We start from the raw sequence: 56873 nt of genomic DNA, 5'->3' as shown, positions 1-56873 counted from the left end.
CCGCCGCTGGGCCGCGCCGAGGTCGCGCTGACGATCGACAACACCGACGGTGCGCTGCCGATCGACTACACCGAGGTCACGATCTCGCGGACGCTCTTCCGCAGCGGTGGCTCGGAGTACGCGATCAACGGGTCGGCCTGCCGGCTGCTCGACATCCAGGACCTCCTGTCCGACTCGGGCCTGGGCCGGGAGATGCACGTCATCGTCGGGCAGGGACAGCTCGACGCGGTGCTGCGCGCCACCCCCGAGGAGCGCCGTGGCTTCATCGAGGAGGCGGCAGGCGTCCTCAAGCACCGCAAGCGCAAGGAGAAGGCGCTCCGCAAGCTCGAGGCGATGCAGGCGAACCTCACGCGCCTGAGCGACCTGACGAGCGAGATCCGGCGCCAGCTCGGACCGCTCGGGCGACAGGCCGAGGTCGCCCGCAAGGCGCAGACCGTCCAGCTCGACCTGCGCGACGCGCGGGCACGCCTGCTGGCCGACGACCTCGCCCAGCTCACCGCGACGCTCGAGCAGGAGATCGCGGACGAGACCGCGCTGCGTGAGCGGCGCGGCGAGGTCGAGGCCGAGCTCACCGCGGCACGCGCGACGCTCGGGGCTCTCGAGCAGGCCGCGGCGGCGGCGGCCCCCGAGCTGTCCGAGGCGAGCGAGGTCTGGTACCGGCTCTCCTCGGCACGTGAACGCCTGCGCGGGACCGTGACGCTCGCGTCCGAGCGGCTGCGGCTGCTCGGGTCCGCGGCGGCCGACGCCCAGCCCTCCGGTCGGGACCCCGAGGACCTCGAGGCCCAGGCAGGGCGCGCGCGTGCCGCCGAGGCGGAGCTCGCGGCCGAGGTCGACCTCGCGAAGGTCGCCGTCGAGGCGGCCGTGCGGCAGCGGGCCGAGCTCGAGCAGGAGGCCCACGAGGCCGAGCGCCGCGTCGCCGCCCTGCAGCGCGCCGTCGCCGACCGCCGGGAGGGGCTCGCACGCCTCGCCGGGCAGGTCGCGGCGCGCCGCAGCAGGCTCGAGGCCACCGAGTCGGAGATCGGCCGCCTGCGTGAGGCCCTCGCCGAGGCGGAGCGGCGTGGGCGCACGGCCACCGTCGAGTTCGCCGCGCTCGAGTCGACCGTCGCCGGGGCGGAGGAGGGCGAGGAGGGCCTGGACGCCGAGCACGAGGCGGCGGCCGCCGCGCTCGAGGCGGCGACGGCCGAGCTCGCACGCCTGCGCGACGTCGAGCAGGTGGCCGAGCGTGAGCGAGCGACCTGGACGGCGCGGGTCGAGGCGCTCGAGATGAGCCTCGTCCGCAAGGACGGTGCGGGTGCCCTGCTCGCGGCGGACGACCTGCCGGGGACCCTCGGCTCGGTCGCGGCGCTCCTGAGTGTCGAGCCCGGGTACGAGGACGCGATCACGGCGGCGCTCGGCGCCGCGACCGACGCGGTCGCTGTCGAGTCCGTCGACGCCGCCGTCGACGCCCTGCGGTGGCTCCGGGAGGACGACGCCGGGCGCGCGAGCCTCCTCGTCGCGGGTTCCGGCGGCGTCACGCCGCGTGCCGGCGCGCTGCCCGGCGGCGCGCGGGACGCGGCGGATCTCGTCCAGGCAGCCCCGGCGGTGCGCGCGGCCGTCGAGGTCCTCCTCGCCGGGGTGGTCGTCGTGGACGACCTCGCGCACGCGCGGGCCCTCGTGGCCGCACGGCCGGAGCTCACGACGGTGACGCGGGCGGGCGACCTGCTGGGCGCGGTCCGCGCGGCGGGTGGCTCGGCGAGCGCGCCCAGCGCCCTCGAGCTCCAGGGCGCGCTCGACGACGCCCGGGCTCGCGTCGGCGAGGCCGTCGCACGTGCGGAGTCGACGAGGTTCGAGCTCGTGGCCGCCCAGCGCGGGGAGGCCGAGGCGCGCACGGCGTACGAGGCGACGCTCGAGCGCCTGCACGAGTCGGACGCGGCCCTGGCCGCGGTGGCGGAGCAGCTCGGTCACCTGGGCTCAGCAGCGCGGGCGGCCCGGGCCGAGGCGGAGCGTGCGCAGGCCGCGCTAGGGGCGGCCGAGCAGCGCCTCGTGACCGACCAGGCCGAGCTCACCGAGCTCGCCGACCGCCTCGCGCACGCGGAGGCCGACCCCGCGGAGTCGGACGACCAGATCGAGGCGGCGACGCTCGCGCGCGACGAGCGCGCGGGGCTCGCGGCCGCCGCCCGCTCGCGGGAGACCGAGGCGCGGCTGACCCTGCGCACGAGCGAGGAGCGGGCCCGTGCGCTCGCAGGTCGGGCCCAGTCGCTGGAACGCGCCGCGGCCGCCGAGCGGGAGGCCCGTGCGCGCGCCGAGGAGCGTGCGGCGCAGCGTGCCGAGCAGGCGCGTCGGGCCGCCGCCGTGCGCGCCGGCGCGGAGCGGGCCCTCACGGCGCTCGAGCACTCGCTGCGCCGGGCGACCGAGGCCCGTGAGGCCGCCGAGGAGGCCCGCACGCAGCGCGACGCGCGGCTCGTCGCGGTGCGCGCCGACGTCGACAGGTGGACGCGCGAGCTCGCGGAGCTCACCGACGTCGCCCACCGCGACGAGGTGGCCCGCGCCCAGCAGGCCCTGCGCATCGAGCAGCTCCAGGCACGCGCCGTCGAGGACCTGGGCATCGACCCCCAGGTGCTCCTCGACGAGTACGGGCCCGACCGCCCCGTCCCCGTCCTCGGTGAGGCCCCGGCGCCCGCGCGGCGCACGACCGGCGACGAGGGCAGCGGAGCGGGTGCGAGCGACGGGTCCGGCGGGCAGGCGGCGGCGCAGGACGTCGACGAGGCGGCCCCGCGCACGGTGCCCTACGTCCGCGCCGAGCAGGAGAAGCGTCTGCGTGCGGCCGAGCGCGCGCTCTCGCTCCTGGGCCGCGTGAACCCGTTGGCGCTCGAGGAGTTCGCCGCGCTCGAGGAGCGCCACACGTTCCTCGCGACGCAGCTCACGGACCTCAAGAAGTCCCGCGCGGACCTCCTGCAGATCGTCCGCGACATCGACGAGCGCGTCGAGCAGGTCTTCACCGAGGCGTACCGGGACACCGAGGTGCAGTTCGAGCGCGTGTTCTCGCGGCTCTTCCCCGGGGGAGAGGGTCGCCTGGTCCTGACCGACCCGGGCAACATGCTGACCACGGGGATCGACGTCGAGGCCCGGCCCGCGGGCAAGAAGGTCAAGCGGCTCTCGCTGCTCTCGGGCGGGGAGCGCTCGCTCACGGCGGTCGCGCTCCTGGTCGCGATCTTCAAGGCCCGTCCGAGCCCGTTCTACGTCATGGACGAGGTGGAGGCGGCGCTCGACGACGTCAACCTCGGCCGCCTCCTGGAGATCTTCACCGAGCTCCAGGAGGACAGCCAGCTCATCGTCGTGACCCACCAGAAGCGCACGATGGAGATCGCCGACGCGCTCTACGGGGTGACGATGCGCGGCGACGGGGTCACCACGGTGATCTCGCAGCGCATGCGGGAGGACTCGCGCGCCTGACGCGCGCCGCCGCGGGACCCCGTGGGACGCGGGCCCACGTGACCCACCGAGGGCCACGGTGGGTCACCCTGGGTCAGGGCGGGTCAGGGTGTGGAGATCGTGTGGTGATCACGGTCGCCCCGCCCGTCCGCTGTGCTGTTCGTCGTGACTCGTCGTGATACTGGCTGCATGGCACCAGTCATCACGTGGACCCTCGTCGCTCTCGTCGTGGCCGCCGTGGTGATGGTCCTGGCCGCGCTCGTCGGGGGCCGGTCGGGCGGGCTCAAGGAGTTCCTGGGCGACCTGCGTGCGGGCCTGCGACGCAAGGGCCGGGACGCTGCGGAACCTGCGGAGACCGCGACGGGCGCGGGCCGTGACGCCCTCGCGGACGAGTCGGGCTCGGTCGAGGAGATCTTCACGGTCGGGCAGCCGCAGGAGACGGACTACGTCAACCCCGAGCAGATCGCCCACACGCTCGGCCGCGCGACGCAGCGTGCCGTCCGGGGCGTCACCCACCTCGGCGGTCGCTGAGCACCGAGGTGGCGCTGGTCTGGGCCGGCCACGATCGCCTGCGCCCCGCCGGCGTGAACCCTGCCGACGTGCACCCTGCCGGCGTGAACCCTGTCGGCGGGCACCCTGCCGCCGGGCACCCGCCAGGACCTGGCACGGCCGGGCCGGCACGCCGACCCACGCCCGCGCCTGAGAGACTTCCCCTGTGAACGAGCTCAGCGACATCCTCCTCGTGGCCCTGCCCGTCCTGGCCGTGCTCGGCGTCGGCGCCGTCGGGCTGCGCCGCCGTGGTCGACGCCCCGGGCGACCCGACGCCACCGCGCCGGCGGACACCCGGCCGGCCGGTCGTCCGTCCGCCCCGGCCCGTCCCGCAGAGGCCGGCCCCGCCGGTCCGTCCGGCCCCGAGGTCGTCGCTGCCCCGGCGGCGCCGTCGCTCGAGACGCCGGAACCTGTCGCGGGTCGCATGGTCCGGCTGCGCGAGCGTCTCGCTCGGTCGGGGTCCCCGCTCGGGACGCGTCTGCTCGCCGTCCTCTCGCGTGACCAGCTGAGCGAGGACGACTGGGACGAGATCGAGGAGACCCTCCTCCTCGCGGACGTCGGCGCCGGCCCCACCGCCGAGCTCGTGGAGCGCCTGCGCGAGCGCGTCCGGGTGCTGGGCGTGCGCGAGCCGGCGGCCGTCCGTGCGCTCCTGCGCGAGCAGCTTCTCGCGCTCGTCGACCCGACGATGGACCGTTCGCTCGACCTCGGCATGCCCGGTACGTCCGGTAGGCTCGGTGCCGCTGCGCAGCTCCCGGACACCGCGGACACCGCGGGCACCGCGGACACCGCGGACACCGCTGGCACGGCGGACACCGCTGGCACGGCGGACACGGCGACCACGGCGACCACGGCGCCCACCCGGTCACCCGCCGTCGTGCTCGTCGTCGGCGTCAACGGCACCGGCAAGACGACGACCGTCGGCAAGCTCGCGCGCGTGCTCGTGGCGGAGGGACGCACGGTCGTGCTCGGCGCGGCGGACACGTTCCGCGCCGCGGCGGCCGACCAGCTGCAGACCTGGGGGGCACGGGTCGGCGTCCCCACGGTCCGTTCCGAGCGTGACGGCGCGGACCCCGCGGCCGTCGCCTTCGACGCGGTGCGCCGGGGCACGCAGGACGGCGCGGACGTCGTGCTGGTCGACACGGCGGGCCGGCTCCAGAACAAGGCCGGGCTCATGGACGAGCTGGGCAAGATCACGCGCGTCCTGTCGCGTGAGGCACCGATCAGCGAGGTCCTGCTCGTGCTGGACGCGACGACCGGCCAGAACGGCCTCAACCAGGCCCGCGTGTTCGGCGAGGTCGCGGGCGTCACGGGGATCGTCCTGACCAAGCTCGACGGCACGGCCAAGGGCGGCATCGTCGTCGCCGTGCAGCGGGAGCTCGGCGTCCCGGTCAAGCTCGTCGGCCTGGGGGAGGGCCCCGACGACCTCGCGCCGTTCGAGCCGGAGGCGTTCGTCGACGGGCTGCTGCAGGGCTGACGCCGCCCCTCGCGGCCCACGAAACACGACGTTCACACGCACGGGACGGTTGTCACGACGCCGTAACGCGCGGGGTGCGCAGGAGAAACAGCGGTCCAAGAGCCTTGTCCCGGACCAGCCGCCCGGCTGGCGAGGGAGAGGCGATCTCTATGGAATTCGCGCTGGACAGCGGAAACACGGCTTGGATCCTGACCGCGTCCGCGCTCGTGCTGCTCATGACGCCAGGTCTGGCGTTCTTCTACGGCGGCATGGTGCGCGGCAAGTCGGTGCTCAACATGATGATGATGAGCTTCGGGGCGATGGGCCTGGTCAGCATCATCTGGCTCCTCTACGGGTACTCGGGTGCCTTCGGCACCGACACCCTGGGCGGCCTCATCGGTGACCCGTTCGAGTTCTTCGGCGTGAACTCGATCACCGACGAGCAGAGCCTCATGGCGGCAGCGGGCGTGCCCGCCCTGGTCGCGGTCGCCTTCCAGGCGACGTTCGCCATCATCACGGTCGCCCTGATCTCGGGTGCCGTCGCGGACCGCATCAAGTTCAGCGCGTGGATGGTGTTCGCGGGCCTGTGGGTGACCCTGGCCTACATCCCCATGGCGCACATGGTGTGGGGTGGTGGCCTCCTCGGTGCGGACGGCATCACGTCGGGCCTGTCGGTGCCGATCGACTTCGCCGGCGGCACGGTGGTCCACATCAACGCCGGTGTCGCGGGTCTCGTGCTCGCGATCGTCCTCGGCAAGCGCAAGGGCTTCGGCAAGGAGCCCATGCGGCCGCACAACCTCCCGTTCGTCATGCTCGGCGCCGCACTCCTGTGGTTCGGCTGGTTCGGCTTCAACGCGGGCTCCGAGTTCGCGGCCGACGGCACCGCGGGGCGCGCATGGGTCAACACCCTGCTGGCGACGGCCGTGGCGATGCTCGCCTGGCTGCTCACGGAGAAGGTCCGTGACGGTCACGCGACGTCCCTCGGCGCAGCCTCCGGCGTCGTCGCCGGCCTCGTGGCGATCACCCCGGCAGCGGCGGCGGTCGACACGTTCGGTGCGATCGGGATCGGTGCGGTGGCCGGTGTGCTCTGCGCACTCGCCGTCGGGCTCAAGTACAAGTTCGGCTACGACGACTCGCTCGACGTCGTCGGCGTCCACCTCGTGGGCGGCCTGACGGGCACCGTCCTCATCGGGCTCTTCGCGAACGTCGGCGAGGGCGTGAACGGCACGTGGTACCCGGACGGCGCGCTCAACGGCCTGCTCTACGGTGGCGGTGCGACCCAGCTCGTGACCCAGGTGGTCGTGGCGCTCGTCGCGGTCGCGTTCAGTGCGGTCGTCACGGCTGTCATCGCGCTCGCCCTGAAGGCGACGATGGGTCTGCGGGTCAGCGACGAGGCGGAGGTCGGCGGGGTCGACCTGGCAGTGCACGGTGAGACGGCCTACGAGACCCTTGGCGGGGCTCGCGTGACTCAGGAGGTGAAGGCATGAAGCTGGTCACCGGAGTGATCCAGCCGCATCGGCTGGACGACGTGAAGTCGGCCCTCGAGGCCGCGGGCGTCCGCGGCATGACCGTGAGCGAGGCGAGCGGCTACGGCCGTCAGCGCGGCCACACGGAGGTCTACCGGGGTGCGGAGTACACGGTCGACCTCATCCCGAAGGTCCGCGTGGAGGTCCTCGTCGACGACGCCGACGCGGCGAGCGTGACGGAGGTCATGATCGGCGCGGCGCAGACCGGCAAGATCGGCGACGGCAAGGTCTGGACGGTCCCCGTCGACGACGTCGCCCGGGTCCGGACCGGCGAGCACGGCGTCGACGCGCTGTGAGCGACGACTAGCACCATGGTGGAGCGACCGCAGGACGACGCGGTCGGACGCCCTTCCTTCGAGGTCCCGTCCTCCGCGGGCCCGGTGGCTGACGCCGCCGACGCCCGCGGGGTGCGGGGCCTCAAGGCTGAGAGGCTCCGGCTCGCCGAGCGCATGACCGGGCCCGGGGCCGACGGCGCGGTCCGCCGGGGTGCGCTCACCCAGCTCGTCACGTCCCGGCTCGCGGAGCTGTGGGACACGGCGTCGGCCGACCTCGGCACGCCCGACGGCGTCGCCCTCGGCGCGGTCGGGAGCCTGGGGCGGGGCGACGCGAGCCCGGGCAGCGACCTGGACCTGCTCCTCGTCCACGACGGCAGGAGCCACAGCGCCGCCCAGGTCGCTGCGCTCGCGGAGCGCCTCTGGTACCCGATCTGGGACGCCGGGCTCGACCTCGACCACTCCGTGCGCTCGCTGGCGCAGTGCCGGCAGGTCGCCTCGGCGGACCTGCCCGCCGCCGTCGGGCTGCTCGACCTGCGCGCCGTCGCGGGTGACCGCACCGTCGTGCACCGCGCGCGCACCGCGCTGCTCGAGGACTGGCGCTCGGCCGCGCGTCGTCGGCTGCCCGAGCTGCTGGCCACCACCCGGGCGCGGGCCGAGCGGACCGGTGAGCTCGCCTACCTGGTCGAGCCCGACCTCAAGGAGGCGCGCGGCGGGATCCGTGACGCCGTGGTGGTCTTCGCGCTCGCGGCGACCTGGCTGACGGACCGGCCGCACGGGGAGGTCGACCGCGCCTACGCGCACCTGCTCGACGTGCGTGACGCGCTGCACGTCGCGACGAGGCGCCCCACGAACAGGCTGCTCCGTGCCGACCAGGACGAGGTCGCGGCGCTGCTCGGGGAGGGCGACGCCGACGACCTGCTCGCCGGGGTCGCGGAGGCCGGGCGCGTCATCTCGCACGCCCTGGACACGACCGTCCGGCACGCGCGTCAGGCGCTCGCGCGGCCGTCGCTGCGCCGGCCGGTGCTCGTCCGGGGCCGGCGTCAGGCGCCGCGGCTGCGCTCGGTGGGCGACGGCCTCGTGGAGCACGACGGCGAGCTCGTGCTCGCGGCCGGGACCCGCCCGGAGGAGGACGCGCTGCTGGGCCTGCGGGCGGCCGCGACCTCGGCGCGCACGGGACTGCCCCTGTCCCCGGTGACGGTCGCGAGCCTCGCGCGGACCCCCGACCTACCGGAGCCCTGGCCGGCGGTCGCCCGAAGCCACCTGCTCGCGGTCCTCGCGAGCGGGCCGGCGCAGGTGCCGGTGTGGGAGACGCTCGACCTGGCCGGGGTCGTGACGCGGTGGCTCCCGGAGTGGGCTGCGGTACGCAACCGCCCCCAGCGCTCGCCGATCCACCGGCACACGGTGGACCGGCACCTCGTCGAGACGGCGTCGCGCGCGAGCCGCTCGCGCAGGAGCGTCCAGCGTGGCGACACGCTGCTCGTCGCGGCCCTCCTGCACGACATCGGCAAGCGTCCCGGCGCCGTCGACCACAGCGTGGAGGGCGCCGCGCTCGTCCCCGCCATCATGGCGCGGATGGGCTTCGAGCCCGCCGAGGCCGACGACGTCGCGCGGCTCGTGCGCCACCACCTCACGCTCGCGACGCTCGCGACGCAGCGCGACCCCGACGACCCGGCGACGGTCGCCGAGCTCGCTGCCGCCGTCGACGGGCGCCTCGACATGCTCGAGCTCCTCCGGGCGCTGACGGAGGCCGACGCCTCCGCCGCGGGCCCCACCACCTGGACGCCGTGGCGCGCCCGGCTCGTCGACGAGCTCACGTCCGCGACCCGTGTGCACCTCGGCGGGACGGCGCGGGGCGTGCCCGCCGGGGCCGACGGGGGCGCGCCGTGAGCGGGCGGGTACCCTGAGACCTCCCGCACGCCTCCGTCCGCCCCGAGCCTGGTGAGGTTCCTGCTGTGTTCGCCACGCTGTCCGACCGCCTGACCTCGACCTTCAAGAACCTCCGCACCAAGGGCCGGCTGTCCGAGGCGGACATCGACGCGACCGTCCGCGAGATCCGCCGGGCCCTCCTGGACGCCGACGTCGCCGTGCCCGTCGTGCGCGAGTTCACGGGCAAGGTGCGCGAGCGGGCGCTGTCCGCCGAGGTCACCGGTGCGCTGAACCCGGCCCAGCAGGTCGTCAAGATCGTCAACGACGAGCTGGTCGCCGTCCTCGGCGGCGAGCAGCGGGCGCTGCGGTTCGCCAAGAACCCGCCCACGGTCATCCTCCTCGCCGGCCTCCAGGGCGCAGGCAAGACGACCCTCGCGGGCAAGCTGGCCCGGCACCTGAGGGAGCAGGGCCACACGCCGCTCCTGGTCGCCGCGGACCTCCAGCGCCCCAACGCCGTCACGCAGCTGCAGGTCGTGGGGGAGCGGGCCGGGGTCCCGGTCTTTGCACCCCACCCCGGTGCGCAGGAGGGCCACGAGCTCGCTGCGCCCGACGCGGACCCGGTGGCCGTCGCCCGCGACGGCCTGGCGACGGCCGTGTCCCGTCAGCACGACGTGCTCATCGTCGACACGGCGGGCCGCCTCGGCGTCGACGCGGAGATGATGCAGCAGGCCGCGGACATCCGTGACGCCGTCCAGCCGGACGAGATCCTCTTCGTCATCGACGCGATGATCGGCCAGGACGCCGTGACGACCGCGCAGGCGTTCGCCGAGGGCGTCGGCTTCACCGGCGTCGTGCTCTCCAAGCTCGACGGCGACGCCCGCGGTGGCGCGGCGCTGTCCGTCGCGAGCGTCACGGGCCGGCCGATCCTCTACGCGTCCACGGGCGAGAAGCTCACGGACTTCGAGGTCTTCCACCCGGACCGCATGGCGTCCCGCATCCTCGACATGGGTGACGTGCTGTCCCTCATCGAGCAGGCCGAGAAGGCGTTCGACGCCGAGCAGGCCGAGGCGATGGCGGGCAAGCTCGCGGGCGGCGAGGACTTCACGCTCGACGACTTCCTGACGCAGATGCAGGGCCTGCGGCAGATGGGCTCGATGAAGAAGATGCTCGGCATGCTGCCCGGCATGGGGCAGATGCGCGACGCCATCGAGAACTTCGACGAGCGCGAGGTCGACCGGATCGAGGCGATCGTCCGGTCCATGACGCCCGGTGAGCGCACGAACCCGAAGATCATCAACGGCTCGCGCCGGGCCCGCATCGCCCGGGGCTCGGGCACGACGGCGACCGACGTCAACCAGCTCCTCGAGCGGTTCGCGGGCGCCCAGAAGATGATGAAGCAGATGGCTCGCGGCGGCGGCATGGGGATGCCCGGCATGGGCAACCTCCCCGGCATGGGCGGCAAGAAGTCGCGCGGCCGGATGACGGCGCAGCCCAAGGGACGCGCAGCCAAGGCGAAGTCGGGCAACCCGGCCAAGCGGGCCCAGCAGGAGCGCGAGGCGGCCGCGCGCGCGGCCGGCCAGCTGCCCAAGGCACCCGCCGGCTCGGCCTTCGGCCTCGGTGCGCCCGCGAAGGCCGAGGACGCCCCGCTCGAGATCCCGCCGGGCCTGGAGAAGTTCCTTGGCCGATGACCCCCGCCGCCCCCGACGGCTGACGAGGAGCTGAGCATGCTGCACCTGCGCGGGCCTGTCGTGATCGGTGACGGCCAGGAGGTCGGCGAGGCGTGGGTCGTGGACGGGCGCATCACGTTCGACGCGCCCCGGGGACGACGCGTCGCGGGTCAGGGTGAGCTCACGGGCTGGGTGCTGCCCGGCCTGGTCGACGTGCACTGCCACATCGGTCTCGGGGCGTCGGGTCCCGTGGACCGTCGGACGGCGCAGGAGCAGGCGCTCGCCGACCGGGACGCCGGCACCCTGCTCATCCGGGACGCCGGCTCCCCGGCGGACACGCGGTGGATCGACGACCGCGACGACCTGCCCCGTCTGCTGCGCGCCGGGCACCACCTCGCACGGCCCAAGCGCTACCTGCGCGGCTACGGGCGCGAGCTCGACGACGTGGCGCAGCTGCCGGCGGCCGTCGTCCAGGAGGCGGACCGCGGCGACGGCTGGGTCAAGATCGTCGCCGACTGGATCGACCGTGAGCTCGGGCCTGACGGCGACCTTCGCCCGCTGTGGCCCGACGACGTGCTCGCCGAGGCGGTCCGAGCCGCGCACTCCCGCGGCGCCCGGGTCACGGCCCACACGTTCTCGACCGAGGCGCTCCCCGGCCTGCTCGCTGCCGGCATCGACTGCATCGAGCACGGCACGGGTCTGACCCCGGAGATGATCGCGGAGGTCGCGCGGCGGGGCGTCCCCGTCGTGCCGACCCTGCTGCAGGTCGCGCAGTTCGAGGCGATCGCGGCCCAGGGCGAGGAGCGGTACCCCCTCTTCGCCGCACGCATGCGTCGCCTCCACGCGCGGCGGTACGAGCACGTGCGCGACCTCCACGACGCGGGCGTGCGGCTGCTGCTCGGGACGGATGCCGGCGGCACCATCGAGCACGGACGGCTCGCGGGCGAGGCCGCCGAGGTCGTCCGGGCCGGGGTCCCCGCCGCAGAGGTGGTCGCCGTCGCGAGCTGGCGGGCGCGTGAGCTCCTCGGCGCCCCCGGCCTGACCGAGGGCGCTCCGGCCGACGTCGTCGTGTACCCGCAGGACCCGCGCACCGACATCCGCGTGCTCGCCCACCCGAGCGCCGTGGTGCTGCGGGGCGTCGTCGTCGCCGGTGGCTGAGGCCCCGGCGCAGCCCGCCGCCCCGAGCCGGCTCACCCGCCTCGACGCGCTGCCGTTCACCCGCCGCCACGGTCGTCTCGTCGTGGGCTCCGGCGTCGGCTGGGCGCTCGACGCGATGGACGTCGGCCTCATCTCCTTCGTCATCGCCGCGCTGCGCGTGCAGTGGGACCTGAGCTCCGGCGAGCTCTCGTGGATCGCCTCGATCGGCTTCGTCGGCATGGCGATCGGTGCGAGCGTCGGCGGGCTGCTCGCGGACCGGCTCGGCAGGCGCCAGGTCTTCGCGCTGACGCTCCTCGTGTACGGCCTCGCGACGGGGGCGTCAGCGCTCGCCTGGTCCGTCGGCGCACTCATGGCGCTGCGGTTCGTCGTCGGCGTCGGCCTGGGCGCGGAGCTGCCCGTCGCGTCCACGCTCGTGAGCGAGTTCGCGCCGGCGCGCATCCGCGGGCGCGTGGTCGTCGTCCTCGAGGCGTTCTGGGCGGTCGGCTGGATGCTCGCCGCGCTGATCGGGTTCCTGGTCATCCCGCGCGCGGACGACGGCTGGCGCTGGGCGCTCGCGATCGGCGCGGTGCCCGCGCTCTACGCGCTCGTCGTGCGGCGGGGCCTGCCGGAGTCGGTGCGCTTCCTCGAGCGCGTGGGCCGCGGCGCGGAGGCGGAGCGCGTGGTGCGCGGCTTCGAGGACTCCCGTCCGCTGCTCGGCTCGTCCTCTCGCGGCACGCTCGGGGCAGGGACCATCCCGCACGACGTGGGCGCGCCGGCCACGCCCCCCGCGTCGGACGCCACGACGGCGGTGCCTGCCGGCGCGGCGGCGCCTGCGGCCGGGCCCGGGCCCGCCCCGCGCCCGCGGGAGCTGTGGGGCCGCGCGATGCGGCGGCGGACCGCGGCGGCCTGGACGGTGTGGTTCTTCGTCAACTTCGCGTACTACGGGGCCTTCGTGTGGCTGCCCTCGATCCTGGTGGCGTCGGGGTTCTCGCTCGTGACGTCGTTCCGCTACACGCTCCTCATCACGCTCGCGCAGCTGCCGGGGTACGCGCTCGCGGCCGTCCTGATCGAGGTCTGGGGGCGGCGGGCCACCCTCGCGACCTTCCTCGGCGGGTCGGCGGTCGCGGCGGGTCTCTTCGGCTGGGCGGCGAGCCCGACGCAGGTGGTCGCGGCCGGGATGCTCCTGTCGTTCTTCAACCTCGGCGCGTGGGGCGCCCTGTACGCGGTGACTCCCGAGATCTACCCGACGGCGCTGCGCGGGACGGGCTCGGGGTGGGCGGCCGGGTTCGGGCGCCTCGCGTCGATCGCGGCGCCGCTCGCGGTGCCCCACCTCCTCGCCGTCGGCGGCAACGAGCTGACGTTCGCGGTGTTCGCGCTCGCGTTCGTGATCGCGGGTGGAGCGGCGCTGGCCCTGCCCGAGCTGCGCGGCAGAGCCCTGCAGGACTGACTCCGGCAGGCCCGGCGAGGACGGGTGTGTGGCACGGCCCGTCGTCTGGCAGAATGGCCCGCTGTACCGGGCGTGGACGGCCCCTCTACCCGTCCCCACCCGTGTCCCTCGGTCACCTCGTCCCACCTACCCCACAGGTCGGCGCGCGGTGCCCACCCCAGCAGAACCAGGAGAGACCACCACTGTGGCCGTCAAGATCCGTCTGAAGCGTCTCGGCAAGATCCGGGCGCCGTACTACCGCATCGTCGTCGCGGACTCGCGCACCAAGCGTGACGGTCGCGTCATCGAGGAGATCGGCAAGTACCACCCGACCGAGGAGCCCTCGCTGATCGAGGTCGTCTCCGACCGTGCGCAGTACTGGCTCGGCGTCGGCGCGCAGCCGACCGAGCAGGTGCTCGCGCTCCTCAAGGTCACCGGTGACTGGCAGAAGTTCAAGGGCCTCCCCGGCGCCGAGGGCACCCTCCGCGTCAAGGAGAAGGCCGGCGACACCGGGGCTGCGGCCGCGATCGCCGCCGCCGCGGACGCCGCCGAGAAGGCCAAGGCGAAGGCTGCCGAGAAGAAGGCAGCCGCTCCCGCGCCGGCCGCCGAGCCCACCGAGGACACGGCGTCCGCGGAGGAGCAGGCCTGATGCTCGCCGACGCGCTCGAGCACCTGGTCCGCGGCATCGTGGACCACCCGGACGACGTGCGGGTCAACGCCCGTTCGCTGCGGCGCGGAGACCTGCTCGAGGTCCGGGTGCATCCCGAGGACCTCGGTCGGGTCATCGGACGCAGCGGTCGCACGGCCCGTGCCCTGCGCACGGTCGTCGGCGCGCTGGGCGACGGCTCGGTGCGGGTCGACGTCGTGGACGTCGACCGCCGCTGAGCCTGCTCGAGCAGCACCCGCGGCCTGAGGTCGCGCGTGGTGCAGGTCGTCGGCACCTGATCGGCGCACGCGCACGCAGCGCCGGTCGCGCACTCACCACGGTCGAGGCCCGGCCCCCTAGCCTGGGGGCCGGGCCTCGACCCGTTCCACACCGTCTCCTGGAGGACAGATGCAGCTCACCGTCGCGACGATCGGCCGCGCCCACGGCCTGCGCGGGGAGATCGGGCTCGACGTGCGCACCGACGCCCCGGAGCAGAGGTTCGTCGTCGGACGCGTGCTGCAGACCCGCCCGCAGGACGCCGGACCGCTGACGGTCGAACGCGTGCGCCGCCAGGGCGAACGCTGGTACCTGACGTTCGCCGAGGCGGGGGACCGCACGGCCGCGGAGGGGCTGCGAGGCGTCGAGCTGGTCGTCGACGTGGAGGCGTCGGACGAGGACGACGCCTGGTACCCCTACGAGCTCGCAGGCCTGCGCGCCGAGCGGCCCGACGGCACGCACCTCGGTGAGGTCGTCGGCCTGGAGCACCTGCCCGCCCAGGACGCGCTCGTGGTGCGCGAGGTGGGCGGCGCCCGCACGCTCGTGCCCTTCGTCCGGGAGATCGTGCCGGTGGTCGACGTGGCCGGCGGCAGGGTCGTCATCGACGCGCCGCTGGGCCTGCTCGCGGCGGACGCCGTCGCGGACGGCAGCGAGGGTGACGAGGGCAGCGAGGGCGCCGACGGGACCGTGGCCTGACGTGCGGATCGACGTCGTCACGATCTTCCCCGAGTACCTCGCGCCGCTCGAGCTGTCGCTCGTCGGCAAGGCCCGCACCGCCGGTCTGCTCGACCTGCGCGTGCACGACCTGCGCTCCTGGGCCACGGACCGTCACCGCACGGTCGACGACTCGCCGCTCGGCGGTGGCGCGGGCATGGTCATGCGTCCTGACGTGTGGGGTGAGGCGCTCGACACCCTGCTCGGGGAGGACGGCGAGGACGGCGAGGACGGCGAGGACGGCGAGGACGGCGAGGGCGCGGTCCCCGGCCCGGCCGGGCCGACGGTCCTCCTGGTGCCGACGCCGTCGGGCGACCGGTTCGACCAGCGCACCGCGGAGCGCCTCGCGGGGTCCCGACGGATCCTCGTCGCGTGCGGCCGGTACGAGGGCATCGACTCCCGCGTCGCGGACCACTACCGCGCGCGGGGCGTCCAGGTCCTCGAGATCTCGCTCGGCGACTACGTGCTCAACGGCGGAGAGGTCGCAGCCCTCGTCGTCGTCGAGGCCGTCGCGCGGCTGCTGCCGGGCGTGGTGGGCAACCCGGAGTCGCTCGTCGAGGAGTCCCACGGCGCCGCGGGGCTGCTCGAGTACCCCGTGTACACCCGGCCACCGGTCTGGCGCGACCAGGAGGTCCCGGAGGTCCTGCTCTCGGGGCACCACGCACGCATCGCCCGCTGGCGGCGGGACCGAGCGCTCGAGCGCACGGCGCGGCGGCGGCCGGACCTGCTCCGCGCGCTGCCCGCGGACGAGCTCGACCGGGCCGACCGCGCGGTCCTCGAGGCGCTCGGCTGGACGGTCGACGACGGCGGAGTCGTCCCGCAGCCCGGGGCTGTGGCAGACTGACCTGCTGGTGTGCGTCGCCGCGCCTCTGCCACAGGGGAGGCGGTCACGGCCCGCTCTGCACAAGAGTCGCACCCGCTCCAGATCCGACGAGGCAGCCCGTCTGCCCACCATGACGCGCCTGACCTGTGGCAGGGCGAGGAAGCGACCATCATGCACATCCTTGATTCCGTCGATGCAGCATCGCTGCGCTCCGACATCCCGGACTTCCGCCCGGGCGACACCCTGAAGGTCAACGTCAAGGTCGTCGAGGGCAACCGCTCCCGCATCCAGGCGTTCCAGGGCGTCATCATCGCGCGGCAGGGTGGCGGCGTCCGCGAGACGTTCACCATCCGCAAGATCAGCTTCGGCGTGGGCGTCGAGCGGACGTTCCCGGTGCACTCCCCGTCGATCGAGTCGATCGAGGTCGTGACGCGTGGTGACGTGCGTCGCGCCAAGCTCTACTACCTGCGCAAGCTCCGCGGCAAGAAGGCCAAGATCAAGGAGAAGCGCGAGACCCCGGCCCCCCGCTGACGGGTCCGCACAGCACGTCCCGGACGGGCGGTCACCTCACGGTGACCGCCCGTCCGGCGTTCGCTGCCCGGCGCGCGACGGACGGCGCGGGCGTCCCGTCGTGGCACAGTTGACCGGTGACCTCGCACCGAGAAGCCGTCCCTGAGCACCGTCGGACGGACTCCGACTCCGCCGGGGGAGCCCACGCCGCACGGCGCCCTCGGCGCGGGGGGCTCGCCGCGTGGGCGCGCGAGACGGGCATCATCGTCGTCAGCGCGCTCGTGCTGTCGCTGCTCATCAAGACGTTCCTGGTCCAGGCGTTCTTCATCCCGAGCGGTTCGATGGAGCAGACGCTCCTCGTGGGTGACCGCGTCCTCGTGACCAAGCTCGCACCCGGCCCGCTCGACGTGCACCGTGGCGACATCGTCGTGTTCAAGGACCCGGGCGGCTGGCTCCCCGAGCAGCTCCCGCCCGACGTCCCGGCGTGGCGTGCCGCGCTCACGTCCGTCCTGACGTACGTGGGCCTCCTGCCGCAGGACTCGGGCGAGCACCTCATCAAGCGCGTCATCGGCCTGCCGGGCGACACCGTCGAGTGCTGCGACGCCCAGGGCCGCCTCATGGTCAACGGGGTGCCCATCGACGAGCCGTACCTCGCGGCGGACGCCCAGCCGAGCGAGCTGGAGTTCTCCGTGGTCGTCCCGGAGGGCCGCCTGTGGGTCATGGGCGACAACCGGCAGAACTCGCAGGACTCGCGGTACAAGCAGGGCGACCCAGGTGGTGGCAGCATCCCGGAGGGGAACGTCGTCGGTGTCGCTTTCGTGACCGTGTGGCCGGTGGACCGCTGGCACGCGCTCCGCAACCCCGGTGCGACCTTCGCGGACGTCCCGGCACCGGTGGGCAGCGGGGGATGAGGCGCGTCGTATGACCACGCCGCCGACGACCGCACCACCGTCGCGGGTGACCCGTCCCCGCAGGCCTGCGGCCCCCCGCCCCGACCTGCGTCACGAGCGTGCGCTCCTGCGCGCCGGAGCGCGGGTCGTCGTCGGCATGGACGAGGTCGGCCGCGGCGCGCTGGCCGGTCCCGTGAGCGTCGGTGCCGTGGCCGTCGACCTGTCGACGCGTGCCTGCCCGCCCGGGGTCGCGGACTCGAAGCTCCTGACGCCCGCCGCCCGCGAGCGGCTCCTGCCCGCCCTGGGCAGGTGGGGCGTGTCGCGCGCCGTCGGTCACGCCTCCGCGGACGAGATCGACGACCTCGGGATCATCGCGGCGCTGCGCCTCGCGGGGCGCCGCGCGCTCGCCCAGCTCACGGTCCCCGTCGACCTCGTCCTGCTCGACGGGTCACACGACTGGCTGAGCGTGTCGCGTCAGGCCTCGCTGTTCGACACGGACCCGCTCGACGGGCTGGCCCCGGCCGCCGACGTCGCCGTCCGGACACGCGTCAAGGCGGACCGCACGTGCGCCTCCGTGGCGGCGGCGAGCGTCCTCGCCAAGTGCGAGCGGGACGCACTCATGGTCGTGCTCGCGGCCGAGCACCCGGACTACCGGTGGCACGAGAACAAGGGCTACGGAGCTCCCGAGCACGTGGAGGCGCTCCGAACCCTCGGCCCCTGCCCTCTGCACCGGCGCAGCTGGAACCTGCCGCGCCCGGGCGTGCACACCGACGGCGACGGAGCCGACGGGTGGCCCGGGACCGACCAGCGACTGCTCACGGGAGCCGTGCCGGACGCTGCGGTCACGGGCCCGCCGGACGTCGCACCCGGCGCCCAGGACCTCCCGGCGGACGACGGGGCCCGCGGATGGTCCATGATGGACGCGTGAGCGCGGAAGACCTGGAGAACTACGAGACCGACATGGAGCTCGCGCTCTACCGCGAGTACCGGGACGTGGTGAACCTCTTCTCGTACGTCGTGGAGACCGAGCGCCGCTTCTACCTGGCCAACCAGGTGGACCTGCAGGTGCGCTCCGCCGCCGGCGAGGTGTACTTCGAGCTGAGCCTCACGGACGCGTGGGTGTGGGACGTCTACCGTTCCGCGCGCTTCGTCAAGTCGGTCCGCGTCGTGACCTTCAAGGACGTCAACGTCGAGGAGCTCGCCAAGGCCGAGCTGGACCTGCCCGACGGCGGCCCGTTCCGCCGCTGAGGGCGCGCCGCCCGCCGCTGAGGCGCGCCGCCCGCCGCTGAGGTGTTCCGCCCGCCGCTGGGCCGGGTCGTGCTGACGCCGCGCCCGTCCGGAGGCGTCCGACGTGCGCCCGCGTCGCCGACGTCCCCAGGGCCGCGCTGCCGTCGGCGCGTGCACAGGCTGGGCGGACCTCGTCCGATCGGCACGCCCGCGCCCGGCACCGTGGTCGCCGGAGGTGGTCGCACATGCGAGCCAAGGACGCGGTCGGGCAGTACGGGGAGAACGTGGCGGCGTCGTACCTGGCGGCGGCGGGCTGGGAGGTCGTCGACCGGAACTGGCGTGGTGCGTCGGGTGAGATCGACATCGTCGCGCTCCAGGGCACCGAGCTCGTCGTCGTCGAGGTCAAGACGCGCAGCGGTGACGGCTACGGGCACCCGGCGGAGGCCGTCGGGCACGCGAAGCTGAGCCGGCTGCGGCGTCTGGCCGCGCAGTGGCTCGACGCGCACGACCTGCACCCGACGGGGGTTCGCATCGACGTCATCGCCGTTCGGACGTCGCGCACAGGTGCGGCGACGCTCGAGCACCTGTGCGGGGTCCTGTGATGAGCCTCGGGCGCACACGGGGCGTGTGCCTCGTGGGTCTCACCGGCCACATGATCGAGGTCGAGGCGCACCTGGCGGCCTCGATCCCCGGGTTCTCGCTCGTCGGCCTGCCCGACGCGTCCCTCGCGGAGGCCAGGGACCGGGTCCGGGCTGCGGTGACGTCGTCGGGGCTGCGCTGGCCGCAGCGCCGGATCACCGTCAACCTCTCACCCGCGTCGCTGCCCAAGGCGGGCGCCTCGTTCGACCTGGCCATCGCCGTCGCGACGCTCGCCGGGGCCGGCCTGTGCGACGCGCGGTCGGTCGCGGCGTGGGTGCACCTCGGTGAGCTCGGCCTCGACGGCCGTCTCCGGCCGGTCCGCGGCGTGCTTCCCGCGGTCGCGGCGGCGGTGGCGGCGGGGTGCGACGGCGTCGTGGTCCCCGTGGGAAACCTCGCCGAGGCCCGGCTCGTGCCCGGCGCGAACGTCGTCGGAGCCGCCTGCCTCGCCGAGGTCGCGGCCCGGCACGGTGCGGAGCTCGACGAGGTGCCTGACGTCGAGCCCGTCGCGGCGGACGTCGTGCCGTCGGAGCGCGTCCGCGGGGGCGACATGGCCGACGTGCTCGGCCAGCGCAGTGCCCGGTGGGCGATGGAGGTGGCCGCTGCGGGCGGGCACCACATGCTCATGGTGGGTCCACCGGGAGCGGGCAAGACGATGCTCGCCGCCCGTCTGCCCGGGCTGCTGCCCGACCTCGACGAGCACTCGGCGGTCGAGGTGACCGCCGTGCACTCCGTGGCAGGGACCTTCCAGCCGGCGCTCGGCCTGGTTCGACGGCCACCGTTCGAGGACCCGCACCACACCGCGACCCCGGCTGCCGTCATCGGCGGGGGATCGGGGCTCCCGCGCCCTGGGGCGGCCTCGCGCGCACACCGCGGCGTCCTCTTCATGGACGAGGCACCCGAGTTCTCGCCCCGCGTGCTGCAGACGCTGCGCCAACCCCTCGAGCAGGGTGAGCTCGTCATCCACCGGGCCGGTGGCTCCGCGCGCTACCCCGCGAGGTTCCAGCTCGTGCTCGCGGCGAACCCGTGCCCGTGCGGCCTCGCGGTCGGCAAGGGACTCGAGTGCACCTGCACGCCGTTCGCCCGGCGGCGCTACTTCAGCAGGCTGTCGGGGCCGCTGCTCGACCGGGTGGACCTGCAGATCGACGTCCTGCCTGTCAGCAGGGCGGACCGCGCGTCGGGGGTGCCGGAGTCCACGGCCGACGTGGCGGAGCGGGTCGCCCGAGCGCGGGACGCCGCCAAGGCGCGCCTCACGGGCACCGGCTGGGCCACCAACGCCGAGGTACCCGGGCCGTGGCTGCGCGCCCACACGGGCCGGCTGTCACCCGACCTCGAGCGTGCCCTCGACTCGGGTGCGCTGAGCCTGCGCGGCGTGGACCGCGTGCTGCGCGTCGCCTGGACCCTGGCGGACCTCGCGGGCCGTGGCCGCCCGGGCCCCGCGGAGGTCGGCCAGGCCCTGCTGCTGCGCACACGCGGGCAGGTCGCCGCGTGACCGGGGGCTCGTCGCCGGACCAGGCGACCCTGCTGGCGCGCGCGGCGTGGAGCCGGATGGTCGAGCCCGGCGACGCCGTCGCCGGCGCCCTGGTGGCCACGCTCGGGCCCGTGGACGCGCTCGCCTGGGCGCGGCACACCGCCCAGGGGCCCGCTGCCCTGGGCGGCGTCCCGGTGCCCGAGGAGCTGCGCGGGATGACAGGTGCGACGTCCGCGCGGCTCGCGCGCGCGGCCGCACGCTGGGCCCCCCGGCTCAGCGAGCTCGACCCCCGGCGGGAGCTCCGCTCCGTCGAACGACTCGGCGGGCACCTGCTCGTGCCCGAGGACCCGGCGTGGCCCGTCGCGCTCGACGACCTGGGTCTCACGGCGCCCCTGTGCCTGTGGGTCCGGGGCTCCGCGCCGGTCGAGCAGGTGCTCGCGCGCGCGGTCGCCGTCATCGGCGCCCGAGCCTGCACGGCGTACGGCGAGCACGTGACCGCCCAGATGTGCGCCGAGGCCGTGCGTGAGGGCTGGACCGTCGTCTCCGGCGGCGCGTACGGGATCGACGCCGTCGCCCACCGGGTCGCGCTCGCTGTCGAAGGCCGGACCGTCGCGTTCCTCGCGGGAGGTGTCGACCGCCTGTACCCCGCCGGGAACGCGCGGCTCCTCGAGGCGGTCCTCGCCGGGGGTGGTCTCGTCGTGAGCGAGGTCCCGCCGGGCAGCGTGCCGAGTCGTACGCGGTTCCTCCAGCGCAACCGGCTGATCGCGGCCGTCGGTCGGGCCACCCTGGTCGTCGAGGCCGCGTGGCGGTCGGGAGCGCTCAACACCGCTGGTCACGCGGCGGCGCTGCTCCGGCCCGTGGGAGCCGTCCCGGGCCCGGTGACGTCGGCGTCGTCGGCGGGGTGCCACCGGCTGCTGCGGGAGGGGGCCGCGGTGTGCGTGACCGACGGTCCGGAGCTCCTCGAGCTGCTCGGCGCGAGCGGGGACCACGTGCCCGAGGCGGACGGCGGACCGGTACTGCCCCAGGACGGCCTGAGCCCCGACCAACGGCGTCTGCTCGACGCCCTGCCGTTGCGCAGACCGGCGGACCCCGAGTCGCTCGCCCGTGCGGCAGGGCTGGCCGTCCCCGAGGTCCTCTCGGCGCTCGGCGGCCTCGAGCTGCGCGGTCTCGCGGTCCGGCAGGAGGGGCGGTGGAGGCGCGGCACCCCCGGGGGTACGAGACACGGATGAATCACCACAGACCAGGACGACCAGGACGTTGCACGCGTCCGGGACCGGGTGAAGTCTCGCGGTCTCGTCTTGTGACTCGGGCCGCGACGCGCCACGGTAGGTGTCATGGACCCCGCCCCGGCAGTCGCGGCGGCCATGACCGAGGAGGCCGTGGTCGCCCGTTTCGGGACCTACCTCCATGCCGTCCGCGGTCTGTCGCCCCACACCGTGCGCGCCTACACCGGGGACGTTCACCACGCGCTCGGCTTCGCGCGACGTCGTGCAGTGGCGTGGGACGCGGTCGACCTGCCCGTGCTGCGCGCCTGGCTCTCGTCGATGGTCACCGGGAGGCTCGCGCGCGCCACGATCGCGCGCCGCGGGGCCGCCGTGCGCGCGTTCTACGCGTGGGCGCACGAGGAGGGCCTCGTCCCGACCGATCCTGCGGTCCGGCTCGTCACCGCGCGTGCCGGCACGTCGTTGCCGACGGCCCTCGCCGTGCCACCTGCCGCGCGCCTGCTCGACGCGGCGAAGGATCGTGCAGCGGACGGTGAGCCGATCGCCCTGCGCGACTGGGCGGCGCTCGAGCTCCTGTACGCCACGGGCGTCCGGGTGGGTGAGCTGGTGGGGGCTGACGTCGACGACCTCGACATGTCGTCGCGCCTGATCCGGGTCATGGGCAAGGGGGCCAAGGAGCGACTGGTCCCCTACGGGGTCCCGGCTGCCCGGGCCCTCGACGTCTGGCTCGCCAGGGGGCGACCGGCGCTCGCCACACCCACGTCCGGACCGGCTCTCCTCCTCGGGCGCCGGGGCCAGCGGGCGGATCAGCGCCAGATCAGGTCGGCCGTGCACGAGGCCGCGCAGGCTGCCGGCGTCGACGACCTCGCACCGCACGGACTGCGGCACACGGCCGCGACGCACCTGTTGCTCGGCGGGTCGGACCTTCGTACCGTGCAAGAGATCCTGGGGCATGCCACGCTTGCCACCACGCAGAGATACACCCACGTGAGTGCCGACAGGCTTCGCCTGTCGTACCTCCAAGCCCACCCCCGAGCCTGAGAGGGACGCGCAGATGCCAGCACGGTCCCACGCCTTGGGTAGGGCGCACGCGGTGGACGAGCAGGAGACCGAGCACGAGCCCGTGGTCGACGGCGACGCGGATGCCGACGTGCCGGACCAGGTGCGTGCCGCGTCCGGTGGCGTGCCGCGCCCGCACACGGTCGGCGCGGCGGCCGACGCCGTCTCGATCCTCTCCCTGTGGACGGTCTTCAAGGAGACGGGTGACCGCGGTGCCCGCGAGCGCCTGATCCTGCACTACGCGCCGCTCGTCACGATGGTGGCCGGGCGCGTAGGTGCGGGCCTGCCCAGCAGCGTCGAGCAGGCGGACCTCGTCTCCTACGGCATGTTCGGGCTCATCGACGCGATCGAGAAGTACGAGACCGACCGGGCCGTGAAGTTCGAGACGTACGCGAGCTCGCGGATCCGCGGGGCGATCATCGACGAGCTCCGCGCCATCGACTGGGTGCCGCGCTCCGTCCGCACGAAGGCCCGCGCGGTCGACCGTGCCTTCGCCGAGCTCGAGGCCGAGCTCAGGCGGGCCCCGACGGAGCAGGAGGTCGCCGACCGGCTCGAGATCGCCGTGACGGACCTGCGCGCCGTGTTCACCCAGCTCTCGACCGTCAACGTCGCCGCGCTGGACGAGCTCCTCGGTGCGGGGTCGGAGCGTGGTGACGCGCTGTCGCTGCTCGACACGCTCGAGGACCCCGGCGCCGTCGACCCGGTGGGTTCCGTCGAGGCGCAGGAGATGAAGATCGTGCTCGCGCGCGCGATCGAGCGGCTCGGCGAGCGCGAGAAGATCGTCCTGGTCCTCTACTACTACGAGGGCATGACGCTCGCGGAGATCGGGCGGGTGCTCGGCGTGACCGAGTCGCGCATCTCGCAGATGCACACCGCGGCGATGCTCCGCCTGCGCACGACCCTCCAGGAGCACGACAAGGTCTGACCCGCGGCCGCCTCACCCCGGCGGCACGGGAAGCAGGACGACCGGCCCGGAGCGGGGCAGGAGGCCGAGCGGGTCGACGTAGACGTCGTTCTCGCGGACCCCCCAGTGCACGCACGTCGTCGGCGCGCAGTGGTTGGTGCCCGCAGCCACCGTCCCGAGCGGTGCCCCCGAGCCGACCGACGCGCCGACCGCGACCGACGCGTCGACAGGCTCGAGGCTCGAGCGGCGCCCGTCGGCGTGCAGGACGGTCACGACGGGGCGGTCCACGACCACGCCCGCGAACACGACGGTGCCCGGCGCGGGGGAGATCACCTCCGCGCCCAGCGGCGCCGCGAGGTCGATGCCCCGGTGCCCGCTCGCCCACGGCTGCGGCGGTGCGCGGAACGGCGCCCTCAGCGCCCCGGTCACCGGGAGCACGTAGCCGGCATCGCCCGGCTCCACGGCGGAGGCGACGTCCCACGGGACCGTGCCGCCGCCCGGGAACAGCGTGTCGAGGAAGCTCGGCCGACCGGTGCCGGTGACGTCGCGAGCCACCCGGGGAGCAGCGTCGCCGCCGCCCGCGCCGACCCGGTCGGCGACGACCGCCGTCGTCACGGGAGCGGTCACGGGCGCCGCCTCCGTCACCGCGAGCACACCCAGGACCAGGCATGAGCCCGCCAGGGACGCGGCGGTGAAGGCGCGCCGTCGGGCGATCGACGAGGACCGCGGGGTGGCGACGACGACGCCCGCGGCGCCGCGGCCGCCCCCGCTGTCCCTGCCGCCGGTGCTGCTGCGACGGCTCCTGCCGCCGGTGCTGCCGCTCGTGCTGGTGCTGCCGCTCGTGCTGCTGCGGGTGCGGTTCCTGCTACCTGCGTTCGTCTCGCTGCTCACCTGCGCACCCTCGCCCCTGGGGGCGTCCCCCTGCGGGCCGGACCCTGCGGCCTGTGGACGGTCCGCAGGGCGTCGGGGCTGGGGACGCGGGGGCACGGGCCAACCGGTGCGCCGCCCGTCGAGGTGCGCGCGGCAGCCGCTCGGCCCACGCCGGGGCACCCGCGGTTCTCGGGTAGCATGTGACCTGCGCCCGGCTCGCCGGGTGACATCGCGCGCCTTCACCCCAGTGCCGCCGGACTCGTTCCGGGGGCGGGAGCGCGTGCCGACGACGGTCCATGACCACGGGTGCAGCGTGCTGCAGCGGTGGTCACGGTGTCGGCACCGCAGGGCGCCAGGGGCGTCCGGTCACCCGACCGCCGCCGACAACCGGATGCGGTGCGTGGTTCGACGCGCTCCGCCTGCTGATGCGCGGCCTGACGGGCCGCGCCGGAAGGACGTGCCATGGCCGTCGTGACCATGCGCCAGCTGCTCGAGAGCGGTGTCCACTTCGGGCACCAGACCCGCCGGTGGAACCCGAAGATGAAGCGGTTCATCTTCACGGAGCGCAACGGCATCTACATCGTCGACCTCCAGCAGTCGCTGTCGTACATCGACCGCGCCTACGAGTTCGTCAAGGAGACGGTCGCCCACGGCGGCACCATCCTCTTCGTCGGCACCAAGAAGCAGGCCCAGGAGCCCGTGGCCGAGCAGGCCGCGCGGGTCGGGATGCCCTACGTCAACCAGCGTTGGCTCGGCGGCATGCTCACCAACTTCGCGACCGTCAACAAGCGTCTCCAGCGCCTCAAGGAGCTCGAGGAGATCGACTTCGACGACGTCGCCGGCAGCGCCTTCACCAAGAAGGAGCTCCTCATCATGCGTCGCGAGCGGGACAAGCTCGCCAAGACGCTCGGTGGCATCCGTGACATGGCGAAGGTCCCCTCCGCCGTGTGGATCGTCGACACGAACAAGGAGCACCTCGCGGTCGACGAGGCGCGCAAGCTCGGCATCCCCGTCGTCGCGATCCTCGACACGAACTGCGACCCGGACATGGTCGACTACCAGATCCCCGGCAACGACGACGCGATCCGTGCCGTCACGCTGCTCACCCGCGTGATCGCGGACGCCGCCGCCGAGGGCCTCATCGCGCGCCACTCGGGCCGCACCGCCGCCTCGGAGGAGGCCGGCGCGCCCGCCGAGCCCCTCGCCGAGTGGGAGCGTGAGCTCCTCGCGGGCGCCGAGGCGACCGCCGCCCCGGCGGACGCTCCGGCTGCGGCCGAGGCGCCTGCCGCCCCGGCCGAGGAGACCCCGGCCGCCGAGGTCGAGAGCCCCGTCGAGGCAGTCGGCACGACGGACGAGCCCGTCGCGGCCACGGGTCAGGACGCGGCACCCGCCGCGGACGCTCCCGCCGCTGCCGAGCCCGTCGCGGACGACACGACCGCCAACTGACCTGAGTCCCACGGCCCGAGCGGCCACGGACCACGACGACAGACAAGGACAGACGCATGGCGAACTACACCGCCGCCGACATCAAGGCACTGCGCGAGCGCACGGGCGCCGGCATGCTCGACGTCAAGAAGGCGCTCGACGAGGCTGACGGCAACGCCGAGAAGGCACTCGAGATCATCCGCGTGAAGGGCCTCAAGGGCGTCAGCAAGCGCGAGGGCCGCTCGGCCTCGGACGGCCTCGTGGCCGCCCACGTGTCGGACGACGCCGCGGGTCAGACGGGCGTCCTGATCGAGCTCAACTCCGAGACGGACTTCGTCGCGAAGAACACGACGTTCATCGCGCTCGCGGAGAAGGTCCTCGCGGCCGCCGTCGCGGCCGGCACGGACGACGTCGCCGCGATCCTCGCGTCGCAGGCCGACGGCCGCACGGTGTCCGAGACGATCGACGAGACCGCGGGCATGCTCGGCGAGAAGCTCGTGCTCCGGCGCGTCGCGCGGATCAGCGCGCCCGCCGTCACGGTCTACCTGCACAAGGTCAACAAGGACCTCCCGCCCCAGGTCGGCGTCCTCGTCGGCACGGACGCGGCCGGTGCCGAGGTCGCCCGGGACGTCGCGATGCACATCGCGGCCTACTCGCCGACCTACCTGACGCGCGACGACGTCCCGGCCGAGACGGTCGAGTCGGAGCGCCGGATCGCCGAGGAGACCTCGCGCAACGAGGGCAAGCCCGAGGCCGCGCTCCCGAAGATCGTCGAGGGTCGCCTCAACGGGTTCTTCAAGGAGGCCGTCCTCGTGGACCAGGCGTTCGCGAAGGACCAGAAGAAGTCGGTCGGCCAGGTGCTCACCGAGGCGGGCGGGACCCTCACGGGCTTCGCACGGTTCCGCGTCGGCGCCTGACCACCCCGCACGTTCGCGACGGCGGTCGATCCAGCCCCAGGGCCGGTCGACCGCCGTCGCCGCACGAGAACCGCACGGCCCCGGGTCGCCCCCCGGGCGCGGTGGCACGACCCGAGGCCCGTGGCCCCGGTCCCGGACGGCAGGCTGGAGGAACCAGGTGGACGACGACGCGACGACCAGGCCGGCACTGGTGCCCTCCGAGGGTGCGAGCGACGCCGCGCCACGGCGAGTCCTCCTCAAGCTCTCCGGCGAGACCTTCGGGGGCGGCAGCGTGGGCCTCGCGCCCGACGTCGTGCGGCGCGTCGCCGTGGAGATCGCGGACGCCGTCCGCTCGGGTGTCCAGGTCGCGATCGTCGTGGGCGGGGGCAACTTCTTCCGCGGCGCCGAGCTCTCCCAGAGCGGGCTCGACCGGGCCCGCGCCGACTACATGGGCATGCTCGGGACGGTCCTGAACTGCCTCGCCCTGCAGGACTTCCTGGAGCAGGCGGGTGTGAGCACCCGCGTCCAGACGGCGATCACCATGGGTCAGGTCGCGGAGCCCTACATCCCGCTCCGGGCCATCAGGCACCTCGAGAAGGGCCGCGTCGTGATCTTCGGTGCGGGCGCGGGCATGCCGTACTTCTCGACCGACACCGTGGCCGTGCAGCGCGCCCTGGAGACCCACTGCCAGGAGGTGCTCATGGGCAAGAACGGCGTGGACGGCGTCTACACCGCCGACCCGCGAACGACGCCCGACGCGGTGCGCCTCACCGAGCTGACGTACACCGACGCCCTGGTCAACGGGCTCGAGGTCATGGACGCCACGGCCCTGAGCCTGTGCCGGGACAACGGTGTGCGCATGCGCGTGTTCGGCATGGGCGAGCCAGGCAACGTCACCCGGGCGCTGCAGGGTGAGAAGATCGGCACGCTGCTCAGCGAGGAGTGAGAGCCGCTGCGCGACAGCTCGCGTGAGCCTGGCGCCCGGACCGAGCGGTGACGAGGACCTGCATGACCGACGAGACGAAGGAGCAGCGGTGATCGACGAGACCCTCCTCGAGGCCGAGGAGAAGATGGACAAGGCGATCGAGGTCGCCAAGGAAGACTTCGCGACGATCCGCACGGGGCGGGCGAATGCGGCCATGTTCACCAAGGTCGTCGTCGACTACTACGGCGCGCCCACTCCGCTGCAGCAGCTCGCGTCGTTCACGACGCCCGAGGCACGCACCATCCTCGTGTCGCCCTTCGACCAGGGCGCGCTCGGCAACATCGAGCGTGCGCTGCGCGACTCCGACCTGGGCGTGAACCCGAGCAACGACGGCAAGATCATCCGCATCGTGCTGCCGCAGCTCACCGAGGAGCGTCGCCGCGACTACGTCAAGCTCGCCCGGCACAAGGCCGAGGAGGCGCGCGTCTCCGTGCGCAACATCCGGCGTCGTGCGAAGGAAGAGCTCGACCGGATCGCGAAGGACGGTGAGGCCGGCGAGGACGAGGTCGGGCGCGCCGAGAAGGAGCTCGAGGCCCTCACGAAGCGCCACGTCGACCTGATCGACCAGGTGCTCACCCACAAGGAGAGCGAGCTGCTCGAGGTCTGAATGGCACAGTCTGCTGGAGTCGAGATCGCCACCCACAGCCCGTCGGGCACCCCGCGCGCAGGTCGCGACCTGCCGATCGCGATCGGGGTCGGCGTCGCGCTGCTCCTCGTCGTCGCCGGCTCGCTGCTGTTCCGCAAGGAAGGCTTCATCCTCGTCGCCCTCCTCGCGTGCGGGGCCGCGCTGTGGGAGCTCGCGCACGCCTTCGTGCGGCGCGGCATCCACATCCCGCTGCTGCCTCTGCTCGTGGGCACGGCGGGGATCCTCGTCTCGTCCTACACGTCCGGGCCGGAGGCCCTGCTCGTCGCGTTCATGCTCACCGCGGGCGGCGTCGTGGTGTGGCGGGTCCTCGACGGGAGCGGGCCGGCGGCCCTGCGGGACGCGGCCGCGGCGACCTTCGCGGCCGCGTACGTGCCGTTCATGGCGGGCTTCGTCATGCTCATGCTCGCGCAGCCCGACGGCGACCGTCGCGTCGCGCTCTTCGTCCTCCTCGCGGTGGCGAGCGACACGGGCGGGTACGTCGCCGGGGTGCTCACCGGCAGGCACCCGCTGGCTCCGTCGGTCAGCCCCAAGAAGACCTGGGAGGGCCTCGCCGGGTCCCTCGTCCTCGCGGGCGGGGTTGGTGCGGCAGGCATGGTCGTGGCGTTCGGCGGCTCGCCCGTCGTCGGCGTCGCGCTCGGCGTGGCATCGGTGCTGACGTCCACGCTGGGCGACCTCGCAGAGTCGCTCCTCAAGCGCGACCTCGAGCTCAAGGACATGGGGACGCTGCTCCCGGGCCACGGCGGCGTGCTCGACCGGCTCGACTCCCTGCTGCTCACCGCCCCGCTCGTCTACCTGCTGCTCCTCGTGGCGTTGCCGAAGGTGGCCCTCTGACGTGACAGACTTCCGGTTCCATGGTTGAGGTGAGACCCGCGGTCGAGGGTGCGCAGGGGCGCGCCCCGCTCGCGCTGACGATGAGCGCCCCACGCCGCGGCAAGCCGCCGCGGCACTTCGCCGACCTCTCGCCCGAGCAGCGCCGCGACGCGGTCGCCGAGCTCGGGGAGAAGCCGTTCCGCGCCGCTCAGCTCGCGACGCACTACTACGCGCACCACACGAGCGACCCGGCGGAGATGACCGACCTGCCGCAGGCGACGCGCGAGCTCCTCGCCGAGCAGCTGTTCCCGCCCCTGCTCTCGCAGGTGCGCACGCTCACCGCCGACGCGGGCGCGACCGTCAAGACGCTCTGGCGGCTCTTCGACGGCGTCAAGGTCGAGTCGGTCCTCATGCGCTACCCGGGTCGCGCGACGCTGTGCGTGTCGAGCCAGGTGGGCTGCGGCATGGCCTGCCCCTTCTGCGCCACCGGTCAGCTGGGCCTGACGCGCAACCTGTCGACCGCCGAGATCGTCGAGCAGGTCCGCCTCGCGGCCCGCGCGCTCGAGCGCGGGGACGTGGCCGGTGGTCCCGGTCGCCTCTCCAACCTGGTCTTCATGGGCATGGGTGAGCCGCTCGCGAACTACAAGACGGTCATCGAGGCGGTCCGCCGGTTCGTGGCCCCCGCCCCCGACGGCTTCGGCATGTCCGCGCGCAACGTGACCGTCTCCACCGTCGGTCTGGTCCCTGCGATCGACAAGCTCGCGAAGGAGGGCATCCCGGTCACCCTCGCGCTGTCGCTGCACGCGCCCGACGACGCCCTGCGCAGCGAGCTGGTGCCCATTAACACCCGGTGGACCGTGGACGAGGCGCTCGACGCCGCGCGTCGCTACTTCGACGCGACCGGGCGACGCGTGAGCATCGAGTACGCGCTGATCAAGGACATGAACGACCACGCGTGGCGGGCGGACCTCCTGGGGACCAAGCTCACGGCACGCGGCCGCGGGTGGGTCCACGTGAACCCGATCCCGCTGAACCCCACCCCGGGGTCCATCTGGACGGCGAGCGAGCGCGAGGTCGAGGCGGAGTTCGTCGCGCGGCTGCGGTCGCACGGCATCCCGACGACGATCCGTGACACCCGGGGGAGCGACATCGACGGTGCCTGCGGCCAGCTCGCGGCAGAGGAGGTCTCATGACGCGCATGTTCCGGACGGTCGGTCGGCTGCACACGGGCTACGACCCGGGTGACGTCGACGACTTCTTCGACCACGCGAGGCGCGTGTACGAGGGGGACCGCACGGAGCCGCTGACCGGGCGCGACGTGCGTCAGGTGGCCTTCGACCTGGTGCGCGGCGGGTACGCCACTGCAGCCGTCGACGCGGCGCTCGACCGCCTCGAGCGTGCCTTCGTCGTGCGCCAGCGCACGGACTTCATCGCACAGCGTGGTCAGCAGGCCTGGATGGAGCACCTCGCCGCGCAGGCCCGGACGCTCTACGGGCGCCTCTCCCGACCGGACGGCGAGCGCTTCGCGCCCGCGGCCCGCGGCGAGCAGGGCTACGCGCCGCAGGACGTGGACGCCCTCTGCCAGCGCCTCGTCGACTACTTCGACCACGGCCAGAGCCTCACGTCCGACGAGGTCCGCCACGCGACGTTCGGGCGGGCCAAGGGCCGGAACGCGTACGCGGAGGCCCCGGTCGACGCCTTCTGCGACCGGGCGATCGAGGTCCTGCTCGGCGTCGAGTGAGGGGAGCGCCCGCGGCGGGCGTGCGCTGACCTCGGCACGTGCGACGTCCGGCCCGGCCGGACGTCGGCCGCGCGTCGTCGGCGTCGGCTACAGGTCGTCGGGCCGCGGCGCCTCGGACGGCGCGCCTGCCGTGCCCTCGGCCGGGATCTCCTCGTCGAGCATGATCTCCTGCATCTGCAGGATCCGGCGCTCGATGCGCGCGACGTCGTACAGCTCGACGTCGCTGTTGTCACCGGCGGTCTGCACGACGAGCGTGCCGCACCCCAGCATCCGGTCCAGCAGGGACTGCCGGTAGCTCACGGAGTGCACGCGGTCGATCGGGATGTCCTTGCCCTCGCGCGAGAGGATGCCGCGCCGGCTGATGAGGCGCCGCGTGGTCAGGGTGTCCGTCGACGTGAGCCAGCCGAGGAAGGGCCAGAGACCGAAGACGACGACGAGGAGCGCAGCGACGGCCGCGATCGCCCAGCGCTGCCAGGCGTGGTCCTGCGGGCTCGGCACGAGCTCGAGGAGCGCGTACGTGGCGGCACCCGCTGCGGCCACCGTCACGAGCACCGGGACGACGAGGTTCTTCCAGTGCGCGTGCGCGGTGAACACGACCTTCTCACCCGTGGCGAGCAGCGACTCCTTGACCATTCCGGGATCATCGCACCACCGGGCCCGGGCTGTCCCGCAGCGGACGCCGTGTCCGTCCGCGACAATGGGCGCGTGCACCCCACCGCCACGAGCCCGGCCGTGCCCGAGCCTGTCCGGGCCGGCACCACCGCCCCGCGCACCGTCGTCATCCTCGGCTCGACGGGGTCGATCGGGACCCAGGCGCTCGACGTGATCGCCCGGCACCCCGGCCGGTTCCAGGTCGTCGGGCTCGCGGCCGGCGGCTCCGACCCGGCGCTCCTCGCCCAGCAGGTGCTGGCGACGGGCGCGCAGGCCGTCGCGGTGGCCGACGCCGCGGCGGGCCCCGCGGTGCTCGAGGCCATCACGCAGCTCGCCGCGGCGCGCGGTGTCGCGGCCCTGGGTGTCGAGCTCCTCGTCGGTCCCCAGGCTGCCGAGCAGCTCGCGTCCCGCGGCGCCGACGTCGTGCTCAACGGCATCACTGGTTCCGTCGGTCTGGGCCCGACCCTCGCGGCGCTGCGGGCCGGGAGCACGCTCGCGCTCGCCAACAAGGAGTCGCTCGTGGTCGGCGGCGCGCTCGTGCGGGCCGCGCAGCAGCGGCCCGACCAGGTGGTGCCGGTGGACTCGGAGCACTCGGCCATCGCGCAGGCCCTGAGGTCGGGCCGGCACGACGAGGTGCGTCGCCTCGTGCTGACGGCCTCGGGCGGGCCCTTCCGGGGCGCGTCGCGCGACGACCTCAAGCCCGTGACGCCTGAGCAGGCCCTCGCCCACCCGACGTGGTCGATGGGACCGGTCGTCACGGTCAACTCGGCGACGCTCATGAACAAGGGGCTCGAGCTCATCGAGGCCCACCTGCTGTTCGACGTGGCCGTGCAGGACATCACCGTCGTGGTCCACCCGCAGTCGGTCGTCCACTCGATGGTCGAGTTCGTCGACGGGTCGACGATCGCCCAGGCGTCGCCGCCGGACATGCGGCTCCCGATCGCCCTCGGCCTCTCGTGGCCGGAGCGGCTCGACCCCGTGGCGACGCCGTGCGACTGGTCGGCCGCGACGGCGTGGACCTTCGAGCCGCTGGACGAGGCGGTGTTCCCTGCGGTCGGGCTCGCGCGGGCAGCCGTCGCGGCGTCGGCGACGCACCCGGCGGTCTACAACGCGGCCAACGAGGAGTGCGTCGCGGCGTTCCTCGCCGGCCGCATCGGCTTCCTCGACATCGTCGACACCGTCGAGCGCGTGCTCGGCGAGCACGTGAGCGACGTCGCCGCGCCTCACCTCACGCTGCCGGACGTCCTGGACGCGGAGGCGTGGGCGCGGGCACGCGCCCGCGAGCTCGTCGCGCGGCGGTAGGGGGCGCACCGCCTGGGAGCGTGCCAGCGGCGCGCGTCAGTGCCCGGGGCGCGCCGCCAGGCGTGCGAAGGTGCCCCGAGGGCCGGTGCCGCGCGCGTCAGTGCCCAAGGAGCGGTGCCATGGCGCGTGCGACGACGCTCTGCCGCCCGGTGAGGTGCTCCTCGGCGTCGGCGAGGGTCATCGCGCGCAGTCCCGCGTTGACGCCGAGCCAGCGCAGCGGCTCGGGCTCCCAGGGGCGCGACCGGTGCCCGACCCAGGGCAGCCTCGTCAGGTCGGTGTCGCGGCCGGTCAAGAGGTCCGCGAGCGTCCTGCCCGCGAGGTTGCTCGTCGCCACCCCGTCGCCCACGTAGCCGCCCGCCCGGGCCACGCCGTCGGGTTCGAGGCCCACCGAGGCGTGCCAGTCGCGCGGGACCCCGAGCGGCCCGCCCCAGCGGTGGGTCACCGGGACGCCCCGCAGGTCGGGGAGCAGGTCGCCCAGGGTCCGCTCGAGGGCCGCGAACACGCGCGGCGCGACGTCGTGGTGGGGGCTGATGGCCGAGCCCCAGTGGTACGGCGCGCCGCGACCGCCGAAGACGACGCGGTCGTCGGCCGTGCGCTGGCCGTACACGACGAGGTGCCGGTGGTCGGTGAAGGTCTCGTACCGCGCGAGCCCCACCCGCGACCATGTCGCGGCGGGCAGGGGCGCGGTCGCGAGGACGAGCGAGTAGACCGGTGCGACGGCCCGGCGAAGGCCCGGAAGGCGGCTCGTCCACGCCTCCGTGGCGCGGACCACGTGGCGCGCCCGGACGGTGGCGCTCGGCCGAGGGGCGCGGTCGCGCGCGCTGTCCCCACCCACCGGCCGGCCCTCGACCACCACCGCGCCCGGACCGAGGGACGTCGCACGCGTGTGCTCGGCGATCCGGACCCCGCGGCGCTCGACGGCGTCCGCGAGGCCCTGGACCAGGCGCATCGGGTGGACGCGCGCGCAGTCGGGTGCCCACGTCGCACCGAGGACGTCCGCGGCGCCCACGCGGGCCTGCGCCTCGGCGGCGGTCAGCAGTGCGACCTCGTCGCCCCAGTCGGTTGCCGCCGACGCCTGCGCCCGTGCGCGCGCGAGCTGGGGCGGCGTGCGGGCGAGCGTCAGCGTCCCGCCCTTGACGACGTCCGCGTCGATGCCCTCGCGCGCGCACACCGCCACGACCTCGTCGACGGTCGCGCGCATGGCCGCGCGCATCGCGAGCGCCGCGCTGCGGCCGTGGCGCCGCGCGAGCCCCTGCGCGCCGGTCGGGAAGAGGGCCGAGCACCAGCCACCGTTGCGTCCGCTCGCCCCGAAGCCGACGGTCTCCTGCTCGACGACGAGGACCCTCCACCGTGGTGCGGCGAGCGCGAGGTAGTAGGCGGTCCACAGGCCCGTGTACCCGCCACCCACGACGACGACGTCGACCTCCTCGTCCTGCGTCACGGGATCGCGTGCCGGACCGCCACGGCGCGGCACCGCCTGGTCCGCCCACAGGGAGCGGCCCGTGAACGGATCGCCCGGCCCGGAGGCGCCCGTCAGAGCTGGGCCCACGCCTGGGTCAGGACACCGCGCAGGATCTGCTCCATCTCGGCGAACTCGGCGGGGCCGCACGTCAGCGGCGGGGCGAGCTGGATCACCGGGTCGCCGCGGTCGTCGGCGCGGCAGTACAGCCCGGCGTCGAGGAGCGCGTGCGAGAGGAAGCCGCGCAGCAGGCGCTCGCTCTCGTCGTCGTCGAAGGTCTCCCGTGTCGCGGCGTCCTTGACGAGCTCGATGCCGTAGAAGTAGCCGTCGCCGCGCACGTCGCCGACGATCGGGAGGTCGAGCAGCTTCTCGAGCGTCGTGCGGAACGCGGGGGCGTTCGCACGCACCCGGTCGTTGAGGTGCTCGCGCTCGAAGATGTCGAGGTTCTCCATGGCGACGGCGGCGCTCACCGGGTGCCCGCCGAACGTGTACCCGTGGTAGAACGTCGTCGTCCCGTGGCGGAACGGCTCGAAGACGCGGTCGGAGACGAGGCACGCACCGATGGGGGAGTACCCCGACGTCATGCCCTTCGCGCACGTGATCATGTCCGGCACGTAGCCGTAGTCGTTGCAGGCGAACATGTCGCCGATCCGGCCGAACCCGCAGATCACCTCGTCGGAGACGAGCAGCACGTCGTGCTCGTCGCAGATCTCGCGCACACGGTCGAAGTACCCGGGCGGCGGCGGGAAGCACCCGCCGGAGTTCTGGACGGGCTCGAGGAAGACCGCGGCGACCGTGTCGGCCCCCTCGAACAGGATCGCCTCCTCGATGCGGTCCGCGGCCCACCGCCCGAACGCCTTGGGGTCGTCCCGCAGGTGCTCGGGGCCGCGGTAGATGTTCGTGTTCGGGACCTTGTGCGCGCCGGGGACGAGGGGCTCGAACGGAGCCTTCATGCCCGGGATGCCCGTGATGGACAGGGCGCCCTGGGGCGTCCCGTGGTACGCGACGGCCCGGGAGATCACCTTGTGCTTGGTCGGCTTGCCCTGGAGCTTCCAGAACTGCTTGGCCAGCTTCCACGCCGTCTCGACGGCCTCGCCGCCGCCCGTCGTGAAGAACACGCGGTTGAGGTCACCCGGCGCGTGCTCAGCGAGCCGCTCGGCGAGGTCGATCGCCTGCGGGTGGGCGTAGGACCACAGGGGGAAGAACGCCAGGTCGGCCGCCTGACGCCGGGCGCGCTCGGCGAGCTCGGCGCGCCCGTGCCCCACCTGCACGACGAAGAGCCCGGACAGGCCGTCGATGTAGCGGCGGCCGTCGGCGTCCCACACGTGGTGCCCCTCGCCCCGGACCATGATCGGCACCGGGCCGGACTCCCACGTGGACTGGCGCGTGAAGTGCCCCCACAGGTGGCGGCGCGCGGCGTCGGCGCGGTCGGTCCCCGCGGGCGTCCGGCCGGTCGTGACCGCGGCGTCGACGCCGGTGCGCCCCGGGCTCGCGGCATCGCCCGGGAGCGTGCCCGACGTGCGGGCTGCGGGGTCCTGCGGGGTCGTGGTCATCGGGTGCCCCAGTTGTAGAGCTGCTTGCGCAGCTTGAGGTAGACGAACGTCTCGGTGGCCCGGACGCCGGGGAGCGTGCGCATCTGCTGGTTGAGCACCTCGAGCAGGTGCTCGTCGTCCTCGCACACGACCTCGACGAGGATGTCGAACGCGCCGGCCGTGATCACGACGTAGTCGACCTCGGGGACCTGTGCGAGCGCGTCGGCGAGGGCCTGGAGGTCGCCCTCGGCCTTGATCCCGATCATCGCCTGGCGGGTGAACCCGACCTGGAGGGGGTCGGTGACGGCGACGATCTGCACGACGCCCGACTCGACGAGGCGCTGGACGCGCTGACGGACCGCGGCCTCGGACAGCCCCACGGCCTTGCCGATCGTCGCGTAGGGCCGCCGGCCGTCCTCCTGGAGCTGCTCGATGATCGCCTTGGAGATGGCGTCGAGGTTCACGGGGGCGTGCTTCGGGGTGGGGACCATGCAGGGATCGTCGCGGAGTCGACCGCTTCTGGCAAGCGGATCCGTCGCTGCGGGGCGGTCCCGGACGCTGATTTCGGCGTATCGCGCCTGCGGGGCGGGCCAGATCGGTGCCACGCACGCATGCCTGCGCTACCGTCCATGTGGTCGTCACGCCGACGTGGCCACGAGCCACCCGAGCCCCCTGGAGGCTGCCCGTGTCTGCTGGTACCGGTGACCTGGTCGCGCTGAGCAACGTCGTGGGCGGCGCGTCGCGCGCCACCCACGCCGGACGGACGAGCGAGGTGGTCGACCCTGCGACGGGCGAGGCGTACGCGACCGCGCCCGTCTCCGACGCGCAGGACGTCGACGACGCGCTCCGCGTCGCGGCCACGGCCTTCGAGGAGTGGCGCGAGACGACGCCCGGCGAGAGGCAGCTCGCACTCCTGCGGTTCGCGGACGCGGTCGAGGCGCGAGCGGACGAGTTCGTGGCGACCGAGTCGCGCAACACCGGCAAGCCTCTGTCGCTCATGGCCGCCGACGAGGTGCCTCCCTCGGTGGACGAGCTCCGGTTCTTCGCGGGCGCCGCGCGCGTGCTCGACGGGCTGAGCGCGGGGGAGTACCTGCGCGGTCACACCTCGTGGGTGCGGCGCGAGCCGATCGGCGTCGTCGGGCAGGTCACGCCCTGGAACTACCCGCTCATGATGGCGATCTGGAAGATCGCCCCCGCGCTCGCGGCGGGCAACACCGTGGTGCTCAAGCCGTCGGACACCACGCCCGCGAGCACCATCCTGCTCGCGCAGGTCGCGGCCGAGGTCCTCCCGCCCGGCGTCTTCAACGTGGTGTGCGGCGACCGCGACACGGGCCGCGCGCTCGTCGAGCACGCGATCCCCGCCATGGTCTCGATCACCGGCTCGGTGCGCGCCGGCATGGAGGTCGCCGGGTCGGCGGCGCGCGACGTCAAGCGCGTGCACCTCGAGCTCGGCGGGAAAGCGCCCGTCGTCGTGTTCGGCGACGCCGACGTCGCCGCGGCGGCCGAGGCGATCGCGGGCGCCGGGTACTACAACGCCGGTCAGGACTGCACGGCGGCGACGAGGGTGCTCGTCCACGAGTCCGTGCACGCCGACTTCGTCGCCGCGCTCGCGGAGCAGGCGCGTGGGACGCGGACGGGCCTGCCGCACCAGGACGTCGCCTACGGGCCCGTGAACAACGCGCACCAGCTCGAGCGCGTCGTCGGGTTCCTCGACCGGCTGCCGGACCATGCGCGGGTCCTCGCGGGCGGCCACCGGCAGGGGGACGTCGGCTACTTCCACGAGGCGACGGTCGTGGACGGCCTGCGTCAGGACGACGAGGCGGTCCAGGACGAGATCTTCGGCCCGGTCATCACCGTGCAGACGTTCCGCGAGGAGGCCGAGGCCCTGCGGCTGGCCAACGGCGTCCGGTACGGCCTGGCGAGCTCGGTGTGGACCACCGACCACGCGACCGCGCTGCGGATGTCCCGGTCGCTGGACTTCGGCTGCGTCTGGATCAACACGCACATCCCGTTCGTCTCGGAGATGCCGCACGGCGGCTTCAAGCACTCCGGGTACGGCAAGGACCTGTCGATGTACGGCTTCGAGGACTACACGCGCATCAAGCACGTCATGAGTGCGTTCTAGGGGCGGGCGCGCGCGCAGAGGACGTCTGGCACGCGGGGGGCCGACGGCGCACCCCGACGCCGGATGTTCCGTGCAGATGACGTTTTCGTTGCAGGTGGCGCTCTTGGCGATGGAATCCCTTGTCACCCCGCGTCGCTGCTGCCACCATCCACTCACCGACCGCAGCCGGCCGTCGGACCCGACCCGCCAGCCCGATCCCCAGGAGCCACGGTGTCACGACCTCGCAGCACGCCCGCCGACCCCATGATCCGGGCCCTGGTCCGGGCCCAGCGCCACGCGGTCTCGCGACGTTCGGTGCTCGCCCTCGGCGCGGGCCTCGCGGGCGGGGGAGCGCTGCTCGCTGCGTGCGGCACGGGCGGCACCCCCTCGGCCGGCAGCAGCACGGGACCCGCGCAGGACCTCTCCGAGACGGAGAAGCTCGTGCGCTGGGCGAACTGGACGCTCTACCTCGACTACGACGACCAGGCCCAGGCGTACCCGACGCTCGACAGGTTCACGCAGGAGACGGGCATCGAGGTCACCTACGCGGAGGACATCGAGGACAACGACGCGTACTTCGGCAAGGTGCAGGGTCAGCTCGCGAACGGCCAGGACATCGGTCAGGACATCGTGACGCTGACCGACTGGATGGCCGGGCGCATGATCCGGCTGGGCTACACGCAGGAGCTCGACAAGGCCAACATCCCCAACGCCGCGAACCTCCTGGCGAGCCTGCAGGACGTGTCGTTCGACCCGGGACGTGCGCACAGCCTCACGTGGCAGTCCGGGTTCGGCGGTCTCGCCTGGAGCAAGGCGGCCGTCCCCGGCGGGATGCGCACCGTCTCGGACCTGTGGGACCCCGCCCTCGCGGGACGGATCGAGGTGCTCTCGGAGATGCGCGACACGGTCGGGCTGATCATGCTCGACCAGGGGGTCGACGTCGCGGGGGACTGGGGCGACGACGAGTTCTTCGCGGCACTCGAGGTCCTCGACGCGCAGATCAGCTCCGGGCAGATCCGTCAGGTCAAGGGCAACTCCTACGCCGAGGACCTGGTCTCGGGTGACGCGCTCGCCGTCATCGGCTGGTCGGGCGACGTCACGGTGCTCAACGCCGAGAACGGCGACCAGTGGGAGTTCGCGCTGCCCGACGCAGGCGGGACGCTCTGGAGCGACAACCTCATGGTGCCCGTGGGGAGCACCCACAAGGCCAACGCCGAGCGGCTGATCGACTACTACTACGACCCCGAGGTCGCGGCCGAGGTCGCGGCGTACGTCAACTACATCTGTCCGGTCCAGGGCGCACGCGAGGCCATGGAGGCGATCGACCCGACGCTCGTCGAGAACCCGCTGATCTTCCCCGACGACGCGACGCTCGAGCGTGCGCATGTGTTCCGGGCCCTCAGCGCGGACGAGGAGACGCGCTACAACGAGGAGTTCCAGGCGGTGATCGGCAACTGATGGCAGCGCTCGGCGACCCCGCAGCCGCGACCCGCGCCCCAGGCGACGAGGAGGGCGGCGCACGCTCGGGCGCGGACCTCACGCTCGAGCACGTGACGAAGGAGTTCGGCGCCTTCACCGCTGTCGACGACCTCGAGCTGACGATCCCCTCCGGCTCGTTCTTCGCGCTCCTCGGACCCTCCGGGTGCGGCAAGACGACGACCCTGCGCATGGTCGCGGGGCTCGAGCACCCCACCTCGGGCCGGGTGCTCATCGGCGGGCGGGACGTGACCCGGACCCGCGCGCACGAGCGGCCCGTGAACACCGTCTTCCAGTCCTACGCGCTCTTCCCGCACCTCAGCGTCGTGGAGAACGTGGCCTTCGGCCTGCGACGGCGGCGCGCGCCGGACCCCCTGGGCAAGGCCCGGGACGCCCTCGAGCTCGTCGAGCTGCCGCACCTCGCCGACCGGCGGCCCGCACAGCTCTCGGGCGGTCAGCAGCAGCGGGTCGCGCTGGCCCGGGCGATCGTCAACAACCCGGCGGTCCTCCTCCTCGACGAGCCGCTGGGCGCCCTGGACCTCAAGCTGCGCCGCCAGATGCAGGTCGAGCTCAAGCGGATCCAGACGGAGGTCGGCCTCACGTTCGTGCACGTGACGCACGACCAGGAGGAGGCCATGACGATGGCCGACACGGTCGCCGTCATGAACGCGGGCCGCATCGAGCAGATGGGCAGCCCGGCCGAGCTCTACGAGCTGCCGCGCACGGCGTTCGTCGCGAACTTCCTCGGCCAGTCCAACCTGCTGCGCGGCACGGTGGTCGAGAACGGCGCGGCGACCCTCGGGGTCGACGTCGACGGGCGGCGGGTGCGGGTCCCGACCGCACGGTCGGTGAGCACGACGGGGACCGTCCTGGTCGGCGTCAGGCCCGAGAAGCTCCACCTGCTGCGTGCCGGGGACCAGGCGCCCGAGAGCTGCAACGTGCTCGGCCCGGGGCGCGTCACCGACGTGTCGTTCAGCGGCGTGAGCACGCAATACCAGGTGCACGTTCCCGGCCTCGGCACGCTGGGGGTCTTCGTGCAGAACATCCTCGGGGGCGCCGGCGCCGCTCTCGGCGAGGAGGTGCACCTCGCCTGCGCGATCAAGCACACGTTCGCGCTGGACGGCGCCGAGGACGCGACCTCGGGCGCCGTGCGCCTGGACGCCCGGGACGTGTGAGATGAGCATCGTCGCGGCCCTCGGCCACGGACCGGGCAACGGCCCCGCGCCGGCGCCCGTCCGCCGGGCCCGTGGCGGGGCGTACCTGCTGCTGGCGCCCGGCCTCGCCTACCTCGGCCTGTTCTTCGTGGTGCCCGTCGTCGCGCTCCTCGCGACGTCGCTCTACGTGCCTGTCCCGGGTGGCGACGTCGGGCAGTTCCAGCCCGCCTTCGAGTGGGCGAACTACACCCGCGCCCTGGCGACCTACTGGCCGCAGATGGTGCGCTCCTTCGCCTACGCGCTCATCGCGACGCTCGCGGCCCTCGTCATCGCGTACCCGATGGCGTACGTCATCGCGGTGCGCGCACGGGGACGGGTCTTCCTGCAGGGCATGCTGCTCGTGCTCGTCATCGCACCGTTCTTCACGAGCTTCATCCTGCGCACGGTCGCGTGGAAGCAGATCCTCGCCGACGAGTCCTTCGTGGTCGCGGCCATGCGCGCGGTGTCGCTCCTGCCACCCGACGGTCGGCTCACGGCGACATCCTTCGCGGTCGTGGCTGGCCTGACCTACAACTTCCTGCCGTTCATGACGCTGCCGATCTACGCGAGCCTCGAGCGGCTCGACCCGCGGCTCGTCGAGGCGGGCGCCGACCTGTACGCGAACGGGCCGACGACGTTCTGGCGCGTGACGCTGCCCCTGTCCATGCCGGGCGTCGTCTCCGGGACCCTCCTGACGTTCATCCCGGCCTCGGGCGACTACGTCAACTCCGTCCTGCTCGGCAACAACACGACGACCATGATCGGTCAGGTCGTCGACTCGCGGTTCTTCAAGGTCAGCGACTACCCGACGGCCGCGGCGCTCTCCGTCGTCCTCATGGTGGCGATCCTCCTGCTGGTCACCGCCTACGTCAGGCGCTCGGGGACGGAGGAGCTCCTGTGAGCGCCCCGACCGCCCGCGTCGGCGTCGGACCGGTCGGCCCCGGTCCCGCATCCGGTCCGCGAGTCCCCACGACCCGACGTCAAGGGCGCCCGTGGCGCCTCGGCGACGCCGTCGTGCCGCTGTTCGCCGCGCTCGCCTTCCTGTACCTGCTCGTCCCGATCGCCTACACGGTCGCCTTCTCGTTCAACGACGCGGGCCGCAGCAACCTCGTGTGGCGTGGCTTCACGCTCGCCAACTGGGCCAACCCGTGCGGCGCCCCGCAGGTGTGCGAGGCGCTTGGCAACTCGCTCAAGGTCGGCGTGATCGCGACGGTCGTCTCGACCGCGCTCGGCACCCTGATCGCGCTCGCGCTCGTGCGGTACCGCTTCCGGGGCCGGGCGCTCGCGAACCTGCTGGTGTTCCTGCCCATGTCCACGCCCGAGGTCGTGCTCGGGGCTGCGCTCCTCGCGCAGTTCCTGAGCCTGCGCGTCAACCCGGGCTTCGGGACGGTCGTCGCCGCGCACGTGATGTTCTGCATCAGCTTCGTCGTGGTGACCGTCAAGGCGCGTGTCGCGAGCCTCGACCCGCGCCTCGAGGAGGCCGCGGCCGACCTGTACTCCTCGCCCTGGCAGGCGTTCTGGCGCGTCACGTTCCCGCTGCTGGTCCCCGGGATCCTCGCGGCGGCGCTCCTGGCCTTCTCCCTGTCTTTCGACGACTTCATCATCACGAACTTCAACTCGGGCAGCTTCACGACGTTCCCGAAGTTCGTGTACGTCTCGGCCACCCGCGGCATCCCGCCGCAGGCGAACGTCATCGGCTCGGCGATGTTCGCCCTCGCGCTCCTGCTCGTGGTCAGCGTCCAGCTCGTGTCCGTCGCGCGCCGCAGACGGCGCTGAGCCCAGCGGCGGGCGTCCCCCCAGCCTCACCCACAACCGGAACGGAGCCGTCATGCGCATCCTCGTGATCGGGAGCGGAGGTGTGGGTGACGCCGTCGCCCGCATCGCAGCACGGCGGTCCTTCTTCGAGCGGATGGTCCTCGCCGACCACGACGTCGCACGGGCGCAGCGGTCGGTGGCGGCCGCACAGGCGTGGGAGGCCTCCGCGGGCGGCGTGAGCGACAGGTTCGTCGCCGAGCACGTCGACGCGTCCGACGCGGCAGCCGTCGAGGCGCTCGCCCGGCGGCACTCGATCACGCACGTCCTCAACGCGGTCGACCCGCGCTTCGTCATGCCCGTGTTCGAGGGGACGCTCGCCGCGGGCGCCGACTACCTCGACATGGCGATGTCCCTGTCCGAGCCCCACCCGACGGAGCCTTACGCGCGGCCCGGCGTCAAGCTCGGCGACGCCCAGCTCGCCGCGACGCAGCGCTGGGCCGGTGCCGGACGCCTCGCGCTCGTCGGAATGGGCGTCGAGCCCGGACTGTCCGACGTGTTCGCGCGGTACGCGGCCGACCACCTGTTCACCCGGATCGACGAGCTCGGGACGCGGGACGGCTCGAACCTCGTGGTGCTGGGCGACGACGGCGAGCCCGTGTTCGCGCCCTCGTTCTCGATCTGGACGACGATCGAGGAGTGCCTCAACCCGCCGGTCATCTGGGAGGCCGCGCGCGCGGACGAGCCCGACGGCGGCTGGTACACCGTGCCGCCGTTCCACGAGCCCGAGGTCTTCGACTTCCCCGGCGGCATCGGCCCCGTGGAGTGCGTGCACGTCGAGCACGAGGAGGTGCTCCTCATGCCGCGCTTCCTCGAGGCCGGCAAGGTCACCTTCAAGTACGGCCTCGGTGCGGAGTTCATCGCCGTCCTGCGCACGCTGCACACGCTCGGCCTGGACCGGACGTCGCCGGTGACCGTTCCCGCGAGCGACCCTGACGCGCCCGGCGGTCGACGCGCGGTCGCCGTGAGCCCGCGTGACGTCGTCGCCGCGTGCCTGCCCGACCCGGCCACGCTCGGCCCGCGCATGCGCGGTGCGACGTGCGCGGGCGTCCTGGTCCGCGGGACGGGTGTCGATGGTGCGCCTCGGGAGGTCTACCTTCACCACGTGGTCGACAACGCCTGGTCCATGCGCGAGTACGGCGCGCAGTGCGTCGTGTGGCAGACGGCGGTCAACCCTGTCGTCGCCCTCGAGCTGCTCGCGGACGGCCGCTGGGGCGGGACCGGGGTCCTCGGGCCCGAGGCGTTCGACGCCGTGCCGTTCCTGGACCTCCTCCAGGCGCCCGAGCCGGCGGGGTACGGCTCGGCCTGGGGCCTGCAGGAGAGGCCGGCCTCGCCATGACCCGCTCCCGCGAGGACTGGTTCGACGGCCTCTTCCGCGACAGCCTCAACGCGCTCCTGCGCCGAGTGATGGTGATCGCGCTCGTCCTCGGCGTCCCCACGATCATCTTCCTGTTCATCGCGCTCGCCCCGGACGACCCGGTCGTCGCGTGGACGTACCCGCCGCTCCTGGCCTTCCTCCTCACGTACGCCTGGGTCCTCCTGCGCCGGCCCGAGCACACGGTGCGCTTCTCGCGGATCGCCCTGATCATGTGCGAGACGGTCTGGGTCGCGATGCTCTACTACCGCCTCGTGACCGGGCCGGACATCACCGCCGCGTGGCACGGGCTCTTCCCCACGTGGCTCCTGAGCCACGTGATCTTCCTGCTCGTCGGCTTCCTCGTCTTCACGAACCGGCAGGCGCTCGTCAACGCGGCCGGCGTCATGGTCGCCGTCGTCGGCGCGGGCCTCGCGGGCCTGCTCCCGCGCGGCGGCGAGGAGCACGTGCTCGACCTCCTGCGGTTCGGGCTGTACCTGACGTTCATCGCGCTGCTGCTCCAGGTGCTCTCGCGCGCGAAGGCGCGTCTGGCCGTGGCCGTCTCGGCCGCCCACCAGGCGACCATCGAGGCCCACCAGATGCGGGACATGGCCTACCTCGACCCGCTGACCGGCGTCGCCAACCGTCGCAGGCTCATCGAGGAGCTGACGTTCCAGGCGGACCGGGCGGCGCCCGACCACCCGGTGGCGGTCGTGTACTTCGACCTCGACCGCTTCAAGTCGATCAACGACACCTTCGGGCACGCCGTGGGTGACGACGTCCTGTGCCGTGTGGCGCAGGTCGCGTCGCGGGTCGTGCGCCAGGACGACGTCGTCGGGCGGCTCGGCGGGGAGGAGTTCGTCATCGTCGCGCCCGGGACCGGGCACGACCGTGCGCTCCAGCTCGCCGAGCGGCTGCGCAGCGTGCTGCCCCAGGAGGTGGGCGAACCCCTCGGTGTGCAGGTCACCGCGAGCTTCGGTGTCGTCACGCTGCGCCCGGGGGAGAGCGCGACGGCGGTGCTCACGCGGGTGGACGGGCTCATGTACGAGGCCAAGTCGGGCGGGCGCGACCGCGTGGCAGGGGCGCTCTAGCCAGGCCGACGCCGGCGCGCGGCGTCGGCGTCCGGCGTACCGTCCGGCGTACCGTCCGGCCGAGCCGCTCAGACGCGCGCCGCTCAGACGGGCGCCGCCTGGGGAGCGCCGACGAGCAGGGCCTCCTCGAGCACGTCCAGTCCCTCGTCGAGGAGCGCGTCGGGGATCACGAGCGGCGGCAGCAGTCGCACCACGTTGCCGTACGTGCCGCACGTGAGCACGAGCACGCCGCGCTCGGCGCACGCGCGGGCGACGCGCGCCGCCTCGGCGGCGTCGGGCTCGAGCGATCCCGGCCGGACGAGCTCGATCGCGAGCATCGCGCCGCGCCCGCGGACCTCGGCGACCTGAGGCGCACGCACCGCGACGGCTCGAAGGCGCGTCACGACCCGCTCCTCGATGCGGCGCGCGGCGGCGGCAAGGTCCGCCTGCTCGTAGAGCTCGATCGTCGCGAGCGCCGCTGCGCACGCCAGGGGGTTGCCCCCGAACGTCCCGCCGAGGCCGCCCGCGTGCACGGCGTCCATGAGCTCGGCCCGCCCGGTGACGGCGCCGAGCGGGAGCCCCCCGGCGATGCCCTTCGCCATCGCGACGAGGTCCGGCACGACCCCGTCGTGCTCGCACGCGAACATCGCGCCCGTCCGGGCGAACCCCGTCTGGACCTCGTCGGCGACGAGCAGGACGCCGTTCTCGGCGCACCACCGGGCGAGCGCGGGCAGGAATCCCGGTGCCGGGACGATGAAGCCGCCCTCGCCGAGCACGGGCTCGACGACGACGCACGCGACGCGGTCGGCCCCGACCTGCTTCTCGATCACGGAGGTCGCCCGTGCGGCGGCCTCGGCCCCCGTGAGCGGCGCGGGCTCCCGCAGGGGGTAGGACGCCGGGACGCGGTACACCTCGCCCGCGAAGGGCCCGAACCCGGTCTTGTACGGCATCGCCTTGGCGGTCATCGCCATCGTCAGGTTGGTGCGCCCGTGGTAGGCGTGGTCGAGCACGACGACCGCGTCGCGACCGGTCGCGCGCCGGGCGATCTTCACGGCGTTCTCGACCGCCTCCGCTCCCGAGTTGACCAGCACCGTCCGCTTCGCGTGGTCGCCGGGCGTCAGCCGCCCCAGCGCCTCGCACACGGCCACGTACCCCTCGTAGGGGGCGACCATGAAGCACGTGTGCGTGAACGCGGTGGCCTGCGCGGCGACCGCCGCCGCGACCGCGGGCGAGGCGTTGCCGACGGACGTCACCGCGATGCCCGACGCGAGGTCGATGAACGAGTTGCCGTCGACGTCGACGAGCACGCCGCCACCCGCGCGCTCGACGTAGACGGGCAACGTGCTCGCGACGCCAGCCGCGACGGCGGCGGACCTGCGGTCGGCGAGCGCGCGGGAGCGCGGGCCGGGCACGGGCGTGCGCAGGAGGCGTCGCTGCGGCAGGTCGGCGGGGAGGAGGGCGCTCAGGTCTGCGGATCCGTGCGTCATGCGGCGATGCTAGTGGCGACCTCGCGCGTTGTCGCCGGGTCGGCCTGGCGGATTTCGCGGTGCCGCGCCCCGTCCGAGCCCCGGGCCGCCGACCGGCCGCCTCGCGGGGGACGACGCACAGGCGCATCGGGGATGATGGAGGAGCCCGCGGCCTCGACGCGCCACCGGGCCGGTTCCGAGACAGGTGGAGTGCTCATGGCGTACGCGGTCGGTCTGCTCGTGCTGCTGGTCGGGCTGCTGGTCTCCATCGCCCTGCACGAGGTCGGCCACATGGTGCCCGCCAAGCGGTTCGGCGTGCGGGTCAGCCGGTACATGGTCGGGTTCGGCCCCACGCTCTGGTCGCGGACACGCGGCGAGACGGAGTACGGGCTCAAGGCGATCCCGTTGGGCGGCTACGTGCGGCTCGTGGGCATGCTCCCGTCCGCCGACGTCGTCGGGGTCAAGCCGCGTGCCGGCCGGATCGGCGAGCTCGTCGAGGCGTCCCGGGAGGCGAGCGCCGAGGAGATCCTGCCCGGCGAGGAGCACCGGGCGTTCTACCGCCTGAGCACGCCCAAGAAGGTCGTCGTGATGCTCGGCGGGCCCTTCATGAACCTGCTGATCGCGGCCGTGCTCCTCACCGTCGTGCTCGTCGGGTTCGGGGTGCCCGGCGCGTCGACGACGGTGGGCGTCGTCGGGTCGTGCGTGATGGACCCGCGCGAGGAGGCCGCCGGGACCGCGTGCACCGAGGGCGACCCGGCGGTCCCCGCCGCGCTGGCGGGCCTCGAGGTGGGGGACAGGCTGGTCTCGCTCGGTGGGACCCCGATCGAGGGCTGGACCGACTTCCAGGACGTCGTCCGCGGCTCCGGCGGCTCGGCGCTCGACCTCGTCGTGGAGCGCGCCGGGGAGACGGTCACGCTCGAGCTCACGCCCGTGGTCACGGAGCGACCCGCGCGCGACGAGACGGGCGCCGTCCTGCTCGACGACGAGGGCGAGATGGTCACCGAGCGCGTGCCCTACGTGGGCATCAGCCCGACGACCGAGCTCCAGCCCCAGCCGATCACGTCGGTCCCCGGGGCGCTCGGCAGCGCCGTCGGCCAGACCGTCGGCGTCATCGGCGCGCTGCCCAGCCAGCTCGTCGGCGTCGTCCAGTCCCTGGTCGGCCAGACCGAGCGGGACGCGACGTCGGTCGTCGGGCCCGTCGGCATCGGCCGCTTCGCGGGGGAGATCGCGTCGGCGGACGCACCCGGGTACGGCATGGCGGAGCGGGTCGCGAGCATGCTGAGCCTGCTCGCGTCCCTCAACATCGCGCTCTTCGTGTTCAACCTGATCCCGCTGCTCCCGCTCGACGGCGGGCACGTCGTCGGCGCCCTGTGGGAGGGGGCGAAGCGGCAGGTCGCCCGCGTGCGTGGGCTGCCCCGACCGGCCCCGGCGGACGTTGCGCGCATGATGCCGCTCGCGTACGGGGTGTTCGCGGTGCTCGTCGTCATGGGCGTCCTGCTCATGTACGCCGACCTCGTCAAGCCCGTCACGCTCGGCTGAGGCGGGTGGTCGCCCGTGCCGCGCGGTCGACGGGGGATACTGGGGGAGTGAGCATCCCCATCAGCCTCGGCATGCCCGAGGCGCCGCCGCCGGTCCTCGCCCCGCGCCGCCCCACCCGCAAGATCAAGGTCGGCTCGCTGTGGGTGGGTGGTGACGCGCCCGTCAGCGTGCAGTCGATGACGACCACGAAGACGCACGACATCAACGCGACGCTCCAGCAGATCGCCGAGCTGACCGCGTCGGGCTGCGACATCGTGCGCGTCGCGTGCCCGACCGAGGAGGACGCGGCCGCGCTCCCGGTCATCGCGCGCAAGTCCCAGATCCCGGTCATCGCCGACATCCACTTCCAGCCGAAGTACGTCTTCGCGGCCATCGACGCGGGCTGCGCAGCGGTGCGGGTCAACCCGGGGAACATCCGCAAGTTCGACGACCAGGTCGGGGCGATCGCCAAGGCCGCGCGCGACGCCGGGGTCTCCCTGCGGATCGGGGTCAACGCCGGCTCCCTCGACAAGCGGCTCCTGGAGAAGTACGGGAAGGCGACGCCCGAGGCCCTCGTGGAGTCCGCGGTGTGGGAGGCGTCCCTCTTCGAGGAGCACGACTTCCACGACTTCAAGATCTCGGTCAAGCACAACGACCCGGTCGTGATGGTGCGCGCCTACGAGATGCTCTCCGAGCGAGGCGACTGGCCCCTGCACCTCGGCGTGACCGAGGCCGGCCCGGCGTTCCAGGGGACCATCAAGTCCGCGACGGCCTTCGGCGCCCTGCTGAGCCAGGGGATCGGCGACACCATCCGCGTGTCCCTCTCGGCCCCCCCGGTCGAGGAGGTCAAGGTCGGCATCCAGATCCTCCAGGCGCTCAACCTGCGCCCCCGCAAGCTCGAGATCGTCTCCTGCCCGTCCTGCGGTCGTGCGCAGGTCGACGTGTACTCGCTGGCCGAGAGGGTCACCGCGGGCCTCGAGGGGCTCGAGGTGCCGCTGCGCGTCGCCGTCATGGGCTGCGTCGTCAACGGCCCGGGGGAGGCGCGTGAGGCCGACCTCGGCGTCGCCTCCGGCAACGGCAAGGGCCAGATCTTCGTCAAGGGCGAGGTCGTCAAGACCGTGCCCGAGTCGATGATCGTGGAGACGCTCATCGAGGAGGCGCTGCGGATCGCCGAGACGATGGAGCCGGCCGAGGGCTCGGCGCCCGTGGTCTCCGTCTCCTGACCTCGGCGGGCCACCTCAGGGCGCTCGCGGTGCGACGGATGGCTGCGCCCGGCGCCGCCCGGATGGTGCAGAATCCCCCCATGCGAGCGTGGCGTGCCGGGACGGGGGCGGTGCGCGCCGTGGTCACGGACGTCGACCTGCACGAGGCTGCAGCCTTGTGCCAGCGGGACCCGGTGGCCTCCGTCCTCGCCGCGAGCCGCATCGAGGCGGCGATCGCGAGCGGCGCCGAGACGGGCGGCTCGTCGCTGTGGGGCCGGGTCCGCGAGGGTCGCCTGACCGCGCTGTGCTGGGCCGGCGCCAACCTCGTCCCCGTCTGCGAGCCGGACGACATCGACGCCCTCGGAGCCTTCGCCGAGACCGCTCTGCGCCAGGGCCGTCGCTGCTCCTCGATCGTCGGGGACGCGCGGCTCGTCCTTCCCCTGTGGGAGCGGCTCGAGCCCGCCTGGGGCCCGGCGCGCGAGGTCCGCGCGGACCAGCCGTCCCTCGCGATGGACGCAGCACCGCTCGTCGAGCCCGACCCGCAGGTGCGGCTGACCCGGCCCGACGAGCTCGCGATGCTGCTCCCCGCCTGCGTGCAGATGTTCGTCGAGGAGGTCGGCTACTCGCCGCTCCTCGGCGCCCCCGGCGCGTACGAGGCCCGCGTCCGCTCCCTGATCGAGGAGGGGCGGTCCTTCGTCCGTACGGTGGACGGCCCCGACGGCACCCGGGTCGCGTTCAAGGCCGAGCTCGGCGCCGTCACGCGGGCCGTCGCGCAGGTGCAGGGCGTCTGGGTGGCGCCCGAGCACCGCGGCCGCGGTCTCGCCGCGTCGGGTATGGCCGCGGTCGTGGACCAGGCGCTCGCGACCGTCGCGCCCGTCGTCTCGCTGTACGTCAACCACTACAACGAGCGCGCCCTCGCCGCCTACCGACGCGTCGGCTTCCGCCGGGTCGGCACGTACGCGACCGTCCTGTTCTGACCCCGGCCGCGGGTCCGCGGGCACCGTTCGCCGGGGCGTCAGCGCAGGAGGCGGGACATGCGGCGGTCGGCGAGGGGCCGTCCGCCCGTCTGGCACGTCGGGCAGTACTGGAGCGCGGAGTCGGCGAACGAGACCTCGAGCACCGTGTCGCCGCACACGGGGCAGGCCTGGCCCGCGCGGCCGTGCACCTGCATGCCGCGTCGCTTGGCGTCCTTGAGCTCGGCGGCGGGCCGTCCGCTCGAGGCCTCCAGCGCCTGGGTCAGCACCTGCACGACCACGCCGTGCAGGCGGGCGACGTCGTCGGCGCCCAACGAGCGGGTCAGCGTGAACGGGCTCAGGCGCGCGGCGTGCAGGATCTCGTCCGAGTAGGCGTTGCCGATGCCCGCGATGAGGTGCTGGTCCCGCAGCAGACCCTTGAGCTGCTGGTTGCGCGCGGACGCGAGCTCCGCGAGGCGCGCGACGGTGAAGTCGTCCCCGAGGGGCTCGACGCCGAGCGACGCGATCATGGGCACCTCGGCCGGGTCACGCACGACGTGGACGGCGAGGCGCTTTCGGGTGCCCGCCTCCGTGAGGTCGAACCCGGAGCCGTCGTCGAGCCGGACCCGCAGGGCGATGGGCGAGCGGCCCGGCCGTACCGGCGTCGAGGGCACCTGCTCGTACCAGCGCAGCCATCCTGCGCGCGCGAGGTGGACGACGAGGTGCACCGGCGACACGTCGGCACCCGCGGGGGCAGCGGTGACGACGTCGATCCACTTGCCGTGCCGTGTCGCGTGGACGACGGACCGCCCGACGAGGTCTACGGGCGCGGGCGAGAAGGTCTTGAGGGCGCTGATCGCACCGACGTCGACGGCGGCCACGGTGCGGCCCGCGGCGCGGCCGTCGAGGAAGCGGACGAGGGACTCGACCTCGGGCAGCTCGGGCACGGCACCATCGTGCCCGCAACGGGCCCCGACGGGAACGGGGCCGACGGGCCAGGGGGTCGACGGGGCCGCGCGGCCGTCGCGGCCGCAGGGGGACGGCGGCCCGGGCGGGGTCCGCGGCGCCACTAGGCTGGCCCGCATGCTGCTGCGGATGTCGACCCTGTTCGTGCGGACCCTGCGGGAGGACCCGGCCGACGCCGAGGTGCCGAGCCACCGCCTGCTCGTGCGTGCGGGCTACATCCGCCGGGCGGCCCCCGGGATCTACACGTGGCTGCCGCTCGGCATGCGCGTCCTGGCCAAGGTCGAGCGCGTGGTCCGCGAGGAGATGGACGCCATCGGCGCGCAGGAGGTCCACTTCCCCGCGCTGCTCCCGCGCGAGCCGTACGAGGCCACCGGGCGCTGGACGGAGTACGGGCCCAACGTGTTCCGGCTGCGGGACCGCAAGGAGGCCGAGTACATGCTCGCGCCCACGCACGAGGAGGTGTTCACCCTCCTCGTCAAGGACCTGTACTCGTCCTACAAGGACCTGCCGCTCGCGCTCTACCAGATCCAGACCAAGTACCGGGACGAGGCCCGTCCGCGCGCGGGGCTCCTGCGCGGCCGCGAGTTCATCATGAAGGACGCGTACTCGTTCGACGTCGACGACGCCGGGCTCGAGGCGTCCTACCAGCGCCAGCGCGAGGCCTACCAGCGGATCTTCGCCCGGCTCGGCATGGACGTCGTGATCGTCGCCGCGATCTCCGGCGCCATGGGCGGCTCGCGCAGCGAGGAGTTCCTCATGCCGACGCCGATCGGCGAGGACACCTTCGTGCGATCGGCCGGCGGGTACGCCGCGAACGTCGAGGCCGTCACCACCCCGGTCCCGGACGCCGTCCCGTACGACGACGCACCGGCAGCCCACGTCGAGGACACCCCCGGCACGCCGACGATCGAGAGCCTCGTCGCGCTCGCCAACGAGCGCTTCCCCCGGGCGGACCGGTCCTGGATGGCGGCAGACACGCTGAAGAACGTCGTGGTCGCCCTGGACCACCCGGACGGCGAGCGCGAGGTCGTCGTCGTCGGCCTGCCCGGGGACCGCGAGGTCGACCTCAAGCGGCTCGAGGGCGCGCTGGCCCCGGCCCTCGTGGCCACCGCGGGGGACGCGGACTTCGCGCGGCACCCCGAGCTCGTCAAGGGGTACATCGGACCCGGTGCGCTGGGCCGCGCCAACACGGGCCGCGAGGACGCGATCAGGTACCTCCTGGACCCCCGGGTCGTGGAGGGAACGCGCTGGATCACGGGCGCCGACGCCGAGGGGCGCCACGTCTTCGACCTGGTCGCCGGGCGGGACTTCGTGGGTGACGGCACGGTCGAGGCCGCAGAGGTGCGCGCGGGCGACCCCGCCCCTGACGGCTCGGGGCCGCTCGAGCTCGCGCGCGGCATCGAGATGGGTCACATCTTCGCGCTCGGTCGCAAGTACGCCGACGCCCTCGGACTCAAGGTGCTCAACGAGAACGGCAAGGCCGTGACGGTCACGATGGGCTCGTACGGCATCGGTGTCTCGCGCGCGGTCGCGGCCCTGGCCGAGACCAACCACGACGACGCCGGGCTCGCCTGGCCGGTCCAGGTGGCGCCCGCGCACGTGCACATCGTGGCGACCGGCAAGGACGCGGCGGTGTTCGCGGCGTGCGAGGAGCTCGCCGCCGATCTGCACGGCACGGGCGTGGAGGTCCTCTACGACGACCGTCCGAAGGTCTCTCCCGGCGTGAAGTTCGCGGACGCCGAGCTCCTCGGGGTCCCGGTGCTCGTCGTCGTCGGACGCGGGCTGGCCGAGGGGCACGTCGAGGTGCGCCTGCGCCGTGCGGCCGATGCGGGCCTGGGCGCGGGCGAGCGGCCCGAGCCCGAGCAGGTCCCGGTCGCCGAGGCGGCCGAGCGGATCGGCCGGCTGGTCGCGGACCTCCTCGAGCGCTGAGCCCGGCGAGGTCCGTCGGGGCGGGTCAGCCCGCCGGCTGCTGCTCGGGGAGGCCCGGCAGGGTCGCTGCCGCGATGCCCATGCGGACGTGCTCCCGGGTCGCGTCGAGCACGGCGTCGACGAACGGCCCGCGCTCGCCCGCCGCGACGTCGGCGAGCGCGGACGCGTAGGACGTCGCGAGGTCGGCCTCGAGGAGCGCGAGCTCCGTCGTCAGGGCCGTGGCGCCGGCGGCGGGGTCCTCGGGGACGGCGGTGAACGCCGGGGGCAGCACGTACGACGCACGGCGTGGGTCCAGCCCGTTGGCCTCGAGCTCGGCGGCCTGCGCCCACGCCTGGGCGCGGCCGCGGTGCACGGTCGCGCGCGCGGCCCTCGAGGCGCGCAGGTCGTCGCCCGAGCGGGCGGCGGCGACCTCGTAGGCGAGGCCCAGGGCGTCCTCCGCCTGCACGAGGGTCGACAGGTCGGCCGAGGTGAGGCCGACGGGCACGGCGTCGGGCACGGCGAAGGGCTGGCCGAGCGAGGCCGCCGTCGACTCGACGACGTCGGGGACGAGGCCCACGACCGTGTCGGCGAGCTGCCAACGGCTCACCGCGACCGAACCCACGAGCCGCGCGAGCTCGGCGTCGGGAACGGATGCCGCGTCGGCACGGGCGCTCGCCGCGGTCTCCGTGAGCAGCGCGAGGAGGTCGGCCACGGTGCGTGCGGGGGCGGTCGTCGGTGCAGGCGTCGCGGCCGTGGAGGCCCCGCCGTCCGCGACGTCGGGCGTGCCGGAGGCCGACGCAGCGTCCTCGTCCGTCCCGTCCGCCTCGTCCGTCGCCTCCGGGTGGGCCACGTACGCGCCACCGAGGGCCTCCGCGTGCGTCTGCGCGGCGCGGGCGACCTGCGTCAGGACCGCGGCGACGGCGGGATCCGCGGTGGCTGCCGCGAGCTCGTCGCCGAGCGCCTCGACGGCGAGGGCGTCGGTCGCCACGCGCTCCCGCACGACCTCCACCTCGTCGGGGACGAGCTCGGCCGGGGCCGGGGTGTCCAGACGCAGGCCGCAGCCCGCCGTGACCAGGAGCAGGAGGGCTGCGAGCAGCGTCGGCGCGGTGCGTCGTGCGGTGGAGGACCGCCTCGGCCCGGCCGACGGGCGGTCACGGGCGGGGCGGCTCAGGTCGACGGTCGTCATCGCGGCAGATCTTCCCACGCCCGCCGCCGCGGGACGTGCGACGGGGCCGAGGCGTCGCCGACGCCGTCGAGTCGTTAGGCTGGGCGCGACAAGTCCAGAGGGTCGTATCCACGTCGGGTGGCCCGCCACGACCCACGGGAGGCGAACATGGTCACGCCGTCAGGCTCAGGCTCAGGCCCAGCGCACCGAGTCCAGGAGGTGGTGCGGCCGGTCGTCGATGCCGCAGGCCTCGTCCTCGAGGACGTCGTGGTGCACCCCGCCGGGCGGCGCACCGTCGTGCGCATCGTGCTCGACCTGGGGGCGGACGAGATCGGGAGCCTCGACCTCGACACCCTCGGCGCCGTCTCGCGCGACGTGTCGGCGGCGCTCGACGCCGCGGACCCGGTCCGCGGGGAGTACGTGCTCGAGGTCTCGACGCCCGGCACGGACCGGCCCCTGACCGAGCTCCGGCACTTCCGACGCGCACGGACACGGCTCGTGCGCCTGACCCTGCGGGACGGCTCCGTGCGGGAGGGCCGGCTCCTGGACGCCGACGCGGAGGCGTACGTGCTCGAGACAGGCCCGGGGACCACGACCCGGGTCGCACCGCAGGACGTCGTCCGCGGGGCCGTCGAGGTCGAGCTGGCACGCGCGGGAACCGAGGCTGACGGGCTCGACGCCGGGCCGGACGACGAAGAGGAGCAGGTCTGATGGACATCGACATGTCGGCACTCAAGCTCGTGGAGCACGAGCGGGACATCAGCCTGGACACGCTCGTCTCGGCGATCGAGCAGGCGCTGCTGTCCGCGTACCACCGCACGCCGGGCGCGCACGAGGACGCCCGCGTCGAGGTGGACAGGCGGACCGGGCACGTGACGGTGTGGGCCCGCGAGCGGGTCGAGCCCGCGCCCGAGGCGGACGCGGACGTGGATGCGGACGCGGAGGGTGGCGCCGTCGTCCGGCCCGCGCCCGAGCCCGGCCCCGAGTTCGAGGACACCCCCGAGGGGTTCGGCCGCGTCGCGACCGCCACAGCGCGCCAGGTGATCGTCCAGCGGCTGCGTGACGCCGAGGACGAGCAGGTCCTCGGGAGCTTCCGCGGGACCGAGGGCGAGGTCCTCGCGGGCGTCATCCAGCAGGGCCGTGACCCCCGGACGGTGCTCGTCGCCGTGCGGGGCACCGAGGCCGTGCTGCCCCCGCACGAGCAGGTGCCCACGGAGAAGTACGTCCACGGCGAGCGGCTGCGCGCGTACGTGCTGGATGTCTCCCGCGGACCGAAGGGGCCGTCGATCACGCTGTCCCGCACCCACCCCGGCCTCGTGCGCAAGCTCTTCGCGCTCGAGGTCCCGGAGGTCGCCGACGGCTCCGTCGAGATCACCGCGATCGCCCGCGAGGCCGGTCACCGCACGAAGATCGCCGTCCGGTCCTCGATCGCCGGCCTGAACGCGAAGGGCGCGTGCATCGGTCCGATGGGCTCGCGCGTGCGCGCCGTCATGGCCGAGCTGCACGGGGAGAAGATCGACATCGTCGACCACAGCGACGACCCGGCCGAGCTCGTGGGCAACGCGCTCTCGCCGGCGCGCGTGAGCTCCGTCACGGTCGTCGACCGCGAGGCTCGCTCCGCGCGCGTCGTCGTGCCGGACTACCAGCTCTCCCTCGCCATCGGCAAGGAGGGGCAGAACGCACGGCTCGCCGCGAAGCTCACGGGCTGGCGCATCGACATCCGCTCCGACGAGGGCGGCTCGGCGCCTGACGCCGTGGGGGACGGCGGGGCCGCCGCGGACGGCACCGCGGTGCCGGTGTCGGACGTCGCGGACGCACCCGAGCCGGCCACCGGGGAGCCGTCCACCGGCGCTCCGGGTCACGGTTCGTGAGCGAGGGCGCTAGACTTGCCGAGGCTGGACCACGGGTCCGGCCCCCCGAGAGCGCGCAGGGTCCCGTCGAGGGACCGGTGCGCACATGCGTGGGGTGCCGGGCGCGAGGCCACCGGTCCACCCTCCTGAGGGTGGTCGTGGCCGACGAGGGTGACCATGTCGCCGTCGTCGACCGCATGCGCACCAGACCCGGTCGTGGAGCCTGGCTCCACGACGACCTGAAGTGCCTCGAGCTCGCCGAACGGCGCCGAGCGTTCACCCGTGCCCTGCGCACGGAGGCGCTTGACACCAGCAGGCTGCGCGGGGAGGTCGAGCGGGGTGGCGCGGCCGGCAGCCGGTCCTGATGCACGTCCGTCGTTTTCATCGAGAAGGAAAGCGGGTTGGAAGCCGATGGGCACCCGATGAGTACCCAGCGATGAGTACCCAGCACTAACGACGGTCCGACCCTGTCCGGGCGGACCGAGACAGGAGAGTTGTGGCAAAGGTCCGCGTCTACGAGCTCGCCAAGGAGCTCGGCGTCGAGAGCAAGGCCATCATGGCCAAGCTCAACGAGCTCGGTGAGTTCGTCCGGTCGGCATCGTCGACCATCGAACCGCCCGTCGTCCGCAAGCTGCGCGACGCCTACCCGGCCGGCCAGGCCCAGGCGCCCGCGCCGCGTCGGCCCGCCCCCGAGAAGCCCGCTGCCGCGCGGCCGTCCGCCTCCCCGGCGCCCGGCGCACCCGTGGCCGCTCCCGCCCCGGCGCCCGCGCCGGTGGAGCAGCCCAGTGCTGCACCCGCGGCTGCTGCCCCGAGCGCCCCGGCGCCGGTGG

General features: G+C 74.0%; 53 protein-coding genes (1 of these 53 running past the window's edge). 45 read left to right on the top strand and 8 right to left on the bottom strand.

Annotated features, from left to right (window positions below; translation table 11 throughout):
* From smc to whiG, 22 genes are all read left to right on the top strand, one after another.
* Nucleotides 1–3432, top strand: the 3' portion of a protein-coding gene (gene smc / locus FZ988_RS00265) for a chromosome segregation protein SMC (RefSeq protein WP_149202013.1). Its footprint begins 216 nt before the window's first position; only the last 3432 of its 3648 coding nucleotides appear in the window; its start codon lies beyond the left edge, outside the window; the stop codon is at nt 3430–3432.
* A 168-nt stretch (nt 3433–3600) separates the two neighbouring features.
* Nucleotides 3601–3942, top strand: coding sequence for a hypothetical protein (locus tag FZ988_RS00260; protein ID WP_149202012.1), 342 nt, complete (start codon nt 3601–3603; stop codon nt 3940–3942).
* A gap of 184 nt (nt 3943–4126) precedes the next feature.
* Nucleotides 4127–5434, top strand: coding sequence for a signal recognition particle-docking protein FtsY (ftsY, locus tag FZ988_RS00255; protein ID WP_149202011.1), 1308 nt, complete (start codon nt 4127–4129; stop codon nt 5432–5434).
* A gap of 149 nt (nt 5435–5583) precedes the next feature.
* The gene (locus FZ988_RS00250; RefSeq protein WP_149202010.1) at nt 5584–6900 is read left to right on the top strand and encodes an ammonium transporter; all 1317 of its coding nucleotides are present in this window, start codon (nt 5584–5586) and stop codon (nt 6898–6900) included.
* Nucleotides 6897–7235, top strand: coding sequence for a P-II family nitrogen regulator (locus FZ988_RS00245; RefSeq protein ID WP_149202009.1), 339 nt, complete (start codon nt 6897–6899; stop codon nt 7233–7235). The genes FZ988_RS00250 and FZ988_RS00245 overlap by 4 nt, the downstream gene beginning before the upstream one ends.
* A gap of 15 nt (nt 7236–7250) precedes the next feature.
* Complete coding sequence (locus tag FZ988_RS00240) at nt 7251–9101, top strand: [protein-PII] uridylyltransferase (RefSeq protein ID WP_149202008.1); 1851 nt, start codon at nt 7251–7253, stop codon at nt 9099–9101.
* A 65-nt stretch (nt 9102–9166) separates the two neighbouring features.
* Complete coding sequence (gene ffh, locus FZ988_RS00235) at nt 9167–10768, top strand: signal recognition particle protein (protein WP_149202007.1); 1602 nt, start codon at nt 9167–9169, stop codon at nt 10766–10768.
* A 36-nt stretch (nt 10769–10804) separates the two neighbouring features.
* A complete protein-coding gene (locus FZ988_RS00230) occupies nt 10805–11905 on the top strand; it encodes an amidohydrolase family protein (RefSeq protein WP_149202006.1) in 1101 nt (366 codons plus the stop codon).
* Nucleotides 11898–13331 carry an MFS transporter gene (locus FZ988_RS00225; protein WP_246169055.1) on the top strand — a complete coding sequence of 478 codons (1434 nt, stop codon included), beginning with the start codon at nt 11898–11900 and terminating at the stop codon, nt 13329–13331. Before FZ988_RS00230 ends, FZ988_RS00225 begins: the two co-directional genes overlap by 8 nt.
* A gap of 184 nt (nt 13332–13515) precedes the next feature.
* Nucleotides 13516–13959, top strand: a complete 444-nt coding sequence (gene rpsP, locus FZ988_RS00220; RefSeq protein WP_149202005.1) for a 30S ribosomal protein S16 — start codon at nt 13516–13518, stop codon at nt 13957–13959.
* Nucleotides 13959–14195, top strand: a complete 237-nt coding sequence (locus FZ988_RS00215) for an RNA-binding protein (protein ID WP_149202004.1) — start codon at nt 13959–13961, stop codon at nt 14193–14195. Before rpsP ends, FZ988_RS00215 begins: the two co-directional genes overlap by 1 nt.
* Before the next feature lie 169 nt (nt 14196–14364).
* Nucleotides 14365–14928: a ribosome maturation factor RimM gene (gene rimM, locus FZ988_RS00210; protein ID WP_149202003.1), complete on the top strand. Its 564-nt coding sequence runs from the start codon at nt 14365–14367 to the stop codon at nt 14926–14928.
* Between the two features lies 1 nt (nt 14929).
* The gene (gene trmD / locus FZ988_RS00205) at nt 14930–15790 is read left to right on the top strand and encodes a tRNA (guanosine(37)-N1)-methyltransferase TrmD (RefSeq protein WP_149202002.1); all 861 of its coding nucleotides are present in this window, start codon (nt 14930–14932) and stop codon (nt 15788–15790) included.
* 150 nt (nt 15791–15940) lie between these two features.
* Nucleotides 15941–16300: a 50S ribosomal protein L19 gene (gene rplS, locus FZ988_RS00200; RefSeq protein WP_149202001.1), complete on the top strand. Its 360-nt coding sequence runs from the start codon at nt 15941–15943 to the stop codon at nt 16298–16300.
* Between the two features lie 116 nt (nt 16301–16416).
* Complete coding sequence (gene lepB, locus FZ988_RS00195; RefSeq protein WP_149202000.1) at nt 16417–17190, top strand: signal peptidase I; 774 nt, start codon at nt 16417–16419, stop codon at nt 17188–17190.
* A 10-nt stretch (nt 17191–17200) separates the two neighbouring features.
* Nucleotides 17201–18097, top strand: coding sequence for a ribonuclease HII (locus tag FZ988_RS00190; protein WP_149201999.1), 897 nt, complete (start codon nt 17201–17203; stop codon nt 18095–18097).
* Complete coding sequence (locus FZ988_RS00185) at nt 18094–18417, top strand: DUF2469 domain-containing protein (RefSeq protein ID WP_149201998.1); 324 nt, start codon at nt 18094–18096, stop codon at nt 18415–18417. The genes FZ988_RS00190 and FZ988_RS00185 overlap by 4 nt, the downstream gene beginning before the upstream one ends.
* Nucleotides 18418–18641: 224 nt before the next feature.
* Entirely contained in the window at nt 18642–18998 is a 357-nt protein-coding gene (locus FZ988_RS00180; protein WP_149201997.1) for a YraN family protein, read from the top strand.
* The gene (locus tag FZ988_RS00175) at nt 18998–20524 is read left to right on the top strand and encodes a YifB family Mg chelatase-like AAA ATPase (RefSeq protein ID WP_149201996.1); all 1527 of its coding nucleotides are present in this window, start codon (nt 18998–19000) and stop codon (nt 20522–20524) included. Before FZ988_RS00180 ends, FZ988_RS00175 begins: the two co-directional genes overlap by 1 nt.
* A complete protein-coding gene (dprA, locus tag FZ988_RS00170) occupies nt 20521–21732 on the top strand; it encodes a DNA-processing protein DprA (protein WP_246169054.1) in 1212 nt (403 codons plus the stop codon). The genes FZ988_RS00175 and dprA overlap by 4 nt, the downstream gene beginning before the upstream one ends.
* 105 nt (nt 21733–21837) lie before the next feature.
* Nucleotides 21838–22767: a tyrosine recombinase XerC gene (locus FZ988_RS00165; RefSeq protein WP_246169052.1), complete on the top strand. Its 930-nt coding sequence runs from the start codon at nt 21838–21840 to the stop codon at nt 22765–22767.
* Between the two features lie 52 nt (nt 22768–22819).
* Nucleotides 22820–23710, top strand: coding sequence for an RNA polymerase sigma factor WhiG (gene whiG / locus FZ988_RS00160; RefSeq protein ID WP_246169051.1), 891 nt, complete (start codon nt 22820–22822; stop codon nt 23708–23710).
* 12 nt (nt 23711–23722) lie between these two features.
* Here the strand turns inward: whiG and FZ988_RS18835 are convergent, their stop codons facing one another.
* Nucleotides 23723–24580 (bottom strand): murein hydrolase activator EnvC family protein, encoded by an 858-nt coding sequence (locus FZ988_RS18835; protein ID WP_246169050.1) that lies wholly within the window; start codon nt 24578–24580, stop codon nt 23723–23725.
* A 441-nt stretch (nt 24581–25021) separates the two neighbouring features.
* On the opposite strand from FZ988_RS18835, the gene rpsB reads away from it, so the two are divergent.
* The 7 genes from rpsB (at nt 25022) to FZ988_RS00120 (ending at nt 31062) form a co-directional block, all read left to right on the top strand.
* Nucleotides 25022–26005, top strand: coding sequence for a 30S ribosomal protein S2 (gene rpsB, locus FZ988_RS00150; RefSeq protein WP_149201994.1), 984 nt, complete (start codon nt 25022–25024; stop codon nt 26003–26005).
* A 56-nt stretch (nt 26006–26061) separates the two neighbouring features.
* On the top strand, nt 26062–26901 hold the full coding sequence (tsf, locus tag FZ988_RS00145) for a translation elongation factor Ts (RefSeq protein ID WP_149201993.1): 840 nt from the start codon (nt 26062–26064) through the stop codon (nt 26899–26901).
* Between the two features lie 187 nt (nt 26902–27088).
* Nucleotides 27089–27826, top strand: a complete 738-nt coding sequence (gene pyrH, locus FZ988_RS00140) for a UMP kinase (protein ID WP_223145017.1) — start codon at nt 27089–27091, stop codon at nt 27824–27826.
* Nucleotides 27827–27914: 88 nt separating this feature from the next.
* Nucleotides 27915–28472 carry a ribosome recycling factor gene (gene frr, locus FZ988_RS00135; protein WP_149201992.1) on the top strand — a complete coding sequence of 186 codons (558 nt, stop codon included), beginning with the start codon at nt 27915–27917 and terminating at the stop codon, nt 28470–28472.
* A complete protein-coding gene (locus FZ988_RS00130; RefSeq protein WP_149201991.1) occupies nt 28473–29342 on the top strand; it encodes a phosphatidate cytidylyltransferase in 870 nt (289 codons plus the stop codon).
* A 20-nt stretch (nt 29343–29362) separates the two neighbouring features.
* Nucleotides 29363–30514 (top strand): dual-specificity RNA methyltransferase RlmN, encoded by a 1152-nt coding sequence (gene rlmN / locus FZ988_RS00125; RefSeq protein WP_149201990.1) that lies wholly within the window; start codon nt 29363–29365, stop codon nt 30512–30514.
* Entirely contained in the window at nt 30511–31062 is a 552-nt protein-coding gene (locus FZ988_RS00120; RefSeq protein ID WP_149201989.1) for a DivIVA domain-containing protein, read from the top strand. The genes rlmN and FZ988_RS00120 overlap by 4 nt, the downstream gene beginning before the upstream one ends.
* 87 nt (nt 31063–31149) lie before the next feature.
* On the opposite strand, the gene FZ988_RS00115 is transcribed toward FZ988_RS00120, so the two are convergent.
* On the bottom strand, nt 31150–31695 hold the full coding sequence (locus FZ988_RS00115; protein WP_149201988.1) for a PH domain-containing protein: 546 nt from the start codon (nt 31693–31695) through the stop codon (nt 31150–31152).
* A 99-nt stretch (nt 31696–31794) separates the two neighbouring features.
* On the opposite strand from FZ988_RS00115, the gene dxr reads away from it, so the two are divergent.
* Nucleotides 31795–33015 carry a 1-deoxy-D-xylulose-5-phosphate reductoisomerase gene (gene dxr, locus FZ988_RS00110; protein ID WP_149202497.1) on the top strand — a complete coding sequence of 407 codons (1221 nt, stop codon included), beginning with the start codon at nt 31795–31797 and terminating at the stop codon, nt 33013–33015.
* 97 nt (nt 33016–33112) lie between these two features.
* Here dxr and FZ988_RS00105 read toward each other — a convergent pair whose 3' ends face one another.
* The 3 genes from FZ988_RS00105 to FZ988_RS00095 all read right to left on the bottom strand — a co-directional run bounded on the left by FZ988_RS00105 (nt 33113) and on the right by FZ988_RS00095 (nt 36497).
* Complete coding sequence (locus FZ988_RS00105) at nt 33113–34456, bottom strand: NAD(P)/FAD-dependent oxidoreductase (protein ID WP_246169049.1); 1344 nt, start codon at nt 34454–34456, stop codon at nt 33113–33115.
* A 92-nt stretch (nt 34457–34548) separates the two neighbouring features.
* A complete protein-coding gene (locus tag FZ988_RS00100) occupies nt 34549–36027 on the bottom strand; it encodes an aspartate aminotransferase family protein (protein ID WP_149201987.1) in 1479 nt (492 codons plus the stop codon).
* Nucleotides 36024–36497 (bottom strand): Lrp/AsnC family transcriptional regulator, encoded by a 474-nt coding sequence (locus FZ988_RS00095; protein WP_149201986.1) that lies wholly within the window; start codon nt 36495–36497, stop codon nt 36024–36026. Before FZ988_RS00095 ends, FZ988_RS00100 begins: the two co-directional genes overlap by 4 nt.
* A 194-nt stretch (nt 36498–36691) precedes the next feature.
* Here FZ988_RS00095 and FZ988_RS00090 point away from each other — a divergent pair, with 194 nt between their 5' ends.
* The 7 genes from FZ988_RS00090 (at nt 36692) to FZ988_RS00060 (ending at nt 45036) form a co-directional block, all read left to right on the top strand.
* Nucleotides 36692–38131 carry a gamma-aminobutyraldehyde dehydrogenase gene (locus FZ988_RS00090; RefSeq protein WP_425457917.1) on the top strand — a complete coding sequence of 480 codons (1440 nt, stop codon included), beginning with the start codon at nt 36692–36694 and terminating at the stop codon, nt 38129–38131.
* Between the two features lie 243 nt (nt 38132–38374).
* Nucleotides 38375–39568 (top strand): polyamine ABC transporter substrate-binding protein, encoded by a 1194-nt coding sequence (locus FZ988_RS00085; protein ID WP_149202494.1) that lies wholly within the window; start codon nt 38375–38377, stop codon nt 39566–39568.
* The gene (locus FZ988_RS00080; RefSeq protein ID WP_149201985.1) at nt 39568–40761 is read left to right on the top strand and encodes an ABC transporter ATP-binding protein; all 1194 of its coding nucleotides are present in this window, start codon (nt 39568–39570) and stop codon (nt 40759–40761) included. The genes FZ988_RS00085 and FZ988_RS00080 overlap by 1 nt, the downstream gene beginning before the upstream one ends.
* 1 nt (nt 40762) lies before the next feature.
* Complete coding sequence (locus tag FZ988_RS00075) at nt 40763–41680, top strand: ABC transporter permease (protein WP_149201984.1); 918 nt, start codon at nt 40763–40765, stop codon at nt 41678–41680.
* A gap of 113 nt (nt 41681–41793) precedes the next feature.
* Nucleotides 41794–42555, top strand: coding sequence for an ABC transporter permease (locus FZ988_RS00070; protein ID WP_149202493.1), 762 nt, complete (start codon nt 41794–41796; stop codon nt 42553–42555).
* Nucleotides 42556–42607: 52 nt separating this feature from the next.
* On the top strand, nt 42608–43930 hold the full coding sequence (locus FZ988_RS00065) for a saccharopine dehydrogenase family protein (protein WP_149201983.1): 1323 nt from the start codon (nt 42608–42610) through the stop codon (nt 43928–43930).
* A complete protein-coding gene (locus FZ988_RS00060; RefSeq protein WP_149201982.1) occupies nt 43927–45036 on the top strand; it encodes a GGDEF domain-containing protein in 1110 nt (369 codons plus the stop codon). Before FZ988_RS00065 ends, FZ988_RS00060 begins: the two co-directional genes overlap by 4 nt.
* Before the next feature lie 83 nt (nt 45037–45119).
* Here the strand turns inward: FZ988_RS00060 and gabT are convergent, their stop codons facing one another.
* Entirely contained in the window at nt 45120–46502 is a 1383-nt protein-coding gene (gene gabT / locus FZ988_RS00055) for a 4-aminobutyrate--2-oxoglutarate transaminase (RefSeq protein ID WP_149201981.1), read from the bottom strand.
* Between the two features lie 195 nt (nt 46503–46697).
* On the opposite strand from gabT, the gene FZ988_RS00050 reads away from it, so the two are divergent.
* The 3 genes from FZ988_RS00050 (at nt 46698) to FZ988_RS00040 (ending at nt 50178) form a co-directional block, all read left to right on the top strand.
* Nucleotides 46698–48020, top strand: a complete 1323-nt coding sequence (locus FZ988_RS00050) for a M50 family metallopeptidase (RefSeq protein ID WP_149201980.1) — start codon at nt 46698–46700, stop codon at nt 48018–48020.
* A gap of 71 nt (nt 48021–48091) precedes the next feature.
* Nucleotides 48092–49222: a flavodoxin-dependent (E)-4-hydroxy-3-methylbut-2-enyl-diphosphate synthase gene (gene ispG, locus FZ988_RS00045; RefSeq protein ID WP_188078947.1), complete on the top strand. Its 1131-nt coding sequence runs from the start codon at nt 48092–48094 to the stop codon at nt 49220–49222.
* A gap of 80 nt (nt 49223–49302) precedes the next feature.
* On the top strand, nt 49303–50178 hold the full coding sequence (locus FZ988_RS00040; protein WP_149201978.1) for a GNAT family N-acetyltransferase: 876 nt from the start codon (nt 49303–49305) through the stop codon (nt 50176–50178).
* Nucleotides 50179–50216: 38 nt separating this feature from the next.
* On the opposite strand, the gene FZ988_RS00035 is transcribed toward FZ988_RS00040, so the two are convergent.
* Nucleotides 50217–51101: an Fpg/Nei family DNA glycosylase gene (locus FZ988_RS00035; RefSeq protein ID WP_149201977.1), complete on the bottom strand. Its 885-nt coding sequence runs from the start codon at nt 51099–51101 to the stop codon at nt 50217–50219.
* Nucleotides 51102–51237: 136 nt separating this feature from the next.
* Between FZ988_RS00035 and FZ988_RS00030 the strand changes: the two genes are divergently transcribed.
* A complete protein-coding gene (locus FZ988_RS00030; RefSeq protein WP_149201976.1) occupies nt 51238–53049 on the top strand; it encodes a proline--tRNA ligase in 1812 nt (603 codons plus the stop codon).
* A gap of 25 nt (nt 53050–53074) precedes the next feature.
* Here FZ988_RS00030 and FZ988_RS00025 read toward each other — a convergent pair whose 3' ends face one another.
* Nucleotides 53075–54214, bottom strand: coding sequence for a DUF4439 domain-containing protein (locus tag FZ988_RS00025; protein ID WP_149201975.1), 1140 nt, complete (start codon nt 54212–54214; stop codon nt 53075–53077).
* A gap of 117 nt (nt 54215–54331) precedes the next feature.
* Here FZ988_RS00025 and rimP point away from each other — a divergent pair, with 117 nt between their 5' ends.
* From rimP to FZ988_RS00005, 4 genes are all read left to right on the top strand, one after another.
* The gene (rimP, locus tag FZ988_RS00020; protein WP_246169047.1) at nt 54332–54904 is read left to right on the top strand and encodes a ribosome maturation factor RimP; all 573 of its coding nucleotides are present in this window, start codon (nt 54332–54334) and stop codon (nt 54902–54904) included.
* Nucleotides 54904–56064, top strand: coding sequence for a transcription termination factor NusA (gene nusA / locus FZ988_RS00015; protein WP_149201974.1), 1161 nt, complete (start codon nt 54904–54906; stop codon nt 56062–56064). Before rimP ends, nusA begins: the two co-directional genes overlap by 1 nt.
* Nucleotides 56061–56408 carry a DUF448 domain-containing protein gene (locus FZ988_RS18830; protein WP_149201973.1) on the top strand — a complete coding sequence of 116 codons (348 nt, stop codon included), beginning with the start codon at nt 56061–56063 and terminating at the stop codon, nt 56406–56408. Before nusA ends, FZ988_RS18830 begins: the two co-directional genes overlap by 4 nt.
* A gap of 131 nt (nt 56409–56539) precedes the next feature.
* On the top strand, nt 56540–56873 hold a 334-nt coding region (locus FZ988_RS00005; protein ID WP_188078914.1), incomplete at its 3' end, for a translation initiation factor IF-2 N-terminal domain-containing protein.

It is taken from the genome of Actinotalea subterranea, assembly GCF_008364845.1.
In the GTDB taxonomy this organism is placed as follows: Bacteria; Actinomycetota; Actinomycetes; order Actinomycetales; family Cellulomonadaceae; genus Actinotalea; species Actinotalea subterranea.
This window is presented reverse-complemented; position numbering and strand designations above follow the sequence as displayed.

What these genes read in the sequence shown, in the direction of transcription:
- FZ988_RS00260 (WP_149202012.1), top strand. Translation starts at nt 3,601, where the DNA reads ATGGCACCAGTCATCACGTGGACCCTCGTCGCTCTCGTCGTGGCCGCC.
- FZ988_RS00250 (WP_149202010.1), top strand. Translation starts at nt 5,584, where the DNA reads ATGGAATTCGCGCTGGACAGCGGAAACACGGCTTGGATCCTGACCGCG.
- FZ988_RS00245 (WP_149202009.1), top strand. Translation starts at nt 6,897, where the DNA reads ATGAAGCTGGTCACCGGAGTGATCCAGCCGCATCGGCTGGACGACGTG.
- FZ988_RS00240 (WP_149202008.1), top strand. Translation starts at nt 7,251, where the DNA reads ATGGTGGAGCGACCGCAGGACGACGCGGTCGGACGCCCTTCCTTCGAG.
- FZ988_RS00230 (WP_149202006.1), top strand. Translation starts at nt 10,805, where the DNA reads ATGCTGCACCTGCGCGGGCCTGTCGTGATCGGTGACGGCCAGGAGGTC.
- FZ988_RS00215 (WP_149202004.1), top strand. Translation starts at nt 13,959, where the DNA reads ATGCTCGCCGACGCGCTCGAGCACCTGGTCCGCGGCATCGTGGACCAC.
- rimM (WP_149202003.1), top strand. Translation starts at nt 14,365, where the DNA reads ATGCAGCTCACCGTCGCGACGATCGGCCGCGCCCACGGCCTGCGCGGG.
- rplS (WP_149202001.1), top strand. Translation starts at nt 15,941, where the DNA reads ATGCACATCCTTGATTCCGTCGATGCAGCATCGCTGCGCTCCGACATC.
- FZ988_RS00190 (WP_149201999.1), top strand. Translation starts at nt 17,201, where the DNA reads ATGACCACGCCGCCGACGACCGCACCACCGTCGCGGGTGACCCGTCCC.
- FZ988_RS00180 (WP_149201997.1), top strand. Translation starts at nt 18,642, where the DNA reads ATGCGAGCCAAGGACGCGGTCGGGCAGTACGGGGAGAACGTGGCGGCG.
- FZ988_RS00175 (WP_149201996.1), top strand. Translation starts at nt 18,998, where the DNA reads ATGAGCCTCGGGCGCACACGGGGCGTGTGCCTCGTGGGTCTCACCGGC.
- FZ988_RS00165 (WP_246169052.1), top strand. Translation starts at nt 21,838, where the DNA reads ATGGACCCCGCCCCGGCAGTCGCGGCGGCCATGACCGAGGAGGCCGTG.
- rpsB (WP_149201994.1), top strand. Translation starts at nt 25,022, where the DNA reads ATGGCCGTCGTGACCATGCGCCAGCTGCTCGAGAGCGGTGTCCACTTC.
- tsf (WP_149201993.1), top strand. Translation starts at nt 26,062, where the DNA reads ATGGCGAACTACACCGCCGCCGACATCAAGGCACTGCGCGAGCGCACG.
- FZ988_RS00130 (WP_149201991.1), top strand. Translation starts at nt 28,473, where the DNA reads ATGGCACAGTCTGCTGGAGTCGAGATCGCCACCCACAGCCCGTCGGGC.
- rlmN (WP_149201990.1), top strand. Translation starts at nt 29,363, where the DNA reads ATGGTTGAGGTGAGACCCGCGGTCGAGGGTGCGCAGGGGCGCGCCCCG.
- FZ988_RS00120 (WP_149201989.1), top strand. Translation starts at nt 30,511, where the DNA reads ATGACGCGCATGTTCCGGACGGTCGGTCGGCTGCACACGGGCTACGAC.
- FZ988_RS00115 (WP_149201988.1), bottom strand. Translation starts at nt 31,695, where the DNA reads ATGGTCAAGGAGTCGCTGCTCGCCACGGGTGAGAAGGTCGTGTTCACC.
- FZ988_RS00100 (WP_149201987.1), bottom strand. Translation starts at nt 36,027, where the DNA reads ATGACCACGACCCCGCAGGACCCCGCAGCCCGCACGTCGGGCACGCTC.
- FZ988_RS00095 (WP_149201986.1), bottom strand. Translation starts at nt 36,497, where the DNA reads ATGGTCCCCACCCCGAAGCACGCCCCCGTGAACCTCGACGCCATCTCC.
- FZ988_RS00085 (WP_149202494.1), top strand. Translation starts at nt 38,375, where the DNA reads ATGATCCGGGCCCTGGTCCGGGCCCAGCGCCACGCGGTCTCGCGACGT.
- FZ988_RS00080 (WP_149201985.1), top strand. Translation starts at nt 39,568, where the DNA reads ATGGCAGCGCTCGGCGACCCCGCAGCCGCGACCCGCGCCCCAGGCGAC.
- FZ988_RS00075 (WP_149201984.1), top strand. Translation starts at nt 40,763, where the DNA reads ATGAGCATCGTCGCGGCCCTCGGCCACGGACCGGGCAACGGCCCCGCG.
- FZ988_RS00065 (WP_149201983.1), top strand. Translation starts at nt 42,608, where the DNA reads ATGCGCATCCTCGTGATCGGGAGCGGAGGTGTGGGTGACGCCGTCGCC.
- FZ988_RS00060 (WP_149201982.1), top strand. Translation starts at nt 43,927, where the DNA reads ATGACCCGCTCCCGCGAGGACTGGTTCGACGGCCTCTTCCGCGACAGC.
- gabT (WP_149201981.1), bottom strand. Translation starts at nt 46,502, where the DNA reads ATGACGCACGGATCCGCAGACCTGAGCGCCCTCCTCCCCGCCGACCTG.
- FZ988_RS00050 (WP_149201980.1), top strand. Translation starts at nt 46,698, where the DNA reads ATGGCGTACGCGGTCGGTCTGCTCGTGCTGCTGGTCGGGCTGCTGGTC.
- ispG (WP_188078947.1), top strand. Translation starts at nt 48,092, where the DNA reads ATGCCCGAGGCGCCGCCGCCGGTCCTCGCCCCGCGCCGCCCCACCCGC.
- FZ988_RS00040 (WP_149201978.1), top strand. Translation starts at nt 49,303, where the DNA reads ATGCGAGCGTGGCGTGCCGGGACGGGGGCGGTGCGCGCCGTGGTCACG.
- FZ988_RS00030 (WP_149201976.1), top strand. Translation starts at nt 51,238, where the DNA reads ATGCTGCTGCGGATGTCGACCCTGTTCGTGCGGACCCTGCGGGAGGAC.
- FZ988_RS00025 (WP_149201975.1), bottom strand. Translation starts at nt 54,214, where the DNA reads ATGACGACCGTCGACCTGAGCCGCCCCGCCCGTGACCGCCCGTCGGCC.
- nusA (WP_149201974.1), top strand. Translation starts at nt 54,904, where the DNA reads ATGGACATCGACATGTCGGCACTCAAGCTCGTGGAGCACGAGCGGGAC.